Genomic DNA, 57671 nt, shown 5'->3' on the forward strand with positions numbered 1-57671 from the left:
TCTCGATCTCGACCTCACTCAGGAGGTCGGCGCAGTCGGTAACAAGCTTGTGCTCGACCAGGAGACGGTCTTCGCGAACCTCCAGCGCGTTCAGGACCGCAACGGTCTCGAGGTGGCGTCGAAGCTCTTCGACAACGCACTTGATTTCGACATCGAGATGGAGACGGGCACCGGCAAGACATATGTCTATCTCCGCACGGTCTTCGAACTGGCCCGGGATTACAGCTTCACCAAGTTCGTGATTCTCGTGCCGAGCGTGGCCGTCCGGGAGGGTGTTGCCACCAGCATCCGCCTCATGCGCGGCCACTTCGGTGACCTCTACCCGGGGCAGCCCTTCGACTTCTCCGTCTACAGCGGCAAGAACGCGGAGGAGGTGCAGTCCTTCGCGACCTCGACCAATATTCAGATCCTGGTTATGACGATCGATGCGATCCGTGGCACGGCCAACACGCGCATCATCCACCAGGCGAAGGACAAGCTGAATGGCCTGCGCCCGATCGACTATCTCAAGGCCACGCATCCGGTCGTCATCATGGATGAGCCCCAGAACATGGAGTCGCTCCTGTCGCAGTCTGCTGTTGGCGAGCTGGATCCTGTAGTGACGCTTCGCTACAGCGCGACGCACAAGAAGCAGCGCAACGTCGTGTACCGACTCGACCCCGTGGACGCGCACGACCTCGGACTCGTCAAACAGATCGTGGTGGCCGACGTCCAGCAGATGGGCGCGGACGCTACTCCCTACATCAAGCTCGTCGAAGTCAAACGTGAGCCGACTTGGTCGGCGCGTCTGGAGCTGTCGTGCCGCAAGGCTGACAACTCGTTCGAGCGACGCGTCGTCACCGTCAAACCGCAGCAGGAACTCTCCGATGAGCGCATCAGCGGCAACCCGATCTACGAAGGCTGGTTCCTCGGCGACCTGAATCTCGAGCCGGCCTACGCCGACATCCACCCGCACGGCTTCCTTGAGGAGGGGGAGAGCATCGGCGACTCTACAGGAGCGATCTACAAGGAAATGATCCGCGAGACCATCCGCGAGCATCTCCGCAAGGAAGCCATGCTCCGGCCACGAAATATCAAGGTGTTGAGCCTCTTCTTCGTCGATAAGGTCGCCAGCTACATGGGCGACGGCACCAACAACGAGACCGCCAACGGCGAGTTTGCGCGGTGGTTCGACGAGGTCTTTATCGAAGAGCGCGCCAAGCTCGCGCGCTACCAGGAGCTATTGCCGCAGGAGCCCTCGGCGCTGCGCCGTGCCTACTTCTCGCAGATCAAGCGCGGCAAGGTCACGGTGGCTCAGGACAGCTCCGGTTCGACCAAGGCCGACGACGACGCCTACGAGCTGATCATGCAAGACAAGGAGCGACTGCTCGACGAGGCCACGGACGTCCGCTTCATCTTCAGCCACTCCGCCCTTCGAGAGGGGTGGGACAACCCCAACGTCTTCCAAATCTGCACGCTGCGCGAGATGGGCGCTGAGACGGAACGCCGCCAGACGATCGGTCGCGGACTTCGCCTGCCTGTGACCAAGACTGCGGACGGCTACGTGCGCGTCGCCGACCAGGGCATTGCGACACTGACGGTCGTGGCGAACGAGTCGTACACATCGTTCGCGAAGAGCCTTCAGAATGAATACAAGGCCGCTGGGGTCGAGATCGGCGAGGTGCGGAAGAGCGAGTTCTCAAAGATCCCACTCCAGGACGAGTCGGGCTCTCTGACTGACGATCTCTTCGGCTTCCAGCGTTCTCTTGCCGTGTGGGAGCACCTCGAAGCCAAAGGCTTCATCACGAGCGGCAAGGTCACCAGCAAGTTCCAGCCGAACACGCTCGGATTCACGCTGTCGCTACCCGAAGAGTTCGAGCCGTATGAGACCGAGATCTGCGCGCTCATCCAGCGGGCGCACATCGGCACCTACGTCAAGCCGATCAGCAAGCGCGAGTCCCGCACCCTCAACAAGCAGCTTTACGCCACGCCCGAGTTCGAGGAGTTCTGGCACGCGATCAGCGGCCGCACCACGTACMGCGTGAGTGTCGACCGCGAGAAGATCGTCGAACGCGCCGTCGAGGCGATCCGCACGGCACCAAGGATCGACCCCCTCCGGATTCAGGTCACGCGCGCGGGTGTCAAGGTGCTGCGTGGTGGCGCGAAGGGCGAAGAACTCGGAACACGCTCCGCGGAGCTGAAAGGCAGCTACGACCTGCCCGATATCATCGCCGAGCTTCAAACCGCCACGTCGCTAACGAGGACGACGATCGTCGACATTCTGCTGAGGAGCGAACGCCTGCAGGAGTTCATCGGTAACCCGAACGATTACATCGCAATGGCGAAGCATCTCATCAAGGCGGAGCTGGCGAAGATCGTGGTTGACGGGATCCAGTACGAGAAGATTGCGGGCTCGGTGTACGAGCTGCGGGAGCTGCAGCGCGACGGTGAGGAGGAGAAGGACCGCTTCCTCGACCACATGTACAAGGTGCAGAATGCTCAGAAGACGGACTTCGATTACGTCGTGTTCGATTCAGATGTCGAGCGCCAGTTCGCCGAGCTCCTCGATGGTCGTGAAGACATCAAGCTTTTCATGAAGCTGCCGGCCAAGTTCAAGATCGATACCCCGGTCGGGCCGTACAACCCGGACTGGGCGATCGTGAAGCACGAAGATGGCCAGGACCGCGTCTACATGATCCGAGAGACGAAGAGCACGCTCGACGACTCGAAGCTGCGACCGAGCGAGCTCGCAAAGATCAAATCGGCGAAGCGGCACTTCGAGGCGATCGGCATCGAGGACTACTCCCGCGCTGTACCAGGGAGCTGGAACCTATGAGGCTCGTCAAGGCAGAGATCAGCGGGTTCGGAAGGCTCGCTGCAGGAAAGATCAACCTTGATAACAAGGTGCTTGCAATCGTCGGGCCGAACGAGGCTGGTAAGACGACACTCTTGAAGGCGCTGGCGTACATCGACAACGGTCTGACGCTTACGCCGGCCGAGCGCTCCCGTGGACTCGATATCCCCGACAGCCATACGGTCGTTCGCGTACAGTACATCCTCGACCCAAAGGTGGACCTCCGAGTCGTTGAGGGCTTTGCGCTCGAAGAAGCGCCGATGTCGATCTGGCTGTCACGCAGGGCAGTCGGTCCGGCCGAGCCCGAAGTTGCGGTTATCCCGACGCCCAGGAAGGCGGTAGCGCCCCTCTCCGGGGCTATCGTGGCACTGCGCAAGCTTGCGGTTCGCCGAACCTATGCCACGCTCGAGTATGTCGTGCCCGAACCCGACGAGAACGGCGAGGTTCCCTCAGCCGAAGAAGAGCGGCTGTCGCTTCGCGCCACGGTCGAAGACTGGCTGAGCACCTTTCTCGACGAGACCATGGCTGGGCGAGAAGTTGAAGCGGCGACAACCTACAGTCAGGAACTGCGCGCCACGGTCGATCTCCTCACGCGGTACGAACTCGCGGGAGAACTCGTGGGCGTCCTGCGGGCCATTCTCGCCTGGCTCGACCAGGAAGATCCGGGCCCGGCTGTTGCTCGCGCTCTTTACGAGATCACTCCGAACATCGAGTTCTTCAGCGAACCAGATCGGGCGCTTGCCTCGACCTATGCCATCTCGGCAGAACTGCTCGCCGACGTGCCACCAGCCCTCAATAACCTCGCGGTGATGGCCGAGCTGGACCTGCCTGCCCTATGGCGCGCCATGTCGACTGGGGACGAAGGCGAACGCGAGACGCTGATACTAGAGGCCAACAAGACGCTCGCGGCGAAGTTCGCTGTTGCCTGGAAGCAGTCCAATATCACTGTTGTRCTCAAGACCGAGCAAACGACGCTGTTCGTCCGGATCCAACAGGATGGGAAGCGGATTACGCAGTTCATCGAACGGAGCGCTGGCCTCCAGATGTTCGTCGCTCTCGTGGCGTTTCTCGCTGTCCGCGGCGAAACGGAGCCGCCAATCTTGCTCATCGATGAGGCCGAAACTCACCTGCATATCGATGCACAAGCAGACCTCGTCAATACGTTCATGACGCAGCGGCAGGCGGCCAAGATCATTTACACGACGCACTCACCTGCCTGCCTTCCGCCTGACCTCGGGTCCAACATCCGCGCCGTCGTACCCGATCCGGCGGATGAGAGCCGAAGCCGCATCGAAGGTAGCTTTTGGCATGGTGCTGCAGGATTCTCGCCGCTCATGCTCGCAATGGGCGCCGGAGCCGCAGCATTCTCCGCCGCTCGGTTTGTCGTACTCGGAGAAGGAGCATCAGAGATGCTCATGCTCCCATCGCTGATCAAGTCCGCGATCGGTGCGTCGGACCTCGAGTACCAGGTCGCGCCCGGCCTATCGGAGTCGCCGACAGCGATGTACCCGGAGCTCGATCTGGAGGGCGCACGAGTGGTGTTGCTCGTGGATGGAGACCAAGGAGGGAAGGATCGACGCGCTGCACTCATCGCTGGCGGCGTGCCTGAGGGGCGTATTGCAGAACTCGGTGCGTTGACTCTCGAGAATCTCCTGGATCCTGCACTGTATCTCGAGACCATCCGGGTCTTGCTCGGTGAATGCAATCCGGGGACAACCATTCCCGAGCTTCCCAGTTTGGTCGACCCGATCGTCGAGGTCTGGCCGAACGAGCTTGAGCGATGGGCTGAACAGCACCTACTCAAGATGCCCGGCAAGAGGGTCGTCGCGAGCCGCCTCGTTGAGGAAAGGCGTGCTCAGCCCAGCGCGTATGGTGCCCTAATCCTCCGGGAGCTTCACGAAGAGCTCGAACGCATTTTGAAGCCTGACGTCGCGTCGGCAGGCTCGCTTGTAGATCAGGTAGACAGCGAGGGGCTGCATGCAGACGGAGACTGATAACCAGACGGAGCTTAGGACTGAAGATCCTCGGTCGGTCCTTGCTCGATGGGCGAACAACGGCGATGAGTGGGTTCGACATCTCGTCGGGCGGGTACTCGCTACGGGCAAGGCGGTGTCCGAAGCTGACGCTGCCTACGCGGTCGAACTCTTCCGGCAAACCAAGGGGCTCGCCAAGCGAACGCTCCCTCCAGAGCCCGAGCTCGCGGTTGAAGAAGTTGCCGATGACGCCGAAGCGCCGCTGTCGATTACCCGGCTGAGCGGCGTGACGGGCGTGAACGCGCTGGTTCCTGGCGCGGTCATCGAGCCGCACGAGGGGCTCACAATTCTCTACGGTGAGAACGGAACCGGGAAGACCGGCTACTCGCGTATCTTCAAAGCGCTCGCAGGGAGTCGTACTGCGGACGAGATCCTCGGAAACGTCACTGGCGGTGAAGACTCGCCCATCGCCGCCGCTCTCGAGTACACCGTCGGTGACGCGACCGCCGAGTTGGCGTGGACTGGCGATTTCAGCGTTACTCCCTTCACGCGCATGTCGATCTTCGACAGCCCGGCTGTCAACTTCCATGTCGACGACGATCTCGACTACGTCTACGTCCCGACGGTGCTTTCGCTTTTCAATCACGTCGCGGCAGGGATTCGACAGGTGCAACAGCACTTCGACGAGTACCGCAAGGAGCTCACAAAGTCGGCTCCCTCGCTCCTTGCCCGGTTTCCGAAGGACGACGTTGTCTACCCGGAAATCGAGGCCCTAGGAGCGTCGACTGATCTCGGGGGCCTCAAGATCCACGTCGTGACTGGACCAGACACCGAGCAGCAAGTCGAGGAGCTTCAGACGACGATCGGCGCTCTTCAGTCGAACTCGCTCAGCATCACACTCGGCAATTTCCAGCGGCAGCAACGCGTACTTGCGCAGGCCGCCGAGGTTCAGGAGCGGCTCGCAGCGTTTGATGGTCACGCCTACAACGCCTCGCTCGCCAAGCTTGCGGAGCTCAAAGCGGATCGTGAGTCCTTCCGGACAACGTTCTTCGCAGAGGCTGATCTCCCCGCTGAACCGGACGACACCTGGGAAGGATTCATCGCCGATGGCGCCGAGTACGCGAAGTACCTCGTTGAGATCGATTCCCACGATGATTCACGATGCCTGTACTGCCGCCAGCCGCTTGACGATGCCGCGCGGGCGCTGGTCACTAAATACTCCGACTTCCTGCTCGACAAGCTCGGCCAGGACATCAAGACCGAACAGCAGACTGTCGCCACGCTCGCACGTCCCTTGGCCGGCGCGCAGGCGGATGAGCTGCGCGCCTACATCAAGGAGCTCACCGAGCAGGAGGAGCGGCCCGCGTTCTTCGGTCGAATTGACGCAATTGATGCTGCGTTCACCCTTGCCGAAGCCGCTATCAAGTCTTCGTCAGCGGTCGAGCTGACGCCCCTCGCCGCGGTCGACCCGCTCGTCGAGCCTCTCGACGCTGACGTCGCGACCGTTGATGCTGCGGTAACGACTACCCAGAGGCAAGTGACGAATCGCGAGAGCACGCTGCGTGAAAAGAAGAAGGAACTCCTCGATCTGCATGTCGGAGTGGAGCTCGGGAAATCGTGGGCAGAGATCGAGGCGGCAGTTGGTCGCGCGAAAGAGGCCGACAAACTTGGCTTGCTGACGAAGCGCGTCCCTCCCGTACTTCGTGCCCTGACTGACCTGGCCAAGAACGCGAGCGATCAGCTCGTCAACGAGAGCTTCGATGCACTCTTTAACGAAGAGTGCGAAGCGCTCCGGGCACCCATCCTCAAGGTGGAGTTCATCGGACGTCAAGGCAAGGCACAGCGTCGCAAGGTTCTCAGCGGGAAGCACCGTCCTTCCAAGGTGCTCTCCGAAGGGGAACAGAAGGTGCTCGCGATGGCGGACTTCCTCGCGGAAGCGCGTCTGAGCGGAATTAGCGCCCCTGTGATCTTCGACAACCCTGTTTCCAGCCTTGACCACCGCCGGATCGATGAAGTCGCGGATCGCGTCGCACGGCTGGCAGATCAAACGCAGGTCATTGTTTTCACGCACGACGTGCTCTTCGCCGCGGCGCTGATTGCTCGTTTCGAGAAGTCGAAGCGTTGTCGTTTCTACCAGATCAGCGATGAAGGTGGCAAAGGAAAAGTCACGCCCGCCAGCGGGCCGAGATGGGACAGCATTAACGAACTTGCGAAGAAGGTCAACGTCACCATCGAGACGGCACGAAAGGATGAGGGTGACGCACGCGACGCCCTCATCCGGACTGGTTACGGGTGGCTCCGATCATGGTGCGAAGTCTTCACCGAGATGGAGCTCCTCAAGGGCGTAACGCAGCGCTACCAACCGAACGTGCGCATGACCACGCTCACCGACATCAACGTCGCCGAACTTCCAGGCGCGATAGAGACGGTCACACGACTTTTCGAAGATGCGTGCAGATACATCGACTCGCACTCGCAGCCGCTGGCCGCGCTGGGCGTGACGCCTACACTCGCGGACCTCGAACGCGACTGGGATGAACTCAAGGCAGTTCGACAAAAGTACGCAAAAAAATGAACCAAGTGCGGCGACGAAATGGAAAGCGGGAATCCCCTTGACGCTGACTCTTGGCCCGATCTTGGTCGATGCGAGGATCGACGTCCCCGGCGCTTTGGTAGTCCGCCACGCCTATGTCCAGGAGCATGAGGACAACGGCTCTCCTGGCATTCACGCCGACTCCACTGACGCTGAGATTCTCGAGTACACAAGGCATCAGTCGGCGAATCCGCGGAACTTCCCGGCGGTTCCTCCCCGGTTCTGGGTCGTCTTCATCCGCGAGGGCGGCGAACAGGCGCGCCTCTGGTCGGTCATGGAGAACCAGGGCGAGCTAGTGAACGATGGCGTCCGACGTGTCTTCGACCTTGTTGAAACCGATCACATGGCGGATCTTCGACGACGCCTTGTGATCGGGTGGAGCTCTCCGCGCCGATGGTGGATGTACGGAGCTTCGGCTGCGAAGTATCCCGTTGTTGGCATCGCCGATGCAGAGCCCATCCCGTTCCCGGGCTTCGATCGACTTGTCCTCACCTATGCCCGGCTCCAGGCCGTGATGCGTGAGCACCGCTATGCGTCGTGGCGTACCGCGCTCTCGTCGGTCATCGGAATCTACCTGATCACGGATACCCGCGACGGGCGTCACTACGTTGGCAAGGCGGACGGCGCCGAGAACATTCGCCAGCGTTGGGACGCCTACGCCGCGAACGGGCACGGTGGCAATGTCGAGCTGCGCGGCCTCGACCCATCAACTTTTCGGTACTCACTGCTTCGTGTCTTCGACCCATCGACGCCCACGTCCGCGATTGATGCAGCGGAGAGCCACTTCAAGGTTGCGCTGGATACGCGGAGGCACGGGCTCAACCGAAACTAGGCCTATTCGTCGCCCGCCTGAGTGCGGAGGTGCCGCACTCACGACGGGATCCCTGAGCGAACGAGATGCGTGTTCGACGTCATGACTTGGTCTTCCGTCGCGGCGCACTCGCCCGCATCTTCGTGCCGACCCGGTGAAGCGTGCGGGATACCGCACCGTGAGACAGACCGTGATTCTTCTCAATGTCGCGCATCGTGGCACCGGCTTCATACTCCTTCGCGATGCGCTGAGCCTCCGCGTCGGTGACGGTGCGCTTCTTAACCACGACGTGTTCTCGCGTAGTAGACGTGTGACCGCTGACGGTGCGACCTTGTACTTTTCGGCGAGGGATCGGGCGCTTTCGCCCTCCTGGTAGCGACGGACGATGTCCGCGATCTTCCTCGGCCCGAGGCGCTCAGGCAGCGGATGCGGACGATAGATCGTTCGAACGCTAGGTTCGGTGTCTCTGTTGCTGGCCTGGGCGAGGTCCCGAAGTTCCTCGAGGCTGAGCCCTGTTCGCCAATGGTTCGAACAGAGATCGATTGCGCCAGCCAACAGAGAAGGCCCGGAAACACTGAGGAAAATCAGTGGTCCGGGCCTCTGTCGTTCCCGGCGGGGAGAGCACATCCTCGCTCACCGGTCGCCTCTCATCCCGTCGGCAGGGATAGCCATCGTCCTCGTTAGTTGGACCGCTGACTTAGTATGGTTAGGATCTTCGTGAGCTCGCCCGCAAGCGACTCGGGATGATCGGAGTGGCGGTGAGCGCGGGAAGGTCGCCTGGGGCATGTGGCGGCCGTGCCGGCGCTGAGCGGCAGGGGGGGTGTTGCCGCGCCGCCCGGAGTTCCCGTACCGATCGGGCGGTACGGGAACTCCTCCGCACGCGAGCGCGCGGCACGGGTCGCGTCATGCCGGTGATCACGGCATATCCGTGACAGGAACCTACGATGTACTGGGTTCGGCACACGGCCGACAACGGAGTGGCCCGGGAGGCGCGATGGAGGCGAAGGCCGCGAAGCGGGCCAATGGTGTGGAGACGCAGCGAGCCCTGCTCGTGGCGGCCGGCGCGGTGTTCTCGCGGATGGCGTACGCGGAGGCTCGACTGAAGGACATCGCTGAAGAAGCGGGCATCAGCCAGGGGTCTCTGTACTTCCACTTCGGGAACAAGGATGACGTGGCGCGCGCTGTTCTCACTGTTCAGCAGGAGCGCATGGCCCAGGTGCTCGCCGACGTGCAGGCCCGTCCGGGATCCGGTCTGGACAGCATCCTGGGGCTGTTCGAGGGCCTCGCCGAACTGATCGCGATGGATGAGCTCGTGCAGGCGGGGATCCGCCTCTCGATGCAGCCCGCGACGGGGTTGGAGGTCGACTCCAGCACGCCCTACACGGCATGGGTCGATATCGCGGCTGCCGTCGTGCGCGACGGGGTCGCGGACGGGTCGATGTCAGCCGATCTCGAGGTGCGTGCGACGGCCGAGCTGTTGAACGAGATCTTCGTCGGTGCGCAGGTCCTCTCCGGGCTCGAGGACAAATGGGCCTCCCTGCCGCGTCGTGTCGCCGCGGCGCAGGCGGGAATACGGATGCTGCTCACGTCACCGCATCGATCGGCGTGATCGTTCGCGATGGTTGAGTCGGGTCACGGCACGGTGGGAACCGTGCAGGTCAGCCCCGGTTGATACACGCCGTAGCCGCGGCCCTCAGGATCCATCGACATGCCCACGTAGTTCTTGTAGAACGCGACGTGCGCGGTGAAACCGGTGTGCACGTGCATCATGTCCGTCGGATCGTCGTACTCGGCGTAGGTGCCGAGCAGCGCCGCGCGGACGGGCTTGCCGGTCGCTGTCGCGAGCTGGGCGGCGAAGGCCGACGCGTTGGCCGCGCAGAACACGTACTTGAGGAACTTGAACTTCGTCGTGATCGTGGAGCGCGACGGGAACGGCGTCTTCAGGATCGGCAGCAGGAAACCCTCGATGTAGTCGACGTCCTCCTTCACGACCCGATCGAGCGTCAGTACGGTGTTGTCGCCGGTGCCGCTCGTCGCGTAGCCCTTGGCGCCCTCCATCGCCCACATCGCGTGGTGGATCACCCGCGGGAACGCACAGCCCCAGAGCCAGGAGAAGCCGTCCGTCGCGAACGCCGCTTGGAACAGCGTGAGCGCGGCGGCGTCCTGGGTCGGCGCGACGAAGTCGTACTCGCCCCGGGAGTCCTTGTCGTTCGGATCCCGCTGCGTCGGGCCGAGCGTGGCCGTGATCGTGGTCGGGGCGCCCCCCGTGGACGGCACGGGGATGATCGGGGCACGGTCGTTGAAGCTGTTGACGAGGATGAGGCCGCCCATCCAGCCATGACCGAAGAAGCTCACCTCCTGCAGCGTGCCGGGCGCGTTCTGGCCGATGTCGCGGATCGCGGCGTACAGATCGGTGATCGACATCACGCTGAACTGGCCCGGCTTGAACCCGGTGCGGCTCACCCCGGCGGAGTCGGTGAACGTGCCGATGCTGGAGCGGCCGACGGCCCCGAACGTCGCCACCACGCTCGAGGTCTCGGTCTTCGTTCCGCCCGGATACGTCACGTCGATGCGGGTGACCTGGCCGGCGCGGACGTCCATCATGAGGAATCGCAGATCCGCCTTCCCGGTGTTCTGCCGTGTCAGATACTTGCGGCGGTTCGTCGCCAGCACCTGGAAGTCCACCCCCTGGAACTCCCAGTCCACGCCGGCCATGATGATGTGGTTGCGCATGCTCGGCCTCCTGCCGGTCACTACGAAGCGTCGTCGTCCAGACGGATCTAGTTCGCCGGCTGCCAGTCCTCTCCGACCTTGGTCCAGGTCGGGAGCGCGTCGTCCGCGCGCAGCTTGGCGAGGGTCGTGGGGAGCCGCACGAGCCACGGGTCGCCGACCGGCACCTCGTCGCCGGGCGCTCCGGTGGCCTCCTGGATCTCCTTGACGATCGGCACGTACAGCGAGCTGGAGATGTCGGGCGCGGGTCCGCCGTTCCAGATCTCGCCGGTCTCCAGGTAGTGCACGACCGCGGCCTCGAAGCCGGGACGGACCGGGAAGACCACGCGACCGGCGCCCGCTCTCAGGAAGTCGGCGAACTCGGTGTCGACGTCGTCGAGCAGCATCCGGTGCGACCAGGCGGGCTTCCAGCCCCAGAAGTACGGGTAGAAGAAGTAGACGATGTGCTCCCACTCGAAGGCCTGCTCGAAGAAGCGCACGTACGGCATCTGCTGCTCGCTGCGCGGCAGATCCGGCTGCGGGTAGCCCTCGATGGAGGTCTGCAGCGCGCCGAACGCGTCGAACTGCTGCGCGGTCAGCAGGGTGAGGCACTGCTTGCGCAGCTCCGTCGTCACGATCCTCGAGTTCCACATCGGGTTGCGGCCGGAGATGACCACGCCGGCGGCGGCCGCCGCCTCGTCGAGCTGCGACTGGTAGGCCTGCTGCTTCGCGAGGTATCCCTGGGTGAGCGCGGCGTGCGTCTTCAGCTGCCAGGCCGTCATCGCGCGGGCGGTGCGCTCGCAGAAGATCTCCACGGTCGCCGCGAAGTCGCGCAGCTTCCAGCCATAGGTGGCCACCGACACCGCGCCGACCTCGCCGGCCATGTCGACGTAGGTCGCGTCGGCGAACACGTTGAGCGCGTTGTTCCCGATGAGCAGATACCAGGCCGCCCCCGAGTAGGTGTTCCATGCGGCCGTCCACAGGGCGTACTTGGCCTGATAGCCGTCGTCGATCGCGATGTCGGCCGACTTGCTGAACTCGTACGGATCCTGCGGAACCGTGCCGTCGAACGCCTTGCTGAACGTCTTCACCGGCGGGGGAGGAGCTTCGATTCCGGTGACGTCGTATTGATGCGCCCAGAACGCGTAATTGCCTTCCGTGACCTGGGTCGGGGTGAGCGTGAACGGCACCGGTGCGGTGAAGGTCTGTCCCTCGAGTTTGCCCTTGGTCTGCGCGACGACGAAGGCGGTGCCAGGCTCGGGCAGCGTGACGTCGAAGAGCATCCGCTTGCCGTAGTTGTAGACCTGCGCCTGCAGCACCTTGTCCACCCACTGGTACACGCCCGAGATGTTGCCGGTGCCCTTCGTGTTGTCGAAGCCGTGCGAATAGCGCTCCTCGAACTCGTTCAGCGTGGTGGTGGTGCGTCGCTCGAGCACGCGGTCGACGACCTTGCTGACGGAGCGAGCGACGACGTCCTTGCTGAATTCCGATGCCTGCTTGGTCGACTCCTCCGACGAGTGGTTCGTGGCGAAGTCGGCGTTGGCCTTCACCTCCACGAACGGGCCGTACTTCGCGTCCACGGACAGGCCCGCCTTGAACTGGGTGTCGTCCTTGATCGTGGAACTGGTCTCACGGCTGAGAGAGAACCGATCGGTCGACTGCGTGTCGCGCTCCTCCTCCTTCGTCGTCTCCTGCTCGGTGAGGATCGTGGTCTCGGTACGTTCGAGACGCCGTGTCTCGCGGTCGAGGTGCTCGGACTTCAGCACGTTCTCCACATGTGCGAGCTCGCCGCCCTCGTAGCGCAGGACATGCTCCTTGACGAGCAGCAGGTCGCCCACGCCGACGGGGCGGATGGATCCGTGCCCGGTGGGCATGCCGGTCGCGGGGTCGCCCACGAGATCGGATGCTCCCGGGGTCTGCACCAGGGCGCTGCCCACGAGCGAGACGGCGGAGACCGCGGAGATCGGCACGGTGAGCGACGTCAGCAGAGATCCTCGTGCCTCGTCCAGCGTCCGCAGCATGACGGGCAGCGGGGTGGCGGCGACGTCGAGCGTGAGCCCCCGCAGGGTGCTGCGCACCGCGGCGGGCAGCTTCTGGACGGTGGACGTGTCGAGGACCCAGGGGATCCCAGGGGTGACGGATCCGGAGTTCTCCGTCTCGGTGCGTGCAGCGCTCGTGCGCGCTGCGCCGCCGGCGTCGCCCGCCGCCCGCGCGGTGCGGGTCCGCGCCTGCGGCGCCTCGGAGCGGGTCTGGGCGGCGAAGCCGGAGGCGGAGAGCCCGCCCAGCGCGGCGATCGCGCGGTCCAGACGGTCGATCTCGGCGCGGATCCTGCCCTCGTCCGGGCCGGTGGGCCTCGGCCCTGGGTCCGTCGACGGCGGCTCGGATGCTAGCCTGTCCGCCTTCGGCAGGCTCGCTGGCATGACGAGCGGGCGCACGGCGATCTCGGGGTCGCCGTCTGCCGTCCGGGCGATGACGTCGAGACCCTGCGCGACCGTCGCGAGACCGCGCGCATCGGTGCCCGAGGAGTCGGAGAGCGCCTTCGCGGCGATCAGCGTGTCCTCGACGCGCTGATGGTACGCGGCGAAGTCCCCTCCCGACACCACCGCCGTCGATGCGCGTCCGGTCGCCGCCAGGATCACCGCCTCCGCGTCGGCGTTCGACATACGCGATACCCCGAGTGCGGCCGCGACGGCGCGGGCCGCGATGCCCAGCGGGTCCTCGGTGACCGTACGCACCGCGACGTCGGACTGGAGGAACGCCTTCGCCGATCGTCGGAGGGCGGGCGCGCCGTCGCCGATGTCGACTGCTCGCGCGTCGAGCGTGTGCACATCGGTCGTGGCGGGCAGATCCGCCGGACGCATCACCATGAAGCGGAACAGCTCGTTCATCCTGATCACCCTGATTCTCGTCGTGCTGGGATCCAGCGATGACAAGGAGCACGCGGCGCCGCTCCTGATACAGGACTCGTCCTCCGCGCGGCGATCGAGGTTGCGGCCGGCCTCTGGTTCACACCCTCCCGAAGACCTCAGGATCCACTGGGCGCTGCGCCCGCGGGAGCTTCGCGACCACGAGACGGTAGGCCTCGGTGACGAGCTCCTCGACGAGGCCCCGCTCGAGGCTGCCGTCGGCGCGCAGCGTGATCCAGTGCCGCTTGTTCATGTGGTAGCCGGGGATGATCGCGGGATACGTGGCACGCAGGGCCTCGGCGTCCTCCGGCGCGGACTTGAGAGTCACGCCCGTGCGGGTGGACGGMGAGAGCGCCATGAACATCAGTCCKCGCACGCGGAAGACGTCGACCTCGGGCCCGAACGGCTGGTCCACGGTGACGCCGGGAAGCTCCTCGGCACGCGCCTGCACCCAGTCCTGCATGTCGTCGCCTGTCATGCGCTGAGCCCTCTCGTCCGCAGGATCCGAGCCCGGATCCTTGCACCCATCATGCCGCGTGCGGGAGACGCCGAGCCGGAGTCGGTTCGCGCTGCGCCCCTGTACGCGCCGCGGATTTCGGCGGATCATGGGGCGAGGGCCGAACGAACGGGAGTCGAGCATGTCCGAGGACCAGGTCGCCACGTCGAGCATCATGATCGATGCGTCCCCCGACCGCGTGTGGGAGGTGCTGACGGATCCGGACGCGGTCCGAGAGTTCATGTTCGGGACGACGGTCGTCACGGACTGGACGGTCGGGGCGCCGATCCGCTGGCAGGGGGAGTGGGAGGGGCGCGCCTATGAGGACAAGGGCGTGATCCTGGAGGCCGAGCCGGGGCGGCGTCTCGTCTGCACGCACTTCAGCCCTCTCACGGGGAAGCCCGACATCCCGGAGAACTACCACACGCTGACCTGGACGATCGCGGGGGACGGCCCGGTCGAGTTCACGCTGAGTCAGGACAACAACCCCGATGAGGCGGCCGCCCTGCACTCGAAGAGGATGTGGGACAGCCTCGTGCGTGCGATGAAGGACATCGCCGAGCGGCAGGGCTGAGCACCGGAACCGGAACGCGCCGGGGATCCGTTGCCCTCGGTCCAGAAAACGTGCCATCCTCGGTACCACGTCAGCACCGATGCTCCGAGCCGTCCTGCGACCCGCCCCACCGGTGACCACGGGTGAACGACAGGGGGATCGCATGTCGCAGACCGATGCCGGGAGTCTCACGCACGCCGAAGACCACGGCGCGGAGCACGATGCGGAGCAGGCCGGGTACAAGAAGAGCCTGAACCGCCGACAGGTGCAGATGATCGCGATCGGCGGTGCGATCGGCACGGGCCTGTTCCTGGGATCCGCTTCCCGGCTGCACAGCAACGGCCCCGCCCTCGTGCTCAGTTACGCGTTCGTGGGCGTGATCGCCTACTTCCTCATGCGCGCGCTCGGCGAGCTCGTGCTGTACCGCACCACCTCCGGCGCCTTCGTGTCGTGGATGCGCGAGTTCTTCGGCGAGAAGGCGGCGTACTACACGGGCTGGATGTACTGGACGAACTGGGCGCTCACCGGCATCGCCGAGCTCAGCGCCGTCGGCCTGTACATCCAGTACTGGTGGCCGCAGATGCCCACCTGGGCCACGGTGCTCATCGCGCTCGCCGTGGTGCTCGTGGTCAACCTGCTCTCCGCGAAGGCGTTCGGCGAGTTCGAGTTCTGGGCCTCCGTGCTCAAGGTCACCGCGATCATCGTCTTCCTCGTCGTCGGGATCGTCGTGGTGGCGTTCAGCTTCGACGTCGGAGGGCATCGCGCGGGGATCCAGAACCTCTGGTCCAACCCCGGCGGATTCTGGCCCTCGGGTGACGGCTTCGCCTGGTACGGACCGATCATCGTGATGTCGGGCGTCGTCTTCGCGTACGCCGCTATCGAGATGGTCGGCATCGCGGCGGGCGAGATGGAGGATCCGAAGCGCGAGGTGCCGAAGGCCGTGAACGCGGTCATCGTCCGTATCGGCGTCTTCTACTGCGGCGCGCTGCTGCTGCTGGTCTGCATCCTGCCGACGAGCGAGTTCACTCCGGGCATCAGCCCGTTCGTGACCGTGTTCGGGCGGATGGGCATCCCCTGGATGGCCAACGTGATCCAGGCGATCCTCATCGTCGCGGCGATGTCGTCGCTGAACTCGGGGCTGTACACGACCGGGCGGGTGCTGCGCAGCCTCGGCATGGCGAAGCAGGCTCCGGGCTTCACGCTGAAGATGAGCCAGTCCGGCGTCCCCTGGGCGGGGATCGTGATGACGGCCGTCGTCTACGTGTTCGGATCCATCCTGAACGCGGTGAGCCCCGATGCTTTCGAGATCGCGCTGGAGGCGGCCTCGATCGCGGTGGTGTTCACCTGGGGCACGATCTTCATCTGTCAGTTGCGTCTGCGAAGACTCAGCGACAGGGGAGTGCTGCCGGCGAGCACGTTCCGCGCACCGGGCACTCCGTGGACGAGTTACCTGGGCCTCGCGTTCCTCGTGTTCGTGATCGTCGGCATGGCGATCTCGGGGTGGCAGGCCTCCCCGTACTTCTGGCACAAGACCGGCTTCGTCGTGGTCGTCGTGGGGATCCCCGTGCTGCTCGTGATCTTCGAGCTCGGCTGGCTGATCGTAAAGGGGAAGGTCGCCGCGCACACCGACGGGCGGATGCTCAGCAAATGGACTGACAGCGGTCTGCGCTATCCGCCTCGGGAGCCCGGCCCGCGCACCGAGTCGATCGCCGCCCTCGGCACCGTGCAGTTCGACGTGCACGACCGGGATGAGGACCACGAGGACGAGGGCATCGATATCGGKCCSRTCGAGRTCGAGATGCACGAGTGGGACAACCTCGAGGAGCCGGACAAGAACCCGCATGATGGCGGCTCGGACAAGAGCGAAGGGGGACGGTGACATGCGCCGTCTCAGCCTCGTCGCGGCAGGCCTCGTCGCGGTGTCGGCGGTGCTCGTCGCCGGCTGTTCCTCCGCGACCCCGCAGAACACCGGGGACAACAGCGCGACCGGATCCGRCTCCCTCACGATCGGCATTGCGGACGACCTCCCCGGCGTGAGCCTGAAGACGGACTCCGGGTATGCGGGATTCGACGTCGACACCGCGAACTACGTCGCCGGCAAGCTCGGCGTACCGACGAAGAACATCACCTGGCAGCGCATCGATCAGGACGAGCGGGTGAGCGCACTGACCTCGGGCAAGGTCGATCTGGTGGTCTCGACGTTCTCGATCACCCCCGACCGGGAGAAGGAGATCGCGTTCGCGGGCCCGTACTTCGTGGCGCATCAGGATCTGCTCATCCGTCGCAATGACGACACCATCACCGGTCCGGAGACCCTCGACGGCAAGAAGGTCTGCGCGGCCGCGGGGACGACCTCGATCGACTACCTCACCGCGCATTACCGCGGGAAGATCACGGTGGTGAAGGTGCCGTCCTGGTCGGAGTGCGTGCGCGACCTCGCGGCGGGCACCGTCGATGCGGTGTCGACGGATGACCTCATCCTCGCCGGCTTCGCGACACTGCCCGAATACAAGGGCGTGCTGCGCGTGATCGGCAAGGGCTTCACGGATGAGAGCTACGGGGTCGGCCTGAAGCAGGGCGACGACCGGCTCGACACCGTGCGCACCGCGCTCAAGGACTACATCTCGTCCGGGGCATGGAAGAAGTCGCTCGACGCGAACATCGCCCCGTCCGGCTACGCGATCCCCGCGCCGCCCACTGTGAAGTAGAGGTGGCACGGCGACGCCCCTCCGCCCCGGGACCGGGACGGAGGGGCGTCGTGAGCGCTCAGAAGACCGGGGTCCCCGCGCGCGTGAGCTGCCAGTTCACGACGTGGAAGTCCTTCGGGTCGATCGTGCCGGCCGCCGAGGCGTACGCCACGATGGCCTCGCGGATCGCGACCTGCGCGTTGTAGACGACCGGGGCCGTCGCGATGTGCGGGAAGCCGCCGCCGCCCGACTGGCGGTAGTTGTTAACTGCGACCACGAACTTCTGCGCCGGATCGACGGGCGCGCCGTTCCAGGAGAGGTTCTGGATCCGGGATCCCTGTGGCTGCGCGATGTCGACGTCGTATGCCACGCCCGAGAACTGGTCGTAGTTGTAGTCGGGCGTGTTCAGCGCGTTGGTCCAGCTCGCCGGATCCACGGGGGCGCCGGGGGCCACCTGCTGGAAGTACTTCGCGGAGTACTCCAGGTAGTCCTTGATCTCCGCACCCGTGAGCACCGAGGCCATGAGCGTGTTGTCGTAGATGTACAGGCCAGCGACGTCGCGGATCGTGACCTCCCCGGCGGGGAATGTCGCCTGCCGGTTGAAGGGAGCGGCGATCGACACGACCGGCAGCGCGGCCTCGGGCGTGCCGGCGATCGCCTTCGTCACGGTGTCGACCTGCACCCTGTTGACGTAGTCGAGGATCGCGGTGTCCTTCCAGCAGGACTCCGCGGCGGAGAGCTCCTCGGTCGAGGTCGCGACCGGCTTGTTCACATAGGCGACCACGGCGTCGTGCTGCGCCTGGATGAGCGCGACGACGGCAGGATCGTCCTGAACCGTGTTCGTATTGACGTTCGTGGCCTTCTTCGAGACGACGGTCCACTGTCCCTTGACCTGCTGCAGCTCGATGTCGAAGACGCTCAGGCGCTGGCCCCAGCACATCGGCTCGCTGAGCACGACCTGCTGTCCCGTGGTCGCGTTGGTCACGAACCGCTGCGGGATGTCCTTGTGCGCGTGGCCGAACAGGATCGCGTCGACACCCGGCACCTGCTCAGCGATCAGTGCCGCGGCGTTCTCGTTGGGCAGCGCGTCGCCGTATGACGAGGTGCCGCTGTCGCCGGAGTGCACGCTCACGACGAGCACGTCGACGCCCTGGTCGCGGATCACGGGCACCCAGCGCTTCGCGGTCTCGACGATGTCCAGCACCTCGAGCTTGCCGCTCACGTTTGCCTTGTCCCAGATGACGATTCCCGGGTTGGTCAGACCGAGCACGCCGACCCGGATCGGCTTGGCGCCCTTCGGGTGCAACGTCTTGATCGTGTAGGGCGTGTACGCGGGCACGGTGGTTCCCGCGTGCACGGCGTTCGCGCCGAGCACGGGCGCATTCATCTGCGAGATCCACGTGTCGAGGAAGTCGAGGCCGTAGTTGAACTCGTGGTTGCCCAGGGCCACCGCGTCGTAGCCGATCGCGTTCATCTGCGCGGCCATGGGGTGGATCGCGCCGCTCGTGGTGATCGGGTCGATGGTCGCGTAGTAGAAGCCCAGCGGGGTGCCCTGGATGGTGTCGCCGGCGTCGAAGAGCAGCGTGCGGTCCCGCCCGCGATCGGCGCGGATCTGGTTGACGACGCTGGAGACGCGGGACAGGCCGACGACGTTGCCGGCCTTGTCGGTGTACGCCGCGTCCTTGTAGTAGTCCCAGTTGACCGCATGCGAGTGGATGTCGGAGGAGCCCATGATCGTGATGGTCACGGACTTGCCGACACCGCCTGCAGCCGCGGACGCCGAATCGGAGCTGGTGGCGACCCAGCCGGCCGCCGCGAGGGCGCTCGCCGCGGAGACGCCGGTCAGGAATCCGCGCCGGCTCAGCCCTGAGCGTCGCTCCTGCTCGATGTCATCGGGGACGGCGCAGGAGCACCACCGGGGCTGCGGGGCGTCGGCGTGGCGGTGGAGATGTGTTTCATCTGTCATGAGGACCGATGCAACCATGCCCGGGTGACGACGACAACAACGCGCGCGTTAACAATCTCCCATTGCGCGTACGAGCGGATCCGGTTTCGCGGCGTGCTCAAGCGAGCGGCGATCGGCGTGCGGACGCGGCTCCCGCGGTTTCCGCCCCGTCGTCGGTCCGCACGCTCCGAAGACGGTCCCATCCGATCCGCAGACGGCTCCGAACAGAGGGTGAGCGGCACCGTGCCGCACTCGAGGAGGAGCAATGCGTTCGTCACCGAACCGTCTGATCGCCGTCATCTTCGGCGCCGTCTACATCGTCGTCGGAGCACTCGGCTTCGCCGTGACCGGAGGAGTGTCCTTCCTGGCGACCCAGGGAGGAATGCTGCTCGGGATCTTCATGGTCAACCCGCTGCACAACGTCGCCCACCTGCTCATCGGCGCCGCACTGCTCGCTGCGGGCCTCGCGTCCACGCGTGCGGCGAAGGGCGTCAACACCGTCGTGGGGGCGGCATACCTGCTGCTCGGCATCGTCGGTTTCTTCCTCGTGGGGACCGCGGCGAACATCCTCGCGCTGAACACGTTCGATCACTTCCTGCACCTCGCGAGCGCGCTGCTGCTGCTCGCGGTCGGGCTGGGCGTCGAACGCGGCGCGTCCCGCGAGGCGATGGCCTGAGGTCGTCGTGCTGCGCAGCTGGCCCGCGCTCCTCGCCTGGGGCGCGGGTCTGATCCACCTGGCGATCGGGGCCGCGGTCGCCCGCGCATACGGCGATGGGAACGCCATCATGCTGCTGGCGCCGATGCTCGTGGTCGGAGCCGCGGAGATCGCCTGGGGTGTCGCCGTGCTCCGTGCCGGGCGGATCCGCGGGGGAAGAGCCGCAGCGGTCGGCGCGATCATCGCGGTGCTGATGGGGGCTGTCGCCCTCGTCGGAGGGGCACCGGTGATCGCGGTGGGGACCTCGTCTGCGCTGGCCATCGCTTCGGGAGCGATGGCGGCGCGGATGCGGGAAGCGGGGGTGGCCCGGACCGGCAAGGGGGAGGATCCGGTCCGGACATCCCGGTCGCGGGCGGCGGGGGTAGCTGTGGGGGCCCTCCTCGTCGCTGCGCTCGCGATGCCGGGCTTGGCGCAGACCGATGCCGCGACGAACGGGGATCCGCACGATCATGGGGTCGGTGCAGATCTGCCGCTCGTCGATCCGCACGCGCACCACTGAGCCACGGCCCGGGGTGCAGACGAGAAGAGGCCCCCGCCGGAGCGGGCGCCTCTTCGCGTGCGACGTCGGATCAGAAGACGTTGGACTGGAGCCACGCGAGCGGGTCGATGGCGCTGTCGTTGATGTGCACCTCGAAGTGCAGGCAGGATCCGACCGTCCAGCCGGTGTCGCCGACCCGGCCGATGAACTGACCCGCGGTGACGCACTCGCCGGCCTGGACCGCACGGCTGCCGTAGGTCATGTGCCCGTAGAGCGTGGAGACGGCGTTGCTGCCGCTCAGGGACGGGTGCGCGATCTCGACCGTCACGCCGTAGCCCTGGTAGCTCTCGGACGAGAGCGTGACGCAGCCGTCGGCCACGGCGTAGATGGGGGTGCCGATGCCGGCGGCGAAGTCCTGGCCCATGTGGCTGCGCCCGGTGCGGGCCGCGCCGAAGCCATCGGTCAACGTGTACGAGCCGGCGGCCATCGGGTAGATGACCTGACCGGGCTTGGCGATCGAGGCGACGCCGGTGCGCTCGGCGGCGGCGGTCGCCGCCTGCATCGCGCTGAGCTCGGAGGGCGTGGTCGCCGTGAACGTGCCATGCACCTGCACATCGGGAAGCACATCGCCTGCGGCCGTGAACGACTGTGCGCGGATGTCGGCGGATGCGCTGTTGGCAGGCTTGGCGTCACCCGCATGCACCATGCCGAGGGCGGGCAGCGCGGTGCCGACGACGAGCGCCGAGATCGCGAGGGCGGCGCCGGTGCTGCGCCCGATGTTCTTGGCGCCACGGCGGGGACGCTTGCCGGCTGGGACGATGTGCGCGGGGGCCGCGGAGCGGGTCGCCGGCTCGGGGGCCTGCGGAGGTGCGGGCACGCGCGCCTGGGGCGCAGTCGGGTCGAACAGCGGCTGCGGGGCCGGCTCGGYCGGGGCGCTCGAGGTGCCGGCGGGTGCAGAGATCTGCGCGGACGTGGTCGCCTGTGCGGCGGCCTCCCTCATCTCCCGGCGCGAACGGGGCGCGGTGGTGCCGACGGTCGCGGACGGGGCTTCTGTCGTGCGGGCAGAGGGGTGCGCGGTTTCGGGGGCTCGCGAACTGATGATGTGCTCCTCGGGCAGCGGAGGGTGTGACGTCTCCGCCATCGGGGGGAACGGAGGGGTGTTACAACTCCGTAATAATACGGATCGTTCCTGAGAGTTCCATACATTGGCCGTCAAACGCCGTCTCGGCGTGGCGCGATCGGAGCACGTCGTCAGCGCCCGCCGCCGCGGTTGGTGAKGGTCTGCRCGAGCGCCAGRTACTCCTTCGGCGTGGCCTCSGGRAGGTAGGCCTCGCCGATCGCGAGTCCGATGGCCGCGAGCTTGGCCGGATCCGCATAGGCCATGTAGATGGTCTCGTAGCGCGGGTTGAACTTGCTCTTGAACCGGAACAGCGACGTGAACCCGTAGGCGGGCTCGAGCATCTCTCCGAGCCAGCCGAGCAGGCGGGTCATGATGGTCGGATCCGGGGCCTGCTCGCCGGGCTTGGTGGCCAGCGGTGCACCGGACAGGCTGAGTGTCTGTGCGCCCTGCTCCTTCATATGCAGGGCCGCCGAGGCGATGATGAACTCCATGATGCCGGGCATGGATCCGTCGCTGCGGCGCATGAAGTCGATGGTCCAGCCGGTGACCTTCCCGTCCGTCCAGCTCGGCAGCCAGCTCGTGGTGGCCTCGATCCCGCCGTCCTTGTTGAGGGCGAGGAAGATGCCGACATCGGAGTCCTTGAGCTCCTCCATGCCGCCGAGGGTGAAGCCCATCTCSGGSAGCTTCTTGTGSGCGACCCACTCCTCRCTGACSGCGGTGATCTCYCKSGARTARCGGGTCGGCAGGTCGTKCCACGTCGACCASAGCGTSGTGATGCCCTCGCGTTCGCCGCGGTTCAGCGGCTGGCGCACCTTCTGCCACGCCTTGCCGGCGAGCTCGAAGCCCGGCAGGTCGATCACGGTCTCCTCGCCGACGGACATGTACTGCCAGCCGAAGGACTGGAAGATCGGCAGGTAGCGCTCGTGGAAGCTGTAGAAGCACGCCGACCAGCCCTGGGACTCGCAGTAGGCGATGAAGGCCTCGACGGTCTCACGCTCGGCTCCCTCGGCGCACACCGGATCCGACACCGTCAGGGCGACCTTGCGGATGACGCGGTATGCGACGGCACCCCGACCGTCGGCGGTGAACCAGTAGCTGTTGCCGGCCCAGGTGCCCATGAATCCGAGGGTGCCGCCGCCCCCTTCGCGCAGCAGCGCTCGGAACCGCGCCTCCTCGACGACGGCGCGGTCCACCTGGGTGGCGCGGAACAGCCGCACGCTGGCGACGATGAAGACGATCCAGAACGGCACGCCCACCCACTGGTAGACGAACAGCGCTGCGCCGTCGATCGGTATCCCTGCATCGGAGATGGCGGGTAGCAGCCCGCTGGAGACGAAGGGACGCACCATGTCGGCGAGCAGCTCGCCCACCGACGGCTGGCCGTCCAGGTAGTTGTCGCCGTCGATCAGCCCGATGGCGAGATAGAGCCCGGCGAACACAGCGAACGCACCGACCACGGTGAGGATGAAGTGTCGCACGGCGGCGGGAGGCGCGGCGACGCGGAAGTGCCGCCGGGTGAACAGCAGCAGGGCGATCACGCCGATCGGGACGAGGACGGCCAGGACCATCGCGATCCCGTCCTCGATGAGCAGGGCGCCGCGGAGCTTGTCGTCGAGCAGGTCGTTGATGCCCACCGACGTGGCCGTCAGCAGGGCGATCACGGCGTTGACCGCCAGCGCCATGATCCACGCGGCGCGGCGGCCCGTGCGCAGCCCCCAGGCGGCGACCAGCGTGAGCACCAGTGGGACGAGGCTCACCAGGAACGGCCCTGGGCCCGAGTTGAGGATCGCGTCGGCCTGGCGCACGCAGTCGGCGGTGAAGTCATCGACGCAGGACTTGGGCATGGTGGCGGCCTCGATCGGGGAGAATCCCGAGACCACGAGCCCGAGCGGCGAGTACCAGGCGCCCGAGATCAGCACGATGAACGGCCCGAGTCCCGTGGCGCCGACAATGGCCGCGACCAGGGTGCGCACCTCGCGATGGGAGCTGCGATGCCAGGTCGGCCGTATCGCGCCGCGCGCCAGCACGAGGCCGAGGAGCAGCCCGAGCGCCCCGGAGATGAGCCGGAACACGCTGTCGCTGTCCGCGGCGTACAGCGCGAACATCATCAGCAGAGTGAAGCCGACGACGCGGATGCGGCGCTGCCACAGCGCCGGGGCGAGGGCGCTCGCCGCCATCAGCATGCCGACGGTGCCGATCGTCGGATCCGCAACGGCGTCGTAGCTGGCGAGCAGGCCCCATTGCGAGCCCCACGAGACCAGCAGCCACTGGCCGCCCAGGCCGATGACCATCGCGAGGACGCCGGTCAAGAAGAAGGTCCACGCGGCGCGGACGCTGCCGAGCTTGCGCTCCGCGTACGCGCCGGCGGTCAGGATCAGCAGGATCGCGAGCACCCCGCCGATCACCGAGTCTCCGAACAGCAGCGCGGTGAGCGGGGTCCACCAGTCGCCGTCCTCGATCGTGGTGCTCACCGATGCGGCGAACTCCTGCGGGAACCGTCCGAGGAACGTCCCCGTGACGAATCCGGCGGCCAGCACGACCAGGGCCAGCGCCGCGCTGAACGGATTGCGCAGCAGATACGTCAGCACAGCGCGGATCCAGCGCGGCGTCTCGCGCGGTGCAGACGGGGGAGCGATGGTGCCGGCGGGGGCGTTGTCAGAGGCGGTCATACGCTGCTCTCTCTGCGATGATCGCGCGGTTCGTGCCGGATCCGCGCGGTGGCGGGCGGCCACCCCTTCAGAGTGCCCAACCTCCGCGACGTTGTACAGCCGGGCTGTCAGCGCGGCGCGGCGAGCCCCGAGCCGTCGCGGCGTTCGAACACGAGCTGCGTCTCGGTGGCGCGGACGACGTCGTGCACCGTGATGCGCTCCAGCACGATGTCGCGGAGCGCGGCCGCATCGGCGACGGCGACGTGCACGAGGAAGTCGTCGGCACCCGCGATGTGGAACACCTGCAGCACGCCCTCGGTCGTCTCCAGTGCGTCGAACAGCGCCTCCACACCGGTCTTGCTGTGGTTGCCCAGCCGCACCCGGATCACGGCCTGCACCGGGCGGCCGAGCGCGGCAGGATCCAGTTGCAGGCGCAGCCCGAGGATCACACCCCGCGTGCGCAACGAGCGCAGCCGGAATGCACAGGTGGAGGCGGGGATCCCCAGCGCGGCCGCGAGCTGCTTGATCGGGGCGTCGGGGTGCTCGGACAGGGCGGCGAGTATGCGCAGATCGAGGCCGTCGACGCCGTGCTGCTCCGTGCTCAAGATCCACTCCTCGTATCGCCCGTTTGTTGTGTTGAACACAAGACTGACATCATCTGCGGATCCGTGCAGCAACGCAGATAGCAGTTTGCTGTGCGTGGAGGGATCCTGTGTGCATGAGCGACGACGATTCCCTGCGTGACATGCCCCTGCGTCCCGAGACCGTCGCGGTGCACGCCGGCCGGGCAGACCTCGCCGCCCTCGGCGTGCACGCCGCGCCGATCGACCTCTCCTCGACCAACCCGCTGCCGGATATCGCGCACGGCGGCGACTCCTACGAGTCGATGGCGACCGGCGGGCAGCCGCTGCCGGACGGCGGCAACGTCTATGCGCGGCTGTGGAACCCGACGGTCGCGCGCTTCGAGGAGGGCCTCGCGGAGCTCGAGCACGCCGAGGCGGCCGTCGCGTTCTCCAGCGGCATGGCCGCGATGACGGCGGCGATCCTGTCGCACACCATGGCGGCCGGCAAGCACCACATCGTCGCGGTCCGTCCGCTCTACGGCGGCACCGATCACCTGCTCGACTCCGGGCTCCTCGGCGCCGAGACCACGTTCTGCGCCGAGCACGAGGTGCACGCGCACCTTCGCTCCGACACGGGCCTCGTGGTCGTCGAGACGCCGGGCAACCCCACCCTGGACCTGGTCGACATCGCCGCGGTCGTCGCACAGGCGGGTGATGTGCCCGTGGTCGTCGACAACACGTTCGCGACCCCGCTGCTGCAGAACCCCCTGGATCTCGGCGCCGCCATGTCCTTGCACAGCGCGACGAAGTACATCGGCGGGCACGGCGATGTGATCGCCGGCGTCATCGCGTGCTCGGAGGAGACCGCGCGGGCGCTGCGTCGCGTCCGTGCGATCACCGGTGCGCTGCTGCAYCCGCTCGGYGCSTACCTGCTGCACCGCGGKCTCGCGACGCTGCCSGTGCGSATGGAACGGCAGCAGCGYTCYGCCGAGCGCGTCGTSGCGTGGCTSGCCGARCAYSMSGCCGTGGCCGAGGTGTTCTACCCCGGCATCGGCGACGAGCGCGGTCTCATCCCGCGGCAGATGCGCGGCGGGGGCGCCATGATCGCCGTGCGACTGCGGGACGGCTATGACGCCGCCGAGGCCCTCACCGGTTGCGTACGGCTGTTCACGCACGCGGTGTCGCTCGGCGGCGTCGACTCCCTCGTGCAGCACCCGGCGGCGCTCACGCACCGGCCGGTCGCGGCGGAGGCTCGTCCCGGTGCCGACATCGTTCGGCTCTCGATCGGGCTGGAGGATCCGGAGGATCTCATCGGCGATCTGGCGCAGGCGCTGGCCAGGATCGCCGTCCGCGCGGAGTGATGTCCGAGGCACCCGGCAGACTTGGCGGGTGACCGGAATGAGAACCTTCTGGACAGCGCTGCCCACGACCGGGCGCTGGCTGCTGTCGACCGTCGCGATCCAGACGCTGGGCCGCGGGCTGACCCTCCCCTTCACGATCATCTATCTGCACGAGGTGCGCGGGTTCGACCTGGGCGTCTCCGGTGCGCTGATGAGCGTCATCGCCGTGACGGGGCTGGTGGTCACCGCACCCGCCGGCACCCTGATCGATCGCTACGGCGCCCGGCGGATCCTGCTGGCGGGCCTCGCGTCGATGATCGCGGGCTGCACCCTTCTCGCGTTCGCGACATCGCCGGTCGTGGCGGCGATAGCGCTCGTGCTGATGGGAGTGAACTTCGGCGTCTCATGGCCCGGGTTCAATGCGCTGATCGCCACGATCGTCGCCGGTGAGCTGCGCCAGCAGTACTTCGGCGTGAACTTCGCCCTGATCAATCTCGGCATCGGCGTGGGCGGGATCCTCGGCGGCTTCTTCGTCGACGTGCACCGGCCCGAGACGTTCGTGGCGATCTTCCTGATCGACGCCGCGAGTTCGCTGATCCCGATGGCGTTGCTGCTCGGGCCGCTGCGGCATGTGCGCACGCATGCCGAGCCCGGCGACGAGCACGAAGAGCCGGCGGAGGGGTACCGGCAGATCCTGCGCCGTCCGGCGGTGCTCTGGCTCACACTGCTGACCTTCCTCGCGGTGTTCATCGGCTACGGGCAGATGGAGGGCGGGTTCCCGGCCTTCGCCCGCCAGGTGTCCGGCGTCTCGACGCAGGTCATCGGCTTCGCATTCGCGGTCAACACCGCCGTCATCGTGCTTCTGCAGTTCGCCGTCCTGAAGCTCATCGCCGGACACCGACGCACCCGCGTGATGCAGGTGATGACCCTGGTCTGGGGGTTCTCCTGGGTGCTGCTGGGGCTCACCGGCTTGCTGCCGAAGACTCTGGTCTCAGCGATCGGCGTGCTGCTGTTCATGGGCGTCTTCGCCTTCGGAGAGACCATGCTGCAGCCCACGGTGCCCGCGATCTGCAACGATCTGGCCTCCGACCGCAGCCGCGGGCGATACAACGCGATCAACGCCGCGGCTTTCCAGGGCGGGGCGATCGCCGGACCGATCGCGGCCGGCATGCTGCTCGGCGAGGGGCGTCAGATCTGGTTCATCGTGGCGATGGTGGCGGGTTCCCTGCTGATCTGCGCTCTGACGATCGCGCTCGAGCGGCGGCTGCCCGCGGCCGCGAACGGTGTGCCGCAACCGGAGGAGATCGCGGCGCGCGAGGCCTGAACGCGCGTGTGCGTGCTGCGCCCGGTCGCAGCGGAGAACACCGTTGCGCGGTCGCAGCGCTGCCTCCAGGATGGGGAAGTGTGTTTCGTTCGGATCGATAACGATCCCGCGACGAGCGCGCGCGGCGGTCGGTGACACAGGCGAGGACGATGACGTTTGCGGTGAGGCGGGCGCGGCAGCAGACCGCGCGACTCGTGCTCGTGCTGCTCGCCGCCGGACTCGTCGTGCTCGGCGTCGGGGCGACCGAGGCGCTGTCGGTCCGGCTCGTGGGCGACGGTGCGCGCCAGGTTGCGGAACACGCCGAACCGGGAACGCGCGTCACGAAGGTCACGGCGCTGCGTGCGGAGGATCCTGACGCGCAGGACCGCGCTGTGCGAGCGGCGATCACGAAGGCGTTCGCCGGCACCCCGATCGCGGTCAGCCGGATGGCCGTGAGCGAGATCTCGGTCGGCAACCCCGATGCGGTGCAGGCGATCGGCGGGGAGGGCATCGCCGATCGCGGCGAGCTCGTCGACGGCGAGTGGCCGAGACGCTCCGGCGAGGCGGCCGTGCTGGCGGCCGCCGCGGAGACGCGCGGGTGGCGGATCGGCGATCGGATCCCGCTCGGTCCGGATGCGTCCGGGGGCATCGTCGACGTCACCGTGGTCGGCACCTGGACGGCGAAGGATCCCGCCGATCCGACCTGGGCGGGAGACCCCGCGGTGGGTTCCGGTGATTCCGAAGGCGCGGCAGGGCCGGTGCTGATCACTGCGGACGACATGGCACGGCTGTGGACCACGCCGACAATCACCTGGACCGTCCAGCCGACCTCACTGACCGCCGACAGGCTGGACGGATACCGCGCGGGCCTGGCCCGGCTGGTACAGCTTCCCGCCGAGGTCGACGCGGACAACAGTTCCAACACCGCGGTCGAGGGCGCGCTCGGCGACCTGCTGGACCGCCAGACCCGGGCGGTCGCGGTCGCCCGCGGCATGATGGCGGTGCCCACTGCGATCATCGTGGCGCTCGGGGCGATCGCGATCGCCGTGATCCTGACCGCACTGGCGGGAGCCCGCCGGGAAGAACTGCGTCTGATCCGCGCGCGCGGCGCCGCAGCCACCRGCGTCGCCGCTGCGGCTGCCGGTGAGGCCACGGCGGCGACGGGCATCGGCGCCGTCCTCGCGCTGGTCGCCCTGCTCCCCGCAGGAGTCCCTGGCGCCTCGACGATCGTGGCCGCCGCGCTCACCGTCCTGATCGCCGCCGGTGCCGCCGCCTTCACCGCCGTACGTGCGTCCGCGCCGGCGGCGGTGGCACGCTCCGATGCCGGTCGGGGGATCGTGCTGGGACTCCTGCTGCCGGCGCTGGTCGTCACGGCTCTGGCGGGGTTCGCGCTCTGGCAGCTCTTCACGCGGGGCGGCGTGGTCGCGGACGACGGCACCGCGGATCCGGTCGCATCGGCCGCCGGTGCCGCATCGCTGCTCGCACTCGGCCTGCTCGTCCCGGCGCTCGCCGTGCTCGTCGCAGCGATCGCCGAACGCGTCGCCCGCCGGGGTCGCGGCATCATGCCCGTGCTGCCGCTGCGCCAGATCGCGCGGCGGGCGGGTATCGCGGCGGTCGCGATCCTGTGCCTTGCCCTCGCCGCGGGATCCGCGACGATGGCGGTCGGCGTGGGCCCGCTCGCCGCCGCTGTCGACCACTCGGCCGTCCGGGCCGCGCTCGGGCTGGATGTCCGTGCGTCCGTCGGTGCACAGCAGACGGTGCCGCTCACCGCAGCGGAGACCGCCGCGCTGCCGACGGTCACCGTTGCCGCCGAGGTGCTGAGTCGGGACGCGGAGGTCGGTGCGGACACCGTGGCATTCGTCGCCGTCGACCCGTCGGCCGTGGCGCTGCCCGCGGCGGACCGGGCGGCGCTCACGGCCGGATCCGGTGGCCGCCTGCCCGTGGCGATCACCACGGCTCTCGCGCAGCGGCTCGGCGCCGCGCAGGGGACGCGGTTCGCGATCACGCTGCGACCCGAGGGTGCGCGCCTGGAGGCTGAGGTTTCCGCGATCGTTCCGACGATCGCGGGCGTCGGATCCGGCCCCGGGATCCTCGCGGACCGCACCGCCGCCACGTCGATGGCCGAGGGGCTGCCCGCCAACGAGCTGTGGGTCGCGACCTCGGATCCGTCATCCGTGGCCGCGACGATCCGCTCCCGGGCGAAGACCCCGTTGCGGATCCTCACCCCCGCCGCGGTGAGCGACGCTCCGATCACGGGGTCGTCCGCGATCCTGCTCGCCCTGGGATCTGCGGCCGCCGCCCTCCTGGGCCTGCTCGGCTTCCTCTCGGCCGTCGCCGCGGATCGGTCCCGCCGCACGGAGGAGCGCACCGCGCTGCGCGCCCTCGGGCTCAGCACCGTACGACAGCGGTCCGCGAGGTTCGCCGAGGTGACGGGCATCGCTATCTTCGGCGCGCTCGGCGGCGTGGCGGCGGGGCTCGCCGTCGTGGCCGTGGTGCTGCCGGTCATGTGGGGGAGCGGCTCATGACGCGCCATCCCGCCGCGCCCACGGTGATCCTGCGCACCGTGCTCACTGCGCCGCTGCTCTCCGCTTTCCTCGTGCTCGCGATCGCCGCGCTGACGTTCGTGGGCGTGCTGGTGCCCGCGCTCATCGACCAGGCCCGCACCGCGACGGTGCAGCACCAGATCGACGGGATCCCCGACGTGGGTCGATCCCTCACTGCGGCGTACTCCGGCATCGCCGGCCTGGAGGGGACGTCGACAGTCGATGCGTGGTCAGGGCCCCTGGGCGTCGTCGCAACGGCCCGGGACAGGCAGCCCGAGCCGCTGCGGAGCGTTCTCGGCGCTCCTCGGATGATCGGCGCCTTCGGCGCGACCGGCCTCTTCGCCGACCGGGCCGTTCCGAAGAACCTGGTGCAGCTCGTCATGGATCCGGGGCTCGCGCGGCGCAGCGTGCTCGTGCAGGGCGAGTACCCGAAGAGCACGGATCCGGCAGAGGGGATCGAAGTGGTGCTCACGGCGCAAGCGGCCCGGGCGCTGGACTGGAAAGTCGGCGAGACCCGGCACCGGCAGGATCTCGTCGTGCGGCTGACCGGCCTGGTGGCACCGAACGGCAGTGACGAGCTCGACTGGAAGATGTTGGTCGGCTCGGTCGAGCCCGCCATCAAATACACGTCGGACGGCGACATCATCCTGCAGACCGTCGGCTTCATGGCACCGGACGAGGCGGGGATGCTCGGCGAACTGCGTGCGGAGACCTCCACCTTCTCCTGGATCCCCGTGCACAAGGAGGCGATTGATTCGGGCAGCGCCGCGAAGGTCGGCGCGCAGCTGCGACTTTTCCTGGCGAACCCGATACACGTCGGGGCGGTGGGCTCGTTCTACGACCGCGGGTTGGTCTACGTCACCCCGGTGGCGGATGCGCTCGATCGCGGAGTGGCGAGGGCTGATGCGCTCGATGCGGTCGTCGCGGTCGCTGCCGTGGGTCCTCTCGCGGTGGCTGCGGTGGTGCTGAGCCTTGCCGGACGGCAGCTGGCACTGCGTCGCTGGCGGGCCGCCGCGCTCGCCCGCGCCCGGGGCGCGTCGTTGTCGCAACTGTCCGCGGTCCTCGGCGGGGAGGCGCTCGTGCTCGGGGCGCTCGGCGCGGGAATCGGGCTGGCGGTCGGGGCGGCGCTGTCGCCGCAGGGACCGCACGCTCTGGCCTGGCTGGTGGCAGCGGTGCTGGTGCTCGTCCCGGCCTGCACCGTGCCGCTCACCGTCATCGCGGACCTGCGCCGTGCTGAACGCCGTGACGGGAGTGGACAGCGGGCGCGGCCGTGGCGGCGCATGCTCGCAGAAGCCGTCGTCGTGGTGCTCGCCGTCGCGTTCGCCGTCCTCCTCCTGAGCCGTGGCGAGGCGGTCCGGGCGGATCCGGTGCTGCTCGCRATGCCGGTGCTGATCGGCGCGGTGGGCACGGTGGTGGTGCTGAGGCTGCTCCCGCTGCTGCTGGACGGGCTGCACCGCGCCGCCGGGCGCCGCACCGGGCTGATCGCTCTTCTGGGCCCGGCCCGGGCTCTGCGCGATGCCGCGCTGCGCACCGCGCCGGCGCTCGCCGCCGTGATCGGCATCGCGGTGGCGGTCTTCTCGGTGTCGTTCGCGGCGACCGTCTCGGACGGCATCAGCCGCACGGCGCGGGACGCCACCGGCGCGGACGTGGCCGTGTCGATGCCGTACTTCGAGGACGCGCAGATCGAGGCCGCACGGAAGATCCCCGGCGTCGAGGCGGTCGCGACGCTGGACGCCGACGAGATCGGTCAGGGCGCCTCGTCCGGTGCTTCCGACCGGGTGCGCGTCTATGCGGTCGACCGGGATGCCTTCGCGCGAGTGCAGCGGGGCTCCGACGGCGCCCTGCCGCTGCCCGCGTCGCTGGCGTCGGCATCGGGTGGATCCGTGCCGGTCGTCGCCTCGGAGCAGCTGCTCGCGCAGTTCGGCGACGCGCTCACGGTGAACGGGCACGCGGTGCAGGTCGTCGCGCGCACCGCGCAGCCGACGCCGTTCGGGAGCGCGGAGAAGTGGGTGATCGTCGACCGTGCGAACATCGACAGGCTCGGCGTCRCCTCGCCCCTGGTCACGAGACTGTTCGCCTCCGTGGCGCCCGGCCACGACCCGCGTGCGGTCGCGAAAGCGCTGACGGCGCGGCTCGGCGCGACAGCCACCGCCACGACGGCCGAGCAGATCATCGCGCAAGCGGCCTCGGATCCGGCGTCGTCCGCGCTGCGCGTCGCGCTGTTCGTCGCGACGGCGATCGTGGCGATTCTGCTCGTCTTCGCCATCATGCAGACACTCCTGCTCGGATCCACGCCGCGCGCCCGGCTGCTCGCGCTGCTGCGCGCCGTCGGGTATCCGCGGCGGGCGGAGCTGCCGCTCGTGGCCTGGGAGGTGGGGCCGGCGCTCGTCGTGGCTCTTCCCGTGGGCGTCGTCTGCGGCCTCGCGATGTCGTGGCTCGTGGTCGGGGCGCTGGACCTGCGTGGTTTCACGGGAGGGCAGAACGCCCCCGCGCTCAGCCTCCCCGTGACCTGGCTGGCCGCGACGGTGCTCGGCTTCGCGGCGGTCACCGCGGTGGCCGTGCTCCTGGCGACGGCTGCGGCGATGCGGCTGCGCAGCGCGGATGCGATCAGGGTCGCGGATGACGAGGGATGACGGATGACGGCCGAGGAGAAGGACGCCACGGCGACGAGGGACGAGGGATCATGACCGCACGGAGAGGGAGCTGGCGATGACCGATGTCGACATCGCATGCGAGGGACTGGTGCGCATCTTCACCGCCAAGGGCGTGGAAGTGCAGGCGCTGCAGGGCCTGGACCTGCGCGTGGGGGCCGGGGAGATGGTCGCCCTCGTCGGCGCCTCCGGATCCGGCAAGTCCACGCTGCTCGGCATCCTCGCCGGGCTCGACGCGCCGACCGCCGGCAGCGCCCGCGTGGCCGGGCACGACCTGGTGACGATGCGCGCCGCGGAGCGACTGCGCTATCGCCGTCGCAGCGTCGGCTTCGTCTGGCAGCAGTCCGGGCGCAATCTGGTTCCGTATCTGACAGCGCGGGAGAACATCGCGTTGGCGCACGGCGTCGCCCGCACCGTGCCCGCGGGGGAGCGCGCCGGTCGCGCGCAGGCGCTGCTGGAGCTTCTCGACGTCGCAGAAGTGGCCGACCAGCGGCCTGCACAGCTGAGTGGGGGCCAGAAGCAGCGCGTCGCGATCGCCGTCGCGCTCGCGAACGAACCACGCGTGCTGCTCGCCGACGAACCCACCGGCGAGCTGGACGAGCGCACCAGCGCCGATGTGCTCGCCGCGATGCAGGCCGTCAACACCGAGCACGGCGTCACGACGCTCATCGTGACCCACGACGCCGCGGTGTCCGAGCACGTCGACCGGACCGTGCGGATCCGCGACGGCCGGACCTCGACCGAGACGCTGCGCAGCACCCACACCGACGACGAGGGGCGCGAGGTCCGCACCGCGCAGGAGTTCGCGGTGCTCGACCGGGCCGGCCGCATGCAGCTGCCCGGCGAGTTCGTGAGTGCGCTGGACCTGCGCGACCGTGTGCGCCTGACGCTGGAGCCCGACCACGTGCGGGTGGCGCCGAGTGCGGCGTCCCCGCAGGAGGAGCAGTCATGACCGAGGTGCTGCGCGCGGAAGGGCTGACTCGGGTGTTCCCCGCGCCCGGCGGCGATGTCACCGCCGTCCGCGACGTCGATCTGACGGTCTCGGCGGGGGAGCTCGTCGTGATCACCGGGCGCTCCGGATCCGGCAAGACCACGCTGCTGACGATGCTCGGCGGCCTGGACCGGCCGACCAGCGGACGGGTGCTGCTGGATGAGCACGATCTCAGCGCCGGCGACGCGAGCCACGTGCTGGGGGAGCGGATCGCCTCGATCTTCCAGACCGCGGGTCTGCTGCCGGTGCTCTCCGCAGCGGAGAACGTCGAGGTTCCGCTGCGGATCCGCCGCACGCCCGTGGCCGAGCGCGAGCAGCGCGTCGCCCGGGCGCTGGAGGCGGTGGGACTGGCGGATCACGCACGGCAGCGCCCGGCCGAACTCTCCGGCGGGCAGCAGCAGCGCGTCGGGATCGCCCGCGCACTGGTGATGGATCCGGCAGTGCTGATCGCGGATGAGCCCACCGCGCAGCTGGACAGCGAGACCGGGGCGCAGATCATGGATCTCATCGCGGGCCTCGTGCACGAGCGCGGCACCGCCGCGATCGTGGCGACGCACGATGCCGCCATGCTCACCCGCGCGGACCGGGTGCTGGATCTGCACGACGGCGTGCTGCACGAGCTCGGCCCCCGTGCGCTCGCGGCGAAGACGGGGCACCGCTGACCGACCCGGTCGTTACTGACAGCGAGACTGCATCTGAGTCACGAGACTGCAGTTCTGCCACGCAGTCTCGTCGCACAGATGCAGTCTCGCGGATCCGAGGTGCGTATGGAATCCGTGCATAATACTTGTGCACAGATTCTGTGCGTGCAAGCATGAGAGCATGGACACTCCGGAACACCCCGTCGGCATGCGCCTCGACGAACGCGCGGTGCGTGTGCTCGCCCATCCTCTGCGCTCCCGCCTCCTCGGTGAGCTGCGCGTGCACGGCCCCGCGACCGCGACCGAGCTCGCTGCGGCGCTGAGCACGAACACGGGAGCGACGAGCTATCACCTCCGCGCCCTGGAGGACGTCGGTCTCGTCGCCGACACCGGCGATGGCGCCGGGAAGCGACGGATCTGGCGAGCCAGCACCGACTACCACTCCTGGAGCAACTCCGACTTCGCCGACGGCGAGGACGCGCAGGCCGCGTTGGGCTGGCTGCGCCGCGACTACGTGCGGCAGTTCGCCGCGCGTGCCGAGCGCTGGCTCGACGCTGAGGGCTCGTGGCCCGCAGCGTGGGTCGACCGCCTCGGACTGGAGGACGTGCTGCTCACGGTGACGCCGGATCAGCTCGCGGAGTTCCACGCCGAGTTCGAGGCGCTGGCCGAGAAGTACCGTCGCATCGGGGAGGGCGACCGGGCGTCGCGACGGGTGCACGTCGTCGTGCAGTCCACGCCGATCGACCTCGACCCGCCGGAGGAGTCGTGACTGCCGGCGTCGTGGGCGCCGCGGCCGGAATCGCGATCGCCGCGGCGCAGCGGCGTCTGCTCCTCCTCTCGGCGCTGCGCTGRCTCCCGGTCGGCGTGACGCTCGGGGTGACGGTGCTGCTGCCGCTCGAGCGCGGCCTGTCGATCGCCGAGATCGGATCCATCCTCGCCATCCAGGGTTTCGTGGCGCTCGCGCTGGAACTGCCCACCGGCGCCCTCGCCGACACGCTCGGCCGTCGCCCGGTGCTCGCCGCGTCCGGAGTGCTCGCGGTGGTGGCCGCCGTGCTGTTCCTGCTCGCCGACTCGTTCGCGCTGTTCGCCGTGTCGCTGCTTCTGCAGGGCGTGTTCCGCGTGCTCGACTCCGGGGCGCTGGAGGCCTGGTTCGTCGATGCCGTGCACGAGCACGATCCGCACGCCGAGGTGGCGCGCCCCCTCGCACGCGCCGCCACCGTGCTCGGCGTCGCGATCGCCGGCGGTGCGCTGGTCGGCGGCCTCCTGGTGGCGTGGCACCCGCTCGCCGGACTGTCCGCGCTCGTGCTGCCGCTGGTCGTGGCGATCGGACTGTACGCGGCCTACACGGTCCTCGTCATCGCGCTGGTCCGGGAGCCCCCTCAGGAGGGGGCTGAAACGATGCGGGTGCTCCCGGCCATGGCGCACGCCGCGCGGCAGGCCCCGCGGACGATCGCGGACGGGCTGCGCCGCGCGGTGCGCTCCCGGGTGCTGGCGGGTCTCGTGCTCGTCGAGGTGTTCTGGTCGGTCGCGATGATCGCCTTCGAGACGCTCACCCCGGTGCAGCTGGAGGACCTGCTCGGCGGAGAAGCGGCGGCCGCCGCGGTGTTCGGGCCGGCATCGGCCGCCGCGTGGGGCTTGTTCGCCGTCGGATCCCTGCTCGCCAGCAGGCTGAGCGGCGTGATCGGAGTGGCCTGGACGGCGATCCTGAGCCGGATCCTGAACGGAGCCTTCGTCGTCCTCATGGGGCTCTCCTCGGGGATGGTCGGCCTGCTCATCGGCTACGGACTCACCTATCTCGCGCACGGCGCCGCCGGCCCCATGCACGCAGCTCTCCTGCACCGCGAGGCGGATCGGTCCACCCGGGCCACGGTGCTCTCGTTGAACTCCATGGTCTCCGGCGGGGCCTACAGCATCGGGCTGCTGGTGCTGACCGCGTTCGCCGGAGCGACGTCGGCGGCGACCGCGACGATCGTCGCCGGGGCGTTCAGCATCCTCGGCGCGGCCTGCTATCTGCCTGCCCTGCGCCAGGAGAGGGCGTCCGCTGTTAGCGTGAGCGGATGATCACCCGTGCTCCGCTGACCGCCACACAGGTGGCCGAGAGGATGTCCCGCGGCGAGAGCAACGTCATCGACTCGCGCACGAGCCGCAGCTTCGGAGAGATCTTCCGGGCGAACGCCTTCACCCGCGTGAACGGCATCTACCTGGTGATGTTCCTGCTGATCCTGGGCACCGGCTACCTCATCGACGGACTGTTCGGACTGCTCATCATCGTCAACAGCGTGGTCGGCATGGTGCAGGAGATCCGGGCGAAGCGCACGCTGGACCGGCTCGCGCTGCTGAGCAAGGCTCCGGCCCGTGTGGAGCGGGCCGAGGGTGTCTCGGAGATCGATGTGGAGCACCTCGTGCTCGACGATGTCGTGCTCGTCGCCGCGGGAGATCAGATCCCGGTGGACGGCGAAGTGCTCGATGCGACGGGCTTCGAAGTGGACGAGTCACTGCTCACGGGGGAGTCGGAGCCGGTTCTCGCCGGAGCCGGATACGAGCTCAAGTCGGGCAGTTTCGTCGCCGCGGGATCCGCGAGCTTCCGCGCGACGGCCGTCGGGGAGCACGCATACGCCGCGCGGCTCGCCAAGGAGGCCTCGGAGTTCCGCAAGCCCTCCTCGCAGCTGCGCGCCGGGATCGACCAGATCCTCAAGTACGTGACCTGGGCGCTGATCCCGGTGGGCGTGCTCACGATCATCAACCAGATCTGGGGGCATGCACAGGACTGGCGCAGCGCGGTACGGGGGCTGGTCGCCGCGCTCGTGCCGATGGTGCCGGAGGGCCTCGTGCTGATGACGAGCGTCGCCATGGCGGTGGGTGTGATCCGCCTCGGCCGTCGGCAATGCCTGGTCCAGGACCTGCCTGCGATCGAGCAGCTCGCCCGGGTGGACGTCGTGTGCACGGACAAGACCGGGACGTTGACCGAGGACGGCATGCGGGTGGGGGCCGTGGAACGGCTCGGCACCGACGGCGCCCGCATCGAGGCGGCGCTCGCTGCGATCGGGCGCGCGGAGGGCAAGCCCAACGCCAGCATGACGGCGATCCTCGAGCATGTGGGCGACGTGCCGGCTCTTCCGGTGCAGACGTCGATCGCGTTCTCCTCGGCGCGCAAGTGGGCGGCGATGCAGACGGCGGATGCCGAGACCGGCGCGGTGGAGAGCTGGGTGCTCGGCGCGCCGGACGTCTTGCTGTCTGTCGGCGACGCCGCCCGCACCCGTTCCGACGCGCTCGCCTCGGAGGGGCTGCGCGTGCTCGCTCTCGCGCGCACCGCGTCCGCCTTGCCGGGCGCCGAGGCCGCGGGAGACGGTCTCCCCGACGGACTCACCGCCACCGCGCTCGTGATCCTCGACCAGCGGCTGCGCGCCGAGGCGCCGGGTGCGATCGCCTACTTCGCGGAGCAGGACGTGGCGATCAAGGTCATCTCGGGCGACAACGCGGCCGCGGTGGGCGCCATCGCCGCCGAAGCCGGAGTACCCGACGGGCGCAATGCCGTCGACGCGCGCACCCTGGATCCGGACTCCGCGCACTTCGACGCTGAGGTGCAGGGCCGCACGGCGTTCGGCCGGGTCACCCCCACGCAGAAGCGCGCGATGGTGCATTCGCTGCAGGGCGACGGTCACGTCGTGGCGATGACCGGCGACGGGGTCAACGACGTGCTCGCGCTCAAGGACGCCGATGTGGGCGTGGCGATGGGATCCGGCTCGCCGGCCGCGCGCGCTGTGTCGCGCATCGTGCTGCTGGACAACTCGTTCGCCACGCTGCCGCACGTGGTCGCCGAGGGGCGCCGCGTCATCGGCAACATCGAGCGGGTCGCGACGCTGTTCCTCACCAAGACGCTGTACTCGATCCTGCTGGCGCTGCTGGTGGCCGTCACCGCGGTGCCGTTCCCGTTCCTGCCTCGGCACGTCACGCTCATCGCGTGGTTCACGATCGGGATCCCGGCGTTCTTCCTCGCCCTCGCCCCGAACACGGCGCGCGCGCAGGACGGCTTCGTGCGCCGCGTGCTGGATGCGGCGGTGCCGGGCGGAATCGGCGCGGCACTCGCGTCCTACGGTGCGTATCTGACCGCGCGCTCGGTGTTCGGGACGGGGCACGCCGAGGGCAAGCTGACCTCGTCGACGGCGTTCCTGGCCCTCGTGATCGTCGCGTTCTTCGTACTGATCAGCGTGGCTCGCCCGTTCCGGCCGTGGAAGATCGGGCTCGTCGGCGCCATGATCGGCGGCATGCTCGTCGTGATCCTCACCCCGTTCGGATCCAGGGTGTTCGACGTCGATCTGCATGATCCACGGGCGGTGCTGATCGCGTGCGCGTTCGGCGCCGCAGGGATCGCCGCACGGTTCGGCGCCAGAACCGTGCTGCGCGCGATCTACGGTGCCGTGTCCCGCCGCCGGCAGCGGCGCGAGGCGGCCGTCCGCTCCTGACCTCGGGGGCGCGGGCCTACTCCGCGCGGGCGAGCACTGCTCGTCGGGCCGCGCGTATCCGGCTGACGTGCGCACGCTCGGCGAGCGCCGCCCCGATGCCGCCCACCTGCCGGGCGAGATCCTGTGCCTGCCGCTCCACGAGCGCGTGGAAGAGTGCGGCCGCGACGAGACTCAGGGGGATCCCGACCAGGCACGCGAGCCACCACTGCTCCGCGCCGAGCAGGTAGCAGAGCGACGCCAGGATCGGGGCGTGCACGAGGTACAGGCTGAACGACACCTTCCCCAGCCACTGCATCGTCCGGGTCTCGAGCAGCCGGTGTGCGCCTGGCCACACGATGGCGAGCACGACGAGCAGCGCGGCACCGGCACCGGCGAGCGCCCACAGCACGTCCGCCACGACCGTGTCCCCGGTGAGCGGACGCGCCAGCCAGCTTGCGATGAGCAGGACCGAGGCGGCCGCCGCAAGCCAGGGGAGGGTCCGGCGCACCCGCGGTCGGTCGGCCCAGGTCTGCAGATCCGCGAAACGCACGGCGATCAGGGTGCCGAGCAGGAACACGGGCAGGTAGGCGAGCGCGGAGTTGCCCGTCGTGCGTCCCAGGAACATGAGGACGACGGCCAGCGCGGCCGCGGGCATCGCGAACCGGCGCACGCGCAGCGCGACCCAGAGGTACAGCGGCAGCAGCAGCGAGAAGAACAGCTCCCAGCGCAGCGACCACAGCACGTTGTCGATCGGATAGTCCGATCGCAGCAGGGTCATCTGCGAGAGCACGTCGCCGGCCGACACGCTGGTCGCCTGCGCGTCCTGCATCCACGAGTCCTCGGGCATCGTGGACGCATCGCGCGGGATCAGCTGGACCAGCAGCGCGGCGGAGCCCAGTGCCGCGATCACCGGCACGTACAGCCGTACCAGGCGCGCCGGGTAGTACCGCGCCCAGGAGAAGCCCGTCCGCAGTGCAGGCAGGGCGACGACCATCCCGGACAGCACGAAGAACACCATGACGGCCTCGGATCCGGCCAGCAGCAGCTTGAGCGGGGACTGCGTCAGCAGGGCCCAGCCGGCAGGATCGATCCATGGCTCCGCGATCAGCGAGGCATGGTGGATGAGGACGATCCCCGCGGCGAGACCGCGGAGTCCATCGAGAGACCTGATCCTGCTGTTACCGTTCCGTGACATCCCTTTCCACGGTAGGGACCGAGTCTGGACGCCTCCTGGATCGCGCCTCAGAGCCCGCAAAAGGGGCGGGTTCAGTCCTCCGCGACGACCACGACCTCGCCGCCCGTGAGCGCGACGAGCTCCGCAAACGACAGGGGCATGACGGTGTGCGGGGTGCCTCCGGCGGTCCAGACGATGTCGTAGTCGCGCAGCGCGGCGTCGATGACGGTGCGCACCGGAGCGGGGTGGCCGACCGGCGCGACGCCTCCGATGGCCTGCCCCGTCACCTCCCGCACGGTCGCCGCGGGCGCCATCGCCACCGACTTCGCATCCACGGTCTCAGTGAGCAGGCCGAGATCGACGCGGTGCCGGCCGCTGGTCATCACGAGCAGGGGCTCGCCGTCGGCGAGGAAGAGCAGGCTGGAACCGATCGCCCCGACCTCGCAGCCCAGTGCCGCGGCGGCCTCGACGGCAGTACGTGCGGAATCGGGCAGCTCCCGCACCTGCGCAGCGAGGCCCGCGGCGCGCACGTGTTCCTGCACGATCCTGCTCCGCTCGGGGAGGGCGGCGGTCTGCTCTGTCGTACGACCAGGCTGCTCTGTCATGCGACCATGCTGGCACAGCGTCCGCGCGCCCCGGCACCGGCTCGGGGCATGGAACGATGGAAGCATGAGCACCGCCAACCTCACCCGCACCGAGACCGCCGCGCGATCCGCGGCGGTCGACCTGCACCGCATCCGGCTCGAGCTCGACGTCACCGGCGCGCTCGACGCGGCGAACACGGGGTTCCCCGTGACGACGACGCTCGAATTCGATGCGACGACCGCCGAAACCTGGGCGGACTTCCTCGGCGAGGCCGTGCACGAGGTCGTGGTGAACGGGCAGTCCCGCGACGTGGAATGGGATGGCGCACGGATCCGGCTCCGCGGTCTGGCGGCGCACAACACCGTCGTCATCCGCGCGACCGGCGCATACAGCCGTTCGGGGGAGGGGCTGCACCGGTTCGTCGATCCGGTCGACGCCGGTGTCTACCTGTACACGCACGACGAGCCGGCCGACGCCCGACGGTTCATGGCGTGTTTCGAGCAGCCCGACATGAAGGCGGCGATCACGGTCGTGGTGACCGCGCCGGAGGGCTGGGAGACGCTGTCGAACCAGTCGCCCGTCGCCACCAGCACCCGCGACGGAGCGCAGACGGTCGAGTTCGCGCCGACGCTGCCGCTGTCCAGCTACCTGACCTGCATCGCGGCTGGTCCCTATGCGCGCGTGTCGTCGGAGTGGCGCCGTGACGACGTCGTCGTACCGCTGTCGGTGCTCAGCCGGGCGTCGATGGCCGAGCACCTCGCCGCCGACGAGATCCTCGAGGTCACGCGGCAGGGCCTGGACTTCTTCGCCGAGGCGTTCGACTTCCCGTATCCGTGGGGCAAGTACGACCAGATCTTCGTGCCCGAGTACAACATCGGCGCGATGGAGAACCCGGGCCTGGTCACCTTCACCGAGTCGTACCTGTACCGGGGCGCCGCGACCCGGGCCCAGCGGCAGGCGCGGGCGAACACGATCCTGCACGAGATGGCGCACATGTGGTTCGGCGATCTCGTCACGATGCAGTGGTGGGACGACCTGTGGCTCAAGGAGTCGTTCGCGGACTACATGGGCTCGCACGCGTCGGTCGCCGCGACCGAGTACACCGACGCCTGGGTGGCCTTCGCGAACCGGCGCAAGGCCTGGGCGTACACGCAGGACCAGCTGCCCAGCACGCATCCGATCGTCGCCGACATCCCGGACCTCGAGACCGCGAAGCTGAACTTCGACGGGATCACTTACGCGAAGGGCGCCGCCGTGCTCAAGCAGCTCGTCGCGTTCGTCGGCGAGGAGGCGTTCTTCGAAGGCGCCCGCCGCTACTTCGCGAGGCACGCGTACGGCAACACCACGCTCGAAGACCTGCTGGTGGAGCTCGAGCTGGCGTCCGGCCGCGACATGCGGGCCTGGGCACAGGCATGGCTGCAGACCACCGGCATGAGCACGGTGAGCATCGAGCGCGATGCGGACGGTGACGCCGTGGTCGTGCAGACCGACCCGCGACCGCACCGGCTGCAGATCGGCCTGTACGACCTGCAAGGCGACACGCTGGTGCTGCGCGAGCGCATCCCGGTCGATCTCGCCGAGGAGCGGACTCCCGTCGCCCTTCCCGATGCCGACCTGGTCCTGCTCAACGACGGCGACCTCACGTATGCGAAGGCGCGGCTGGACGAGCGCTCGCTGTCCGCCGTCGAGCGCGGGCTCTCCTGGATCGACGACCCGCTCGCGCGCGGCCTGATCTGGTCGGCGCTGTGGAACGCCACGCGCGACGGCGAGCTCGCCGTCGCGAAGTACCTGGAGATCGTCGTCGCGCACGCGCCCCGGGAGACCGACAGCTCGCTGCTCGGCGGGGTGGTGCTGAACGCCCCGTCCGCGATCGGGCACTATCTGCCCGAGTCCGAACGGGCGGATGCGCGGCGCGACTGGCTGGATGCGACCTGGGCGGCACTCGGCGGTGCTGCGGCCGGCAGCGACGCCCAGCTGATCTGGGCGCGCGCGTTCGCCGCGGCGGCGGCGTTCGACGACAGCAGACGTCTCGACGTCTCCACCCTGCTGATCGGAGCGGGGCCCCAGGGACTCCCCATGGACGCCGATCTGCGCTGGGTGCTGCTGACCGCACTCGTGGCCACCGGCCACGCCGGGGCGGAGGAGATCACCGAGGAGCAGCTGCGCGACCACACCGCGAGTGGACGCACGGCGGCACTCGCCGCGGCGGCGTCGACGCCGAGCGTCGCGGTGCGCGCCGCCGACTGGCGGGCGGCCTGGGGCGACCTGACGCTCACGAACGATCACCTCGACGCCACCATCCGCGGTTTCGGGGCAGGCGGGCGCCGCGATCTCGTCGAGGTCTTCGATGTGGAGTACTTCTCGCGCATCGAGGAGGCCTGGAGCGAGCGCTCCATCGAGATCGCCCGGCGCCTCGTGATCGGGCTCTACCCCGAGACGGAGACCACCGAGCTCGTGGACGGCTGGCTCGACACGCACCCTGAGGCCCCTGCCGCCCTCCGACGGCTCGTGCTCGAGCAGCGCGACCATCAGCAGCGCGCGATCCGGGTGCGCGAGGCGCAGGGTGTCCTCGCGGGCTGAGCGTCGCGGCGTCAGGGCGGCAAGTCGCGGCCTCCGGATGCCGGAGCGCTCGGACCGGCGGATCTAAAGTGTGCGCATGACGTTCGCGACGCTCGCGCTGCTGGTGCTGGTGGGACTCGCCGGTCCCCTGCTCTCCACGAGGCGCGCCTGGCGGATCCCGGTGATCGCCGGAGAGCTCGCCGCAGGACTCCTGATCGGATCGACCGGGTTCGGCTGGGTGGACGCCGCGGAGCCGACGTTCACGCTGCTGGCCCAGCTCGGATTCGGTCTCATCATGCTGGTGATCGGCTCGCACATCCCCGTCCGGGATACCGTCGTGCGCGCGGCGGTGGGGCGCGGGGCGGGCGGTGCCGCGATCGTGGCCGCGGTCGCCGTGGCGCTGGGCGTCGGGACCGCCTTGCTGTTCGCGACGTCGCACGGCGCCGTCTACGCCGTGCTCATCGCATCCTCGTCCGCGGCGCTGGTGCTGCCCATGCTGCAGTCCCTGGACATCTCGGCCGATTCCGCCGCGCAGCTGATCGCCCAGATCGCGATCGCCGATGTCGCGTGCATCGTCGCGCTCCCTCTCGTGCTGCAACCCGAGAGGGTGCCGCTCGTCGCACTCGGCGGGTTGGGCATCGCCGTGGTCGGGGTCCTGCTCGTGGTGCTGCTGCGCCGGGTCGGCACGCATCGTCTGCGCGTCCTGCACGAGGTGTCGGAGTCGCGTCAGTTCGCGCTCGAGCTGCGCTTCAGCCTGCTCGCCCTGTTCGGGCTGGCCGGGATCGCTCAGTTCACGCACGTCTCGGTCATGATGGCGGGCTTCACCCTGGGGCTGGTTCTGTCTGCAGTCGGTCAGCCTCGTCGACTGGCCCGCCAGCTGTTCGGCATGACCGAGGGATTCTTCGGGCCGCTGTTCTTCGTCTGGCTCGGCGCCTCGATCAATCTGCGCGATCTCGGATCCCACCCGCAGATGATCCTGCTCGGTCTCGTGCTGGGTGCTGCGGCGGTCATCGCCCACCTCGCAGGGCGCATCACCGGCCTGCCCTGGGCGCAGGCGGTGGCCTCAGCGGGACAGCTCGGCGTCCCCGTCGCCGCGGTCGCGCTCGGCGTCGAGACCCGCGCACTGCTGCCCGGAGAGGGAGCCGCGATCCTGCTCGGAGCTCTGGTGGCGGTTGTCGCGTCCTCGGCGGCGGTCGCCGTCGTCTCGAGACGGAACGCCGCAGCGTCCCCGCGCGCCGGCGCGGAGGGATGACCGCGGTCAGACCTCGAGGTCGTCGCCGGGATTCAACTCGACGAAATCGCCGCCGTCCTGCTCGGTGGCCCATTTCAGGCGTGCGCGGTGCATGGTCGCACCGATCACCGAGAGCGTCATGTCGTGCGTGCCGAATGCGCGGCGCGGCTTCACGGCGAGTACGAAGTCGATCGCATCCCCGATCTTCAGCCAGGGGGCGCCGAGAGGTGCGGCGAGGGTGCCAACCGTGACACCCTCCGGGACGGCATACGAGTCACCGGGGTAGTACAGCTCGTCGTCCACCAGCACGCCGACGTTGTCGACGAGCGGGATCGAGGAGTGGATCTCGGCGTGCACGCCGCCGAAGAAGCGCAGCGTGAAGTCTCCCACGGTCACGGTGTCGCCGGGAGCGACCTCGGTGATCTCGTATCCCTCCGCGGCGCGCACGACGCCGGCGGGCGCGAAGATCGGCGTTCCGGCCGCGTCGCGCAGGATGCGATCCAGGTGGTCGGGAGTCCAATGGTCGGCATGCTCATGGGTGATCACGATGCCCACGAGGTGCTGCAGGTCGCCCAGGGGGAGCGTGAAGCTCCCCGGATCGATGAGCAGAGTCTGCCCGTGGTCCTCGACGCGGAGCGCCGCGTGCTCATGCTTGGTGATGCGCATTCCTCGAGCGTAATCCCGTGGGGCCGCGACACACCCGGGGTTCGCGTCGAGCCGGGCTCGATTTGGCGGGTGCTGAGCGTCATGTCATACTTGAACGGTTGTCGCGAGACGGAAACGGATCGCCAAGACGGCCCCATCGTATAGCGGCCTAGTACGCCGCCCTCTCACGGCGGTAACGCGGGTTCGAATCCCGCTGGGGTCACAGACAGCACACGAAAGCCCTCGGTTCGCCGAGGGCTTTCGTCGTCTCCGGATCGGGTGCGCCTCGGTATCCTCGAAACGTGGCTGAGCGACAGGGCATTCTCGCGTCGATCGAGAACGATTTCCCCCAGTGGTACCAGGACGTCCTGGAGAAGGCGCAACTGGCGGACAACGGTCCGGTGCGCGGCACGATGGTCATGCGCCCGTACTCCTACGCGATGTGGGAGGGGATGCAGTCCGCCATGGACGCGCGCATCAAGGCCACCGGTGCGGAGAACGTCTATCTTCCGCTGTTCATCCCGCAGTCCTATCTGGAGCGCGAGGCCGAGCACGTCGAGGGCTTCAGCCCCGAGCTCGCCGTGGTGACCCACGCCGGAGGCAAGGAGCTCGCCGAGCCGGTCGTCGTCCGTCCGACGAGCGAGACTCTGTTCGGCGAGGTCATGGCGAAGTGGATCCAGTCGCATCGCGATCTGCCCCTGCTGCTGAACCAGTGGGCCAACGTCGTCCGCTGGGAGATGCGCCCCCGGGTCTTCCTGCGCACCACCGAGTTCCTCTGGCAGGAGGGGCACACCGCGCACGCCACGCGGGAGGATGCTGCGGACTATGCGCGCCGCATCCACCTGGACGTCTACAAGGACTTCCTGGAGAACGTGCTGGCCATCCCGGTGCTCCCCGGCTTCAAGACCCCGTTCGAGCGCTTCGCGGGAGCGATCAACACCATGACCTGCGAGGCCATGATGGGCGACGGCAAGGCCCTGCAGATGGCGACCTCGCACGAGCTGGGGCAGAACTTCGCGAACGCGTTCGGCATCACGTTCTCCGACGCGGAGGGCGTCGCGCGGACCGCCTGGACCACGTCGTGGGGCTCGTCCACCCGCATGATGGGCGGGCTCATCATGTCGCACGGGGACGCGTCCGGCCTCGTCCTGCCGCCGCGCATCGCGCCGCACCAGGTCGTCGTGCTCGTCGTGAAGGAGGACGCACGCACCCTCGCGGCGGCGCAGACGATCGTCGCCGACCTCACGGCCGCCGGTGTCCGTGTGAAGCTCGATGACCGCACGCAGACGGGGTTCGGCCGGCGCGCGACCGAGTGGGAGCTCAAGGGCGTGCCGGTGCGCATCGAGGTGGGGCCGCGGGATCTGGACGCCGAAGAACTCACCGTCGTGCGCCGCGACCGTGCCGGCAAGCAGCGGTCCCGCTGGACCGAGGCCGTCCAGCGCGTACCCGCACTGCTGGACGAAATCCAGGCCGACCTCGTCGCCGCCGCTCGCACCCGCCTGGGTGACCGCACCGCACGCGTGTCCACCATCGCCGAGGCCCRTGAGGCCGCCCGGACCGGGTTCGCCGTCATCGACTGGAGCGCACTCGGCGAGGCGGGAGAGAAGGAGCTGAACCGGGATGCCATCACGGTGCGCTGCCTGCAGACTCGCGACGGCCGCCTGCCCGACCCGCAGGCGTCGGAGACGGATCTGGTCGCGGTCGTCGCCCGCGCTTACTGACTGCGGCTCACTCGGGCGTGGGTCGAGGCCCGCGAGCCCGCGCGCGGAAGCGCCCTGACCAGCATCAGGGCGGCGATCGAGGCGGCCAGCGCGCACGCGGCGAGCGGCAGGTCCAAGCCGTAGGCCGTGATCGCGAGGATCGGCAGCAGGAAGACGACGACGGCGGTCGCCGTCCGGCCACGGGAGGGTTCCGCGCCCATCGCCGGTGCCTTCTCAAAGTGCACGAGCCAGAGCGACAGCAACCATACGGCCGCCAGCACGACGATCAGGAACGGCGCCCTGGTCCACCACCATGCCGCGCTGCCCGGAGTCGGCATGGGCACCGGCAGCAGCAGCTGCACCCCGATCAGGACCATGATCATCGGCAGGTGCCAGAGGTACACGGTCATCAGGCGCGATCCGATCAGCAGCACCGCGCCCTGCGCGCCGCGGGTGCGCATGAGCGCAGCCAGCGGACGGTGCAGCAGCGTCAGCGCCGCCGCCTGGACCACGGCGAGGATCGCGAGTGGAGTCGTCGGCGGCCATTGATTGCTGAGCATGTTCCAGGAGTATCCGCCGAGCGACACCAGCCCCCAGATGCCGAGATAGCCGAGCGCGATGAGGCCGAGCAGCTGCCGGGACTTGCGGCGGGTGAACCAGCCGTCGAACAGCAGGAAGCCGATCTGCTGCGCGAACAGCCACACGAACGCCACATTGGGAATGCCGAACAGTTCACTGCCGACGCCATAGCCCGTCGGCGGCACGTGGCCGAGGCCGAGGAAGTCGCCCGCCACGAGGAAACGCAGCGCGTCGGTCGCGACGGCACCGACCAGCAGCACCAGAGGAACACGCATGCCGAAACGGGCATGCAGCCCGATCATCCATGGGGCCAGAGCCTGCACCAGCAGATACGCGGCGAGGAACCACAGCGGCGAGCCGACGCCGATGGCGATCGTGTCGACCAGGGCGGGGCCGATCCCCAGCAGCCGTGTCGCCGCGAGTGCAGCCGTGAAGAAGAGGAACACGGGGATCGCCGGGCGCACGAGGCGGACCAGACGCAGCCGCACGAAGCCGGCTGCGTCCCCACCGCGGCTCCGGGCGGAGCGCCAGCCGGCCCGCGCCGCGTAGCCGCCGACGACGAAGAACAGCGGCATGATGTTCAGGATCCAGCTCGCCGCGTCGAACCAGGTCTGGCCCTCCACCGTCCGCTCGATGAGCAAGGAGCCGTCGGGTCGCCGGCCGACGCCCGTGAACAGGATGTGCACGAACACCACGAGGACGACGCACGCGACACGGGTCAGATCCAAGGTGAGATTGCGTCCCTCGGGGGCGACGCGGGCGGGACGCACGGCAGCGCTGCTCATGGCGACGGCCCTAGTCGCGGACGCATGCCGAGTCCGGCATCGGACGAGGCGGCGAGCCGCGCGATGAGGTCCGTGCGGCGATGGGCATGGACTACGGGTTCTGAACGTCCTCGCGGAAGCTTGCGGACCGGCCTCGCACGGTCGAGGCCGGTCCGCAGGGTGGGTAGATCGGAGTGCCGGTCAGAGAGTCGGGATCGGTGCGGTGCCGACGTCCGCCTGCCGGTCCATGAGCGGCGTGCGCACCGTCTCGGCGCTGAGGAGCAGGCCGATCAGCGATAGCACACCGACGAGGATGAGGAAGAACGCCGGCGAAGACGGATTGCCGGTCACTGCGATCAGCCAGGTGCCGATGAACGGGGCCACACCGCCGAACAGCATCGCTCCGACATTGAACGGCAGCGCGAAGCCGAGGTAGCGGGAGCGGGTACCGAACATCTCCGTGAAGAACGACGGGAACACTGCGTCGTTCATGGCGAAGAAGATCAGCGAGAAGATGAGCACGCAGGTGGCCAGCACCACGCCGCCGAAGGAGAACAGCGTCATGATCGGATAGGCGAGAACGATGAACGCGACGCTGGAGAAGATCAGCGTGCGCTTGCGTCCGATGCGGTCGGAGAAGATTGCGGCCAGGGGGATCAGCGCGAGGTAGACGACCAGGGCGATGGTGACGACGAGCGTCGAGCTCGCCTCACTCATGTGCGCCTGCTCGATCAGGAAGGTGGGGATGTAGCTGAGCAGCAGGTAGTACGCCCCGGCGTTCAGGGACATCACCAGGAGCATGCGGATCATCGCCGGCAGACTCCGTCGCACCTCGCGCCAGCGGCGAGCGCGACTCTGCGTCGCGTGGTGTTYGACCGCCGCGCGACGCTCCTCGGCTTCAAGCTCCTGCACCCGGCGGAACTGCGGAGTGTCCTCCACGCGGGTCCGCAGCCACAAACCCAGGATTCCGAGCGGGCCGGCGACGAAGAACGGGATGCGCCAACCCCAGCTCTGCATGAACTCGGGCGACATCGTCGCGTAGAAAACGGTGGCCATCAGCGAGGCGATGAGGAATCCCGCCGCTGCCGCCATCGGCACGACGCTGGTGAGCAGGCCACGCCGGCGCGCCGGAGCGTACTCCGCGATGAAGGTGCCCGCGCCCGCGTATTCGCCGGAAGCGGAGAAGCTCTGCGACATGCGCAGGAGCAGCAGAAGCAGAGGAGCCGCGACGCCGATGACGGCGTACCCGGGGATGAAGCCGATGAGGAAGGTGGATCCGGACATGATCAGAATCGTGGTCGCGAGGATCGTCTTGCGTCCGATCCGATCGCCCAGACTGCCCCACACGAACGCGCCGAACGGTCGGACCAGGAACGATAGCGCGAACACAGCGAAGGTGCTCAGCAGGGCGACGGTGCGGTCCTCTGCCGGGAAGAAGGCGACGGCGATGGTCGTCGCCAGATAGCTGTAGCTGGCGTAGTCGAAGTACTCGAGCAGCGTGCCGAGCCCGCTCGCGATCAAGACTCGCCGCAGGACGGAGGCGTCCTGCGTGCGGTCGGTGGCGGGGGAGAGGGTCATTGATACTCCTCGTCGAGGATCAGGGCCGGACATTCGGGAGAGCTCCGGCGTCACTGGTCATGATCTCAGGCCGAACTCTGCACTCGAATGGCCACCATGTACAACAGTGGATCCTCTAGATGTACATCATGGCGCCCGCGGATCGAGTGGTGGTTCATGGCCGCGGGCCTTGAATGCGAGCCAGAACTCGGTCTGCGTGTCGATGCTGTCCAGGTCGTGCCCGGTCAGCTGCGCGGCACGTTGAATCCGATTGCGCACGGTATGCCGATGCACCCCGAGGCGCTCGGCTGCGGCCTCGATGGATCGGTGTTCGACCAGCCAGACGTGCAGGGTACTGAGCAGTGCATCGCCGCCCGACGTGTGCTCGATGGGGCCGAGCACGGCGTCGGCGAACGCTGTGAGGTACTCGGGCGACGCGACGCTCAGCAGGAAGCTGTGCGCCGCGCCATCCCGATACTCGATCGGGGCTCCGACCCGGCGACTCGTCTCGAGGGCCAGGGCCGCCTGGCGCATCGAGAGGGCGGCCTGGTGCGGAGGCTGGGGCGTACCCACCCCGAGGGGCCCTCGCAGCCCGTAGTCGGCGAGCGCGGGCAGCGGGTCGGCAGGCAGCATGGCCTCGACGACCCGTCCGCGGTGCCCGACCAGCGGTGCGGAGAACATCGCGGCGAGATCATCGACGAGCACTTCGGCGTGGGTATCGTCGCGCGCTTCGATGCGCAGCGCGCGCAGCGCGGATGCCTCGATGGCGAGCCCGCGCAGCAGTGCGGTCGCCGCCGCCTTCTCGGTCAGCGTTAGCAGTCGGGCGAGGTTCTGCTCGCGACGGCGGCGTGCCGGCTCGTCCATGAGCCAGTGCCGCTCGTACTCGAGCGCGAGGAGCGCGCGCAAGGCGGGCGCAGCGAGACCGGCGACGGCCTGGTCCGACAGCACCCTGGCGAGGAATCCCCGCACGATGTCGTTGCCGGCGAAGGGTGTGATCTCGATCCTGCGGGAATTCTGCGGATCGCCCAGGTCGTGCGTGATCGTCTGGCCGAGCCTGGGCGGTCCAGCCTGCAGGGTTTCCCGCGTCGACTCGAGGTCCTCGTCTGTGAAGCCGTCGTCGCGGGCGAGCGGGGTGCCCAGACGGTCGAACACCGCGGCAGCTTCGCCCGTCTGCCGGCGCCATCCGCGCAACAGCCGCTCGACACCGCGCCCTCGCGCCAGGATCGCGGTGAGCTCGATCTGCAGCGCGAGCGCCTGCTGTTCCGGAGTGCGGACCGGTGCCTCGGAGGGGCTCGGGGAATCGGTGGGAAGTGGTGCGGTCATCGCGTCAGAATATAGCGCGCCTGATTCGACATCAGGGCGATGCGCGCGCCCTTGAAATATACGCAAGGGACATGGCGATGCGAGGAATCCGCTTCCTAGTCTGGCCGTGTCGTGCTCGCCTGCCGAGCATTCCACATCCGCAGACACGAGGAGTCATCGCATGATCGGTCAGAACGAATACTTCGACGGCCAGGTTCGCAGCCTGGAGTTCCAGAACGAGCAGGGCAACTTCACGGTGGGCGTGATGGAGCCCGGAGAGTGGACGTTCGACGCCCCGGTCACCGAGTGGATGCACCTGGTCCGTGGCAGCTGGGATGTACGGCAGCCTGCCGGGCAGGGAGAGTGGAAGACCTACCACGAGGGCGAGCTCTTCGAGGTTCCCGGCGGCACCGACTTCACCGTCCGAGTGACCGACACTGTTGCCTACCTCTGCCCCTACACCGGCGAGTTCCTCGGCTGGATCGGTGCCGACGCCTGAGTCACGACCTCCCCGCTGCAATGGGCATCGGGCCCGGTCGAGTGCCGGGCCCGATCCATGTCTCCGACCCGGGCTCAGTCCTCGGCCGCCGGATCCGTGCCGGTGACGCGGCGGCGGATCCGGCGCATCCGCACTCCGGCCCAGACGATCAGCGTCACCACCACCGCGACGGCGAGCCACGGCAGGAGGAAGCCGAGCGCGATCACGAGGGCGTTCAGGGAGATGATGAGACCCTTCCAGCCGGCTGCGAGACCATCGCCGAAACCGGCGGGGTCGGCCGCCGCGGGAGCCTCGCGCACCAGCGTCACCTGTACGGAGGACATCGCCACCTGCGACTCGAGATCCTTCAGCTGCTGCTGGGCCGACTGCAGCTGGGTCTGACGGTCGGTGAGCGCGGTCTCGGCGGTGAGCAGGTCCGCCACCGAGGTCGCCTGCGACATCAGCTGGGTCAGGCGCGTGACGGAAGCGGTCAGCGAATCGATCTGGGCGCGCAAGTCGGTGGTCGCGGTGGTCACGTCGTTCGTGCCCACCGAGGTCGCCAGCACCGTGCCCTGCGTCCGCAGTGCGTCCATCACCGCATCGAGGTCCGCGGCCGGCACGCGCAGAGTCACCCAGCCGTCTCCTGTGGCCGGCGGAGCGATCCCGCCATCGGTCGGCACAGGTGCCTGCGCGGAGCCGATCTGCTGGCTCTCCACGAAGCCGCCGTGCTTCTTCGCGAGAGCGGCCAGCGCATCGGCCGCCTTGCGCACGTCGTCGACCTGGACAGTGGCGGATCCGGTGCGGATGACGTCGCGCGGTGCGTTTGCCGCGGGGGCGGAGCCACCCGCCACGCCGGACGTGGCGCCCTCCGAGGTCTGCGCCAGATCCTTGGCGGCTCCGGTCAGCGGCTTCGCCCCCGACGACGCGTCATACGGCGCGGACGCGGCGGAACCGGATGATCCCGAGGAGAGGGATCCGGTGGCGTTCAGGATCGCGGGGGTCACCAGAACGCCGACCAGGAACGCGGCGGCGATGCCGCCCGCGGTCAGCCATCCACGGCGGCGAGTGCGGTGACGCGCCGCGGCGGAGCGTGCCTTCCCGGCGTCGCGCTCCTCGGCGATCCGCGCGAAGACGGCCTCCTCGATGCGGTCCACGCTCTCGTCGGACAGCGGAGGCAGCTCGGTCGGGGTGATGGTCATGATGCGGGCTCCGTTTCGGTCACAGCGCCGCGCAGGCGGGTGCGCACGCGGGAGAGACGGTTGCGGACGACGCCATGCCCGACGCCGAGCTCGGCGGCTGCGGCGCGGTAGTCCCAGCCCTCGGTCGCGCAGAGCCGGAAGATCTCCCGGTCCAGCACGCTCATGCCGCCCAGCTCAGCGGCGATGCGGTCGGCGAACTCTGCGGCGATGACCTGCTGCTCGACGTCGATCAGCGCGGGGACCTGCTCGTCCACGCCCGCGGCGGTGTGCGCGGCATCCCGCTGACGCCGGCGCAGCCGGTTGGCCGCCTGGAACCGGCAGATCGTCGCCAGCCACGGCAGCAGCGATTCGCCGGCCAGCTCGAGGCCCGGCAACTTGCGCCAGGCGACGACGAACGCCTCCTGGGTCACGTCCTCGGCATCGCCGGCGTCGCCGAGGATGCCGTAGGCGATCCAGTAGACGGGGCGGACGTACGCGCGGTACAGCGTGCGGAAGGCGGTCTCGCTCCCCGCCGCCGCACGTGCGACGAGCGTTCTGTCGTGTGCGTCGTGTGCCATGCCGGCTCCGTTCGGTGTCTCTCACTGATCAGTGTCGACACCGGCGGAATCGTCTCAGCCCTTGCTCACGATCGGCACATGCGGATCCTTCTGATGCCGCAGCCAGATCGTGGACAGGGCGGGGATGGTCAGCGTCGCCTGCGGCGAGCCGTTCTCGACATCCGTCGCGTACACGAGCCCGAGATTGCCCTGGCCGTGCCCGCCGAACTCGGAGGCGTCGGTGTTCAGGACCTCGGTCCAACCTCCCGCCAGCGGCAGATCGAGCCGCACACCGTGCCGAGTGGAGCCCGCGAAGTTGCTGATCACCGCCAGATGCCCGCCGTGCGCGTCGCGGCGTACGAACGCGACGATGTTCGGATCCCAGTCCGGCGCGCCGATCCGGGTGAACGAGCTGCTGTCGTGATCACGCTCCCACAGCGGCGCGTTCTGCCGGTACGTGCTGTTCAGCGCGCCCACGAACTCCTGCAGCTGACGATGGGACGGCTGATCGAGCAGCCACCAGTCGAGGCCCCGGTCCACGGACCACTCGGAGAGCTGGCCGAACTCCTGGCCCATGAACAGCAGGTTCTTGCCCGGGTGCCCCCACATGTAGCCGAGATACGCGCGCACGTTCGCGAGCTTGGCGGCATGGTCGCCCGGCATCTTCGAGAGCAGGCTGCCCTTGCCGTGCACGACCTCATCGTGACTGATCGGCAGGATGTAGTTCTCCCCGAACGCATACACGAACGAGAACGTCATCTCACCCTGATGGTGCGAGCGGTACAGCGGGTCGCGCTCGATGTACACGAGCGAGTCGTTCATCCAGCCCATGTTCCACTTGAACCCGAAGCCGAGGCCGTTGTGGTCGGTGGGCGCGGTCACGCCGGGGAAGCTCGTCGATTCCTCGGCGACCATCACGATCCCGGGATGCTTGCGGTAAGCGGTCGCGTTGACCTCCTGCAGGAACCGGATCGCCTCCAGGTTCTCCCGCCCGCCGTGCACGTTGGGCTCCCACTCGCCGTCGTTGCGGGAGTAGTCCAGGTACAGCATCGAGGCGACCGCGTCCACGCGCAGCCCGTCGGCATGGAACTCGTCCAGCCAGAACAGCGCGTTCGCCACGAGGAAGTTGCGCACCTCGTTGCGGCCGTAGTCGAAGATGAGCGTGCCCCAGTCCCGGTGCTCGCCGCGCCGCGGGTCCGGGTGCTCGTAGACGGGCTCGCCGTCGAAGCGGGCGAGCGCGAAGGCGTCCTTGGGGAAGTGGCCGGGGACCCAGTCGATGATCACGCCGATGCCCGCCTGGTGCAGCCGGTCGATGAGGTACTTCAGATCGTCCGGCTCGCCGTAGCGGTGCGTCGCGGCGTAGTAGCCCGTCACCTGGTAGCCCCAGGAGCCGGTGAACGGATGCTCGGCCACGGGCATGAACTCCACGTGGGTGAATCCGGTCGCGGTGACGTGCTCGATGAGCTCGTCGGCGATGTCGCGGTATCCGAGACCCGGACGCCAGGAACCGAGGTGCAGTTCGTAGACGCTCATCGGCTGTGCGACGGCGTGCGTCGCGGCTCGGCGGGTCATCCAGGCGCCGTCGCCCCAGGAGTACTCGGAGCGGGTGACGATCGAGGCCGTGGCGGGCGGTGTCTCGGCCAGCTGCGCCATCGGATCCGCCTTGAGGATCCAGTCGCCGTGCGGGGTGAGGATCTCGTACTTGTAGTGCGCGCCGACGTCGATGYCGGGAAGGAACAGCTCCCAGACGCCGCTGGAGCCCATCGAGCGCATCGCGTCGAGGCGTCCGTCCCACTTGTTGTGGTCGCCGACGATCCGCACCGCCTTCGCGTGCGGTGCCCACACGGCGAATGCGGTGCCCTGGTCGCCGTCGATGAAGCGGGGGTGCGCACCGAGCGCCTCCCAGAGGCGTTCGTGGCGACCCTCGCGGATGAGGTGCAGATCGAGTTCGCCGATGGCGGGGGCGTGCCGGTAGGGGTCGGCGGAGATCCAGTCGGGACCATCGCCGTAGGTCGCCTTGATCCTGTAGGCGCCGGTGGGGCCGGTCACCTCGCCCTCCCAGATCCCCTCCGCGAGATGCGTGAGGGGAACCTCGACGCCGCCGTCGAGCAGCACCGAGACGCCCTTGGCAAGAGGTCGCAGTGCGCGCACGATCGTGATGCGTCTTCCGCCCGACTCGGGTTGCGGATGCGCTCCGAGCACGGAGTGCGGGTCGTGGTGCGAGCCCGAGGCCACCGCCTCGAGCACAGCCTCATCGATCGCAGTGGTGATCATGGCTGCCCCTTCACATGGAGGATGTGCACCGGCTCCGTGAAGGCGTCCAGGCGCACGAAATTGTGATCCGTCCAGGTCCAGACGGATCCGGTGACGAGGTCCTCGACCTCGTACGCCGTTCCGGGCTCGACACCCCAAGCGAGAGTGTCGAGATGCACGGTGGTCTGCCGCACGGAGTGCGGATCGACATTCGCGACGACGACGATCGTGTCGCTGGAGCCCGTGCCGGTGAACGGCGCGTCCAGGCGCTTGGAGAACACCAGGACCGCGTCATCGTCGCTCCAGTGCAGCTGCAGATTGCGCAACTGACGCAGCGCAGGGTGCGCGCGACGGATCTCGTTGAGCCGGGTGAGGTAAGGGGCGAGCGAACGCTCCTCCGCCTCGGCCTTCGCCCAGTCGCGCAGTTTGTACTCGTACTTCTCGTTGTCGATGTTCTCCTCGGAGCCGGGCCGGGCCACGTTCTCGTACAGCTCGTATCCGGCGTACACGCCGTAGAGCGGAGCGCCGGTCGCGGCGATCGCGGCACGGATCTTGTATGCCGCGCGCCCGCCGAACTGGAGGTACTCGGTGAGGATGTCAGGGGTGTTCACGAACAGGTTCGGACGCATATAGTCCGCCGTCTCGTGCGAGACCGAGAGCAGGAACTCCTCCAGCTCCGCCTTGGTGTTGCGCCAGGTGAAGTAGCTGTAGCTCTGCTGGAATCCGACGGCGGCGAGACCTCGCATGGGCGCGGGGCGGGTGAACGCCTCGGCGAGGAACACCACATCGGGATGCTTCGTGTTCACGGTGCGGATCAGCCACTCCCAGAACCGCAGCGGCTTGGTGTGCGGGTTGTCCACTCGGAAGATCTTCACGCCCTGCGCGATCYAGTGCTCGACGATGCGCAGCACCTCCGTGTACAGGCCCACCGGATCCCGGTCGAAGTTCAGCGGGTAGATGTCCTGGTACTTCTTCGGGGGATTCTCCGCGTAGGCGATGGTGCCGTCGGGCAACTCCGTGAACCACTCCGGGTGCGCCTTCACCCAGGGGTGGTCGGGGGCCGCCTGCAGCGCGAGGTCGAGGGCGACCTCGAGGCCCAGTGCTTCCGCCTTCTCGACGAACGCGCGGAAATCGGCGAGAGTGCCGAGATCGGGGTGCACGGCGTCGTGTCCGCCCTCTGCGGCGCCGACGGCCCAGGGTGAGCCCGGGTCCGCGGGCCCGGCGGTGAGCGAGTTGTTCGGCCCCTTGCGGTTGAGGCGCCCGATCGGGTGGATCGGGGGCAGGTACAGAACGTCGAAGCCCATCGCGGCGACCGCGGGAAGACGCTCGGCGGCGGTGACGAACGTGCCGCTCGCGATCGTGCCGTCGGCCCTGCGTGCGGCGCCCTCGGAACGCGGGAAGAACTCGTACCAGGCTGCGGCCCCGGCGATCGTGCGCTCGACGAGGAGTGTCTGCCAGGGCGTCGCCGAGTCGTGCGCGGTGAGCGGACGCTCGGCGAAGAGGGCGGCGAGCTCCGGGTCGGTCGCGACGGCGAGGGCGTCCTCGGCGGTCTCGTCGGGGGAGCGCAGCCCCTCCGCGACGGCGGCGAGGCGCTTGCGCTCGGGCTTCGGACGGGACTTGTCCTTCGCCGCACGCGTCAGCAGCTGCGCCCCGAGCGCGCGCATCACCTCGACGTCCACCCCCGCGGCGATCTTCAGCTCCGCGGCGTGCGCCCAGGTGGCGAACTCGTCGGCGAACGCCTCGAAGCGGAACGTCCACGCGTTCGTCTCGTCGAGCGCGACGTCGACCTGCCAGCGGTCGGTGCCGTCGCCTCGCGGAGTGAGCCGATGCAGGCTCTCCTGGTGGTTCGGGGTGCGCAGCCGCAGATGCACCCCGATGATGTCGTGGCCCTCGCGGAAGRCCACGACCCGGAAGGGGATCACCTCGCCGGCGAACGCCTTGGGATGGAAGCCCTCAGGGGCCGCGGGGGAGGGATCCGCGAGCGGGATGCGCGTGGTCTGCGCATCCGCGGCATCGTTGTCGGGCAGGGCGCGCACCGGGATCTGCGCGGTGCTGCGGAGAGCATCGGATGAGGACTGTGCGGCAGATCGTTCGGACACACCCCGAACCTACCGCGCTCCGAGGTCGGAAGAGGTAACGGGCGTGTCACTCCGCGCGGAACAGTCGCA

At 68.6% G+C, this 57671-nt stretch carries 42 protein-coding genes and 1 tRNA gene (1 of these 43 running past the window's edge); 24 read left to right on the top strand and 19 right to left on the bottom strand.

Going from position 1 to position 57671, the window contains the following annotated elements:
• The 4 genes from AC1DMN_RS12000 to AC1DMN_RS12015 all read left to right on the top strand — a co-directional run.
• The coding region (locus AC1DMN_RS12000; RefSeq protein WP_477384292.1) for a restriction endonuclease at positions 1–2815 on the top strand (2815 nt) is incomplete at its 5' end.
• Entirely contained in the window at positions 2812–4827 is a 2016-nt protein-coding gene (locus AC1DMN_RS12005) for an AAA family ATPase (protein WP_477230598.1), read from the top strand. The genes AC1DMN_RS12000 and AC1DMN_RS12005, both read left to right, overlap by 4 nt.
• Positions 4811–7381 (top strand): AAA family ATPase, encoded by a 2571-nt coding sequence (locus tag AC1DMN_RS12010; protein WP_477230597.1) that lies wholly within the window; start codon positions 4811–4813, stop codon positions 7379–7381. The genes AC1DMN_RS12005 and AC1DMN_RS12010 overlap by 17 nt, the downstream gene beginning before the upstream one ends.
• Complete coding sequence (locus AC1DMN_RS12015) at positions 7341–8231, top strand: GIY-YIG nuclease family protein (RefSeq protein WP_477230596.1); 891 nt, start codon at positions 7341–7343, stop codon at positions 8229–8231. Before AC1DMN_RS12010 ends, AC1DMN_RS12015 begins: the two co-directional genes overlap by 41 nt.
• Before the next feature lie 79 nt (positions 8232–8310).
• Here the strand turns inward: AC1DMN_RS12015 and AC1DMN_RS12020 are convergent, their stop codons facing one another.
• Complete coding sequence (locus AC1DMN_RS12020; protein WP_477230595.1) at positions 8311–8496, bottom strand: helix-turn-helix domain-containing protein; 186 nt, start codon at positions 8494–8496, stop codon at positions 8311–8313.
• Positions 8497–9204: 708 nt separating this feature from the next.
• Between AC1DMN_RS12020 and AC1DMN_RS12025 the strand changes: the two genes are divergently transcribed.
• Positions 9205–9819: a TetR family transcriptional regulator gene (locus AC1DMN_RS12025; protein WP_477230594.1), complete on the top strand. Its 615-nt coding sequence runs from the start codon at positions 9205–9207 to the stop codon at positions 9817–9819.
• Positions 9820–9842: 23 nt separating this feature from the next.
• On the opposite strand, the gene AC1DMN_RS12030 is transcribed toward AC1DMN_RS12025, so the two are convergent.
• The 3 genes from AC1DMN_RS12030 to AC1DMN_RS12040 form a co-directional block, all read right to left on the bottom strand.
• Positions 9843–10943: a hypothetical protein gene (locus AC1DMN_RS12030; protein WP_477230593.1), complete on the bottom strand. Its 1101-nt coding sequence runs from the start codon at positions 10941–10943 to the stop codon at positions 9843–9845.
• Positions 10944–10990: 47 nt separating this feature from the next.
• Positions 10991–13807: a hypothetical protein gene (locus AC1DMN_RS12035; protein ID WP_477230592.1), complete on the bottom strand. Its 2817-nt coding sequence runs from the start codon at positions 13805–13807 to the stop codon at positions 10991–10993.
• A 118-nt stretch (positions 13808–13925) separates the two neighbouring features.
• Positions 13926–14303 carry an MmcQ/YjbR family DNA-binding protein gene (locus tag AC1DMN_RS12040; RefSeq protein ID WP_477230591.1) on the bottom strand — a complete coding sequence of 126 codons (378 nt, stop codon included), beginning with the start codon at positions 14301–14303 and terminating at the stop codon, positions 13926–13928.
• Between the two features lie 160 nt (positions 14304–14463).
• On the opposite strand from AC1DMN_RS12040, the gene AC1DMN_RS12045 reads away from it, so the two are divergent.
• The 3 genes from AC1DMN_RS12045 (at position 14464) to AC1DMN_RS12055 (ending at position 17582) form a co-directional block, all read left to right on the top strand.
• Positions 14464–14895, top strand: a complete 432-nt coding sequence (locus tag AC1DMN_RS12045) for an SRPBCC domain-containing protein (protein WP_441976121.1) — start codon at positions 14464–14466, stop codon at positions 14893–14895.
• A 142-nt stretch (positions 14896–15037) separates the two neighbouring features.
• A complete protein-coding gene (locus AC1DMN_RS12050; RefSeq protein WP_477384294.1) occupies positions 15038–16753 on the top strand; it encodes an amino acid permease in 1716 nt (571 codons plus the stop codon).
• 1 nt (position 16754) lies between these two features.
• Complete coding sequence (locus AC1DMN_RS12055; RefSeq protein WP_477384296.1) at positions 16755–17582, top strand: glutamate ABC transporter substrate-binding protein; 828 nt, start codon at positions 16755–16757, stop codon at positions 17580–17582.
• 58 nt (positions 17583–17640) lie between these two features.
• On the opposite strand, the gene AC1DMN_RS12060 is transcribed toward AC1DMN_RS12055, so the two are convergent.
• Positions 17641–19527, bottom strand: a complete 1887-nt coding sequence (locus AC1DMN_RS12060) for a bifunctional metallophosphatase/5'-nucleotidase (protein ID WP_441976123.1) — start codon at positions 19525–19527, stop codon at positions 17641–17643.
• Between the two features lie 244 nt (positions 19528–19771).
• Between AC1DMN_RS12060 and AC1DMN_RS12065 the strand changes: the two genes are divergently transcribed.
• Both AC1DMN_RS12065 and AC1DMN_RS12070 read left to right on the top strand, forming a co-directional pair.
• Positions 19772–20182, top strand: coding sequence for a DUF4383 domain-containing protein (locus AC1DMN_RS12065; protein WP_440732003.1), 411 nt, complete (start codon positions 19772–19774; stop codon positions 20180–20182).
• Between the two features lie 7 nt (positions 20183–20189).
• On the top strand, positions 20190–20720 hold the full coding sequence (locus AC1DMN_RS12070; RefSeq protein WP_441976124.1) for a hypothetical protein: 531 nt from the start codon (positions 20190–20192) through the stop codon (positions 20718–20720).
• Between the two features lie 70 nt (positions 20721–20790).
• Here AC1DMN_RS12070 and AC1DMN_RS12075 read toward each other — a convergent pair whose 3' ends face one another.
• From AC1DMN_RS12075 to AC1DMN_RS12085, 3 genes are all read right to left on the bottom strand, one after another.
• Complete coding sequence (locus tag AC1DMN_RS12075; protein ID WP_477384298.1) at positions 20791–21840, bottom strand: M23 family metallopeptidase; 1050 nt, start codon at positions 21838–21840, stop codon at positions 20791–20793.
• 110 nt (positions 21841–21950) lie between these two features.
• On the bottom strand, positions 21951–24488 hold the full coding sequence (locus AC1DMN_RS12080) for a bifunctional lysylphosphatidylglycerol flippase/synthetase MprF (protein WP_477384300.1): 2538 nt from the start codon (positions 24486–24488) through the stop codon (positions 21951–21953).
• Between the two features lie 107 nt (positions 24489–24595).
• Positions 24596–25072, bottom strand: a complete 477-nt coding sequence (locus tag AC1DMN_RS12085) for an Lrp/AsnC family transcriptional regulator (protein ID WP_440731999.1) — start codon at positions 25070–25072, stop codon at positions 24596–24598.
• A 113-nt stretch (positions 25073–25185) separates the two neighbouring features.
• Here AC1DMN_RS12085 and AC1DMN_RS12090 point away from each other — a divergent pair, with 113 nt between their 5' ends.
• The 9 genes from AC1DMN_RS12090 (at position 25186) to AC1DMN_RS12130 (ending at position 38962) form a co-directional block, all read left to right on the top strand.
• On the top strand, positions 25186–26391 hold the full coding sequence (locus AC1DMN_RS12090; RefSeq protein ID WP_477384302.1) for a trans-sulfuration enzyme family protein: 1206 nt from the start codon (positions 25186–25188) through the stop codon (positions 26389–26391).
• Between the two features lie 37 nt (positions 26392–26428).
• Positions 26429–27694, top strand: a complete 1266-nt coding sequence (locus AC1DMN_RS12095) for an MFS transporter (protein ID WP_441976153.1) — start codon at positions 26429–26431, stop codon at positions 27692–27694.
• A 149-nt stretch (positions 27695–27843) separates the two neighbouring features.
• Positions 27844–30198 (top strand): hypothetical protein, encoded by a 2355-nt coding sequence (locus tag AC1DMN_RS12100; RefSeq protein WP_477384304.1) that lies wholly within the window; start codon positions 27844–27846, stop codon positions 30196–30198.
• A complete protein-coding gene (locus AC1DMN_RS12105; RefSeq protein WP_477384306.1) occupies positions 30195–32849 on the top strand; it encodes an FtsX-like permease family protein in 2655 nt (884 codons plus the stop codon). Before AC1DMN_RS12100 ends, AC1DMN_RS12105 begins: the two co-directional genes overlap by 4 nt.
• A 76-nt stretch (positions 32850–32925) precedes the next feature.
• Complete coding sequence (locus AC1DMN_RS12110; RefSeq protein WP_441976130.1) at positions 32926–33819, top strand: ABC transporter ATP-binding protein; 894 nt, start codon at positions 32926–32928, stop codon at positions 33817–33819.
• The gene (locus AC1DMN_RS12115) at positions 33816–34520 is read left to right on the top strand and encodes an ABC transporter ATP-binding protein (RefSeq protein ID WP_440731994.1); all 705 of its coding nucleotides are present in this window, start codon (positions 33816–33818) and stop codon (positions 34518–34520) included. The genes AC1DMN_RS12110 and AC1DMN_RS12115 overlap by 4 nt, the downstream gene beginning before the upstream one ends.
• A 160-nt stretch (positions 34521–34680) precedes the next feature.
• The gene (locus AC1DMN_RS12120) at positions 34681–35268 is read left to right on the top strand and encodes a winged helix-turn-helix domain-containing protein (protein WP_477230587.1); all 588 of its coding nucleotides are present in this window, start codon (positions 34681–34683) and stop codon (positions 35266–35268) included.
• Positions 35265–36560 carry an MFS transporter gene (locus AC1DMN_RS12125; RefSeq protein ID WP_477384308.1) on the top strand — a complete coding sequence of 432 codons (1296 nt, stop codon included), beginning with the start codon at positions 35265–35267 and terminating at the stop codon, positions 36558–36560. Before AC1DMN_RS12120 ends, AC1DMN_RS12125 begins: the two co-directional genes overlap by 4 nt.
• Positions 36557–38962, top strand: a complete 2406-nt coding sequence (locus AC1DMN_RS12130) for an HAD-IC family P-type ATPase (RefSeq protein WP_477230585.1) — start codon at positions 36557–36559, stop codon at positions 38960–38962. Before AC1DMN_RS12125 ends, AC1DMN_RS12130 begins: the two co-directional genes overlap by 4 nt.
• A gap of 16 nt (positions 38963–38978) precedes the next feature.
• Here the strand turns inward: AC1DMN_RS12130 and AC1DMN_RS12135 are convergent, their stop codons facing one another.
• Both AC1DMN_RS12135 and AC1DMN_RS12140 read right to left on the bottom strand, forming a co-directional pair.
• On the bottom strand, positions 38979–40136 hold the full coding sequence (locus tag AC1DMN_RS12135; RefSeq protein WP_477230584.1) for an acyltransferase family protein: 1158 nt from the start codon (positions 40134–40136) through the stop codon (positions 38979–38981).
• A 71-nt stretch (positions 40137–40207) separates the two neighbouring features.
• Positions 40208–40720 carry a YbaK/EbsC family protein gene (locus tag AC1DMN_RS12140; protein WP_477230583.1) on the bottom strand — a complete coding sequence of 171 codons (513 nt, stop codon included), beginning with the start codon at positions 40718–40720 and terminating at the stop codon, positions 40208–40210.
• Between the two features lie 64 nt (positions 40721–40784).
• Between AC1DMN_RS12140 and pepN the strand changes: the two genes are divergently transcribed.
• Together pepN and AC1DMN_RS12150 are read left to right on the top strand one after the other, a co-directional pair.
• Positions 40785–43280, top strand: a complete 2496-nt coding sequence (gene pepN, locus AC1DMN_RS12145; RefSeq protein ID WP_477230582.1) for an aminopeptidase N — start codon at positions 40785–40787, stop codon at positions 43278–43280.
• 76 nt (positions 43281–43356) lie between these two features.
• On the top strand, positions 43357–44511 hold the full coding sequence (locus tag AC1DMN_RS12150; protein WP_440731987.1) for a cation:proton antiporter: 1155 nt from the start codon (positions 43357–43359) through the stop codon (positions 44509–44511).
• Between the two features lie 6 nt (positions 44512–44517).
• Here AC1DMN_RS12150 and AC1DMN_RS12155 read toward each other — a convergent pair whose 3' ends face one another.
• Positions 44518–45156 (bottom strand): MBL fold metallo-hydrolase, encoded by a 639-nt coding sequence (locus AC1DMN_RS12155; protein WP_477230581.1) that lies wholly within the window; start codon positions 45154–45156, stop codon positions 44518–44520.
• A gap of 129 nt (positions 45157–45285) precedes the next feature.
• Between AC1DMN_RS12155 and AC1DMN_RS12160 the strand changes: the two genes are divergently transcribed.
• Both AC1DMN_RS12160 and proS read left to right on the top strand, forming a co-directional pair.
• Positions 45286–45358 (top strand) — tRNA-Glu (locus AC1DMN_RS12160).
• Between the two features lie 79 nt (positions 45359–45437).
• On the top strand, positions 45438–46856 hold the full coding sequence (gene proS / locus AC1DMN_RS12165; protein ID WP_477384310.1) for a proline--tRNA ligase: 1419 nt from the start codon (positions 45438–45440) through the stop codon (positions 46854–46856).
• Here the strand turns inward: proS and AC1DMN_RS12170 are convergent.
• From AC1DMN_RS12170 to AC1DMN_RS12180, 3 genes are all read right to left on the bottom strand, one after another.
• A complete protein-coding gene (locus AC1DMN_RS12170) occupies positions 46850–48199 on the bottom strand; it encodes an acyltransferase family protein (RefSeq protein WP_477230579.1) in 1350 nt (449 codons plus the stop codon). The two genes, proS and AC1DMN_RS12170, sit on opposite strands and share 7 nt — an antisense overlap.
• A gap of 180 nt (positions 48200–48379) precedes the next feature.
• Positions 48380–49756, bottom strand: a complete 1377-nt coding sequence (locus AC1DMN_RS12175; protein WP_477384311.1) for an MFS transporter — start codon at positions 49754–49756, stop codon at positions 48380–48382.
• A 126-nt stretch (positions 49757–49882) separates the two neighbouring features.
• Complete coding sequence (locus AC1DMN_RS12180) at positions 49883–51058, bottom strand: PucR family transcriptional regulator (RefSeq protein WP_477230577.1); 1176 nt, start codon at positions 51056–51058, stop codon at positions 49883–49885.
• A 160-nt stretch (positions 51059–51218) separates the two neighbouring features.
• Here AC1DMN_RS12180 and ppnP point away from each other — a divergent pair, with 160 nt between their 5' ends.
• Positions 51219–51536: a pyrimidine/purine nucleoside phosphorylase gene (ppnP, locus tag AC1DMN_RS12185; RefSeq protein WP_477230576.1), complete on the top strand. Its 318-nt coding sequence runs from the start codon at positions 51219–51221 to the stop codon at positions 51534–51536.
• Positions 51537–51610: 74 nt separating this feature from the next.
• Here the strand turns inward: ppnP and AC1DMN_RS12190 are convergent, their stop codons facing one another.
• From AC1DMN_RS12190 to glgX, 5 genes are all read right to left on the bottom strand, one after another.
• Positions 51611–52714 (bottom strand): DUF4349 domain-containing protein, encoded by a 1104-nt coding sequence (locus AC1DMN_RS12190; protein WP_477230575.1) that lies wholly within the window; start codon positions 52712–52714, stop codon positions 51611–51613.
• Positions 52711–53271, bottom strand: a complete 561-nt coding sequence (locus AC1DMN_RS12195; RefSeq protein ID WP_441976140.1) for an RNA polymerase sigma factor — start codon at positions 53269–53271, stop codon at positions 52711–52713. Before AC1DMN_RS12195 ends, AC1DMN_RS12190 begins: the two co-directional genes overlap by 4 nt.
• 54 nt (positions 53272–53325) lie before the next feature.
• Positions 53326–55524, bottom strand: a complete 2199-nt coding sequence (gene glgB / locus AC1DMN_RS12200; protein ID WP_477384312.1) for a 1,4-alpha-glucan branching protein GlgB — start codon at positions 55522–55524, stop codon at positions 53326–53328.
• On the bottom strand, positions 55521–57539 hold the full coding sequence (locus AC1DMN_RS12205) for an alpha-1,4-glucan--maltose-1-phosphate maltosyltransferase (protein ID WP_477384316.1): 2019 nt from the start codon (positions 57537–57539) through the stop codon (positions 55521–55523). Before AC1DMN_RS12205 ends, glgB begins: the two co-directional genes overlap by 4 nt.
• Positions 57540–57648: 109 nt before the next feature.
• Positions 57649–57671, bottom strand: the 3' portion of a protein-coding gene (glgX, locus tag AC1DMN_RS12210) for a glycogen debranching protein GlgX (protein ID WP_477230573.1). Its footprint extends 2077 nt past the window's final position; 23 of the gene's 2100 nt are visible here — the last part of the coding sequence; the start codon falls outside the window, past its right edge; it ends in the stop codon at positions 57649–57651.

Source organism: Microbacterium sp. 01T413_2 (assembly GCF_056398985.1).

Coding starts and splice junctions, on each gene's coding strand:
- ppnP (WP_477230576.1), top strand. CDS start 51,219: ATGATCGGTCAGAACGAATACTTCGACGGCCAGGTTCGCAGCCTGGAG.
- AC1DMN_RS12155 (WP_477230581.1), bottom strand. CDS start 45,156: ATGCGCATCACCAAGCATGAGCACGCGGCGCTCCGCGTCGAGGACCAC.
- AC1DMN_RS12010 (WP_477230597.1), top strand. CDS start 4,811: ATGCAGACGGAGACTGATAACCAGACGGAGCTTAGGACTGAAGATCCT.
- AC1DMN_RS12180 (WP_477230577.1), bottom strand. CDS start 51,058: ATGACCGCACCACTTCCCACCGATTCCCCGAGCCCCTCCGAGGCACCG.
- AC1DMN_RS12135 (WP_477230584.1), bottom strand. CDS start 40,136: ATGTCACGGAACGGTAACAGCAGGATCAGGTCTCTCGATGGACTCCGC.
- AC1DMN_RS12140 (WP_477230583.1), bottom strand. CDS start 40,720: ATGACAGAGCAGCCTGGTCGTACGACAGAGCAGACCGCCGCCCTCCCC.
- AC1DMN_RS12045 (WP_441976121.1), top strand. CDS start 14,464: ATGTCCGAGGACCAGGTCGCCACGTCGAGCATCATGATCGATGCGTCC.
- AC1DMN_RS12065 (WP_440732003.1), top strand. CDS start 19,772: ATGCGTTCGTCACCGAACCGTCTGATCGCCGTCATCTTCGGCGCCGTC.
- AC1DMN_RS12030 (WP_477230593.1), bottom strand. CDS start 10,943: ATGCGCAACCACATCATCATGGCCGGCGTGGACTGGGAGTTCCAGGGG.
- AC1DMN_RS12115 (WP_440731994.1), top strand. CDS start 33,816: ATGACCGAGGTGCTGCGCGCGGAAGGGCTGACTCGGGTGTTCCCCGCG.
- AC1DMN_RS12190 (WP_477230575.1), bottom strand. CDS start 52,714: ATGACCATCACCCCGACCGAGCTGCCTCCGCTGTCCGACGAGAGCGTG.
- AC1DMN_RS12170 (WP_477230579.1), bottom strand. CDS start 48,199: ATGAGCAGCGCTGCCGTGCGTCCCGCCCGCGTCGCCCCCGAGGGACGC.
- AC1DMN_RS12195 (WP_441976140.1), bottom strand. CDS start 53,271: ATGGCACACGACGCACACGACAGAACGCTCGTCGCACGTGCGGCGGCG.
- AC1DMN_RS12025 (WP_477230594.1), top strand. CDS start 9,205: ATGGAGGCGAAGGCCGCGAAGCGGGCCAATGGTGTGGAGACGCAGCGA.
- AC1DMN_RS12150 (WP_440731987.1), top strand. CDS start 43,357: ATGACGTTCGCGACGCTCGCGCTGCTGGTGCTGGTGGGACTCGCCGGT.
- AC1DMN_RS12130 (WP_477230585.1), top strand. CDS start 36,557: ATGATCACCCGTGCTCCGCTGACCGCCACACAGGTGGCCGAGAGGATG.
- AC1DMN_RS12095 (WP_441976153.1), top strand. CDS start 26,429: ATGAGAACCTTCTGGACAGCGCTGCCCACGACCGGGCGCTGGCTGCTG.
- AC1DMN_RS12120 (WP_477230587.1), top strand. CDS start 34,681: ATGGACACTCCGGAACACCCCGTCGGCATGCGCCTCGACGAACGCGCG.
- AC1DMN_RS12060 (WP_441976123.1), bottom strand. CDS start 19,527: ATGACAGATGAAACACATCTCCACCGCCACGCCGACGCCCCGCAGCCC.
- AC1DMN_RS12110 (WP_441976130.1), top strand. CDS start 32,926: ATGACCGATGTCGACATCGCATGCGAGGGACTGGTGCGCATCTTCACC.
- pepN (WP_477230582.1), top strand. CDS start 40,785: ATGAGCACCGCCAACCTCACCCGCACCGAGACCGCCGCGCGATCCGCG.
- AC1DMN_RS12015 (WP_477230596.1), top strand. CDS start 7,341: ATGAACTCAAGGCAGTTCGACAAAAGTACGCAAAAAAATGAACCAAGT.
- AC1DMN_RS12035 (WP_477230592.1), bottom strand. CDS start 13,807: ATGAACGAGCTGTTCCGCTTCATGGTGATGCGTCCGGCGGATCTGCCC.